Source organism: Streptomyces sp. NPDC102451, assembly GCF_044765485.1.
In the GTDB taxonomy this organism is placed as follows: domain Bacteria; phylum Actinomycetota; class Actinomycetes; order Streptomycetales; family Streptomycetaceae; genus Streptomyces.
This window is the reverse complement of record NZ_JBIWKD010000005.1, coordinates 382,506-439,544: the sequence shown is the minus strand read 5'-3', so window position 1 is coordinate 439,544 and position 57,039 is coordinate 382,506. Positions and strand designations below refer to the sequence as shown.

At 71.2% G+C, this 57,039-nt stretch carries 48 protein-coding genes (2 of these 48 running past the window's edge); 28 read left to right on the top strand and 20 right to left on the bottom strand.

Translation table 11 applies throughout. From position 1 onward, the window contains the following. The 3 genes in view from iolB to iolC are tightly spaced (at most 57 nt apart) and all read right to left on the bottom strand, a layout consistent with a single transcriptional unit that may run on beyond the window. Window positions 1–720, bottom strand: partial view of a 5-deoxy-glucuronate isomerase gene (gene iolB / locus ACIRD8_RS14935; protein ID WP_403990390.1) — the 5' portion only. The gene continues 165 nt to the left of window position 1, outside the view; only the first 720 of its 885 coding nucleotides appear in the window; its start codon is at window positions 718–720; the stop codon falls past the left edge of the window. Between the two features lie 57 nt (window positions 721–777). Further along, window positions 778–1,668 (bottom strand): deoxyribose-phosphate aldolase, encoded by an 891-nt coding sequence (locus tag ACIRD8_RS14930; protein WP_403990387.1) that lies wholly within the window; start codon window positions 1,666–1,668, stop codon window positions 778–780. Further along, entirely contained in the window at window positions 1,665–2,801 is a 1,137-nt protein-coding gene (gene iolC, locus ACIRD8_RS14925; protein ID WP_403990384.1) for a 5-dehydro-2-deoxygluconokinase, read from the bottom strand. The genes ACIRD8_RS14930 and iolC overlap by 4 nt, the downstream gene beginning before the upstream one ends. 168 nt (window positions 2,802–2,969) lie before the next feature. Between iolC and ACIRD8_RS14920 the strand changes: the two genes are divergently transcribed. Together ACIRD8_RS14920 and ACIRD8_RS14915 are read left to right on the top strand one after the other, a co-directional pair. After that, the gene (locus ACIRD8_RS14920; RefSeq protein ID WP_403990382.1) at window positions 2,970–3,896 is read left to right on the top strand and encodes a sugar phosphate isomerase/epimerase family protein; all 927 of its coding nucleotides are present in this window, start codon (window positions 2,970–2,972) and stop codon (window positions 3,894–3,896) included. 192 nt (window positions 3,897–4,088) lie between these two features. After that, the gene (locus ACIRD8_RS14915) at window positions 4,089–4,280 is read left to right on the top strand and encodes a helix-turn-helix transcriptional regulator (protein WP_403990379.1); all 192 of its coding nucleotides are present in this window, start codon (window positions 4,089–4,091) and stop codon (window positions 4,278–4,280) included. A gap of 29 nt (window positions 4,281–4,309) precedes the next feature. Here the strand turns inward: ACIRD8_RS14915 and ACIRD8_RS14910 are convergent, their stop codons facing one another. Further along, complete coding sequence (locus ACIRD8_RS14910; protein WP_403990376.1) at window positions 4,310–5,362, bottom strand: zinc-dependent alcohol dehydrogenase family protein; 1,053 nt, start codon at window positions 5,360–5,362, stop codon at window positions 4,310–4,312. Window positions 5,363–5,480: 118 nt separating this feature from the next. Then, window positions 5,481–7,727 (bottom strand): MMPL family transporter, encoded by a 2,247-nt coding sequence (locus ACIRD8_RS14905; RefSeq protein WP_403990373.1) that lies wholly within the window; start codon window positions 7,725–7,727, stop codon window positions 5,481–5,483. Between the two features lie 164 nt (window positions 7,728–7,891). Between ACIRD8_RS14905 and ACIRD8_RS14900 the strand changes: the two genes are divergently transcribed. From ACIRD8_RS14900 to ACIRD8_RS14890, 3 genes are all read left to right on the top strand, one after another. Further along, a complete protein-coding gene (locus tag ACIRD8_RS14900; protein ID WP_403990370.1) occupies window positions 7,892–8,632 on the top strand; it encodes a TetR family transcriptional regulator in 741 nt (246 codons plus the stop codon). Between the two features lie 97 nt (window positions 8,633–8,729). Continuing rightward, on the top strand, window positions 8,730–9,035 hold the full coding sequence (locus ACIRD8_RS14895; RefSeq protein ID WP_403990367.1) for a heavy-metal-associated domain-containing protein: 306 nt from the start codon (window positions 8,730–8,732) through the stop codon (window positions 9,033–9,035). A gap of 158 nt (window positions 9,036–9,193) precedes the next feature. Next, window positions 9,194–11,557 carry a heavy metal translocating P-type ATPase gene (locus ACIRD8_RS14890; protein WP_403990365.1) on the top strand — a complete coding sequence of 788 codons (2,364 nt, stop codon included), beginning with the start codon at window positions 9,194–9,196 and terminating at the stop codon, window positions 11,555–11,557. A gap of 519 nt (window positions 11,558–12,076) precedes the next feature. On the opposite strand, the gene ACIRD8_RS14885 is transcribed toward ACIRD8_RS14890, so the two are convergent. Together ACIRD8_RS14885 and ACIRD8_RS14880 are read right to left on the bottom strand one after the other, a co-directional pair. Continuing rightward, a complete protein-coding gene (locus ACIRD8_RS14885) occupies window positions 12,077–13,375 on the bottom strand; it encodes a citrate synthase (RefSeq protein WP_403990362.1) in 1,299 nt (432 codons plus the stop codon). Between the two features lie 197 nt (window positions 13,376–13,572). Further along, complete coding sequence (locus ACIRD8_RS14880; RefSeq protein WP_403990359.1) at window positions 13,573–15,846, bottom strand: ATP-dependent RecD-like DNA helicase; 2,274 nt, start codon at window positions 15,844–15,846, stop codon at window positions 13,573–13,575. Window positions 15,847–15,951: 105 nt separating this feature from the next. Here ACIRD8_RS14880 and ACIRD8_RS14875 point away from each other — a divergent pair, with 105 nt between their 5' ends. Together ACIRD8_RS14875 and ACIRD8_RS14870 are read left to right on the top strand one after the other, a co-directional pair. Next, on the top strand, window positions 15,952–16,251 hold the full coding sequence (locus ACIRD8_RS14875; protein ID WP_403990356.1) for a hypothetical protein: 300 nt from the start codon (window positions 15,952–15,954) through the stop codon (window positions 16,249–16,251). Further along, window positions 16,248–16,718 (top strand): hypothetical protein, encoded by a 471-nt coding sequence (locus tag ACIRD8_RS14870; RefSeq protein ID WP_403990352.1) that lies wholly within the window; start codon window positions 16,248–16,250, stop codon window positions 16,716–16,718. The genes ACIRD8_RS14875 and ACIRD8_RS14870 overlap by 4 nt, the downstream gene beginning before the upstream one ends. A gap of 186 nt (window positions 16,719–16,904) precedes the next feature. Here the strand turns inward: ACIRD8_RS14870 and ACIRD8_RS14865 are convergent, their stop codons facing one another. Continuing rightward, complete coding sequence (locus ACIRD8_RS14865) at window positions 16,905–17,294, bottom strand: GntR family transcriptional regulator (RefSeq protein WP_403990349.1); 390 nt, start codon at window positions 17,292–17,294, stop codon at window positions 16,905–16,907. Beyond that, the gene (locus tag ACIRD8_RS14860) at window positions 17,291–18,049 is read right to left on the bottom strand and encodes a hypothetical protein (protein ID WP_403990346.1); all 759 of its coding nucleotides are present in this window, start codon (window positions 18,047–18,049) and stop codon (window positions 17,291–17,293) included. The genes ACIRD8_RS14865 and ACIRD8_RS14860 overlap by 4 nt, the downstream gene beginning before the upstream one ends. Before the next feature lie 263 nt (window positions 18,050–18,312). Here ACIRD8_RS14860 and ACIRD8_RS14855 point away from each other — a divergent pair, with 263 nt between their 5' ends. From ACIRD8_RS14855 to ACIRD8_RS14840, 4 genes are all read left to right on the top strand, one after another. Further along, window positions 18,313–18,645: a hypothetical protein gene (locus ACIRD8_RS14855; protein ID WP_403990343.1), complete on the top strand. Its 333-nt coding sequence runs from the start codon at window positions 18,313–18,315 to the stop codon at window positions 18,643–18,645. A gap of 222 nt (window positions 18,646–18,867) precedes the next feature. Continuing rightward, window positions 18,868–19,614: a class I SAM-dependent methyltransferase gene (locus tag ACIRD8_RS14850; protein ID WP_403990341.1), complete on the top strand. Its 747-nt coding sequence runs from the start codon at window positions 18,868–18,870 to the stop codon at window positions 19,612–19,614. A gap of 65 nt (window positions 19,615–19,679) precedes the next feature. Further along, on the top strand, window positions 19,680–20,291 hold the full coding sequence (locus ACIRD8_RS14845) for an ATP-binding protein (RefSeq protein ID WP_403990338.1): 612 nt from the start codon (window positions 19,680–19,682) through the stop codon (window positions 20,289–20,291). Between the two features lie 79 nt (window positions 20,292–20,370). Beyond that, window positions 20,371–20,754, top strand: a complete 384-nt coding sequence (locus tag ACIRD8_RS14840) for a VOC family protein (RefSeq protein ID WP_403990335.1) — start codon at window positions 20,371–20,373, stop codon at window positions 20,752–20,754. A gap of 64 nt (window positions 20,755–20,818) precedes the next feature. Here ACIRD8_RS14840 and ACIRD8_RS14835 read toward each other — a convergent pair whose 3' ends face one another. The 4 genes from ACIRD8_RS14835 to ACIRD8_RS14820 form a co-directional block, all read right to left on the bottom strand. Beyond that, a complete protein-coding gene (locus tag ACIRD8_RS14835; protein WP_403990332.1) occupies window positions 20,819–22,759 on the bottom strand; it encodes a glycosyltransferase family 2 protein in 1,941 nt (646 codons plus the stop codon). 349 nt (window positions 22,760–23,108) lie between these two features. Further along, complete coding sequence (locus ACIRD8_RS14830; RefSeq protein ID WP_403990330.1) at window positions 23,109–23,942, bottom strand: sugar phosphate isomerase/epimerase family protein; 834 nt, start codon at window positions 23,940–23,942, stop codon at window positions 23,109–23,111. After that, entirely contained in the window at window positions 23,939–25,081 is a 1,143-nt protein-coding gene (locus tag ACIRD8_RS14825) for a dihydrodipicolinate synthase family protein (RefSeq protein ID WP_403990327.1), read from the bottom strand. The genes ACIRD8_RS14830 and ACIRD8_RS14825 overlap by 4 nt, the downstream gene beginning before the upstream one ends. Next, the gene (locus ACIRD8_RS14820; protein WP_403990325.1) at window positions 25,078–26,229 is read right to left on the bottom strand and encodes a Gfo/Idh/MocA family protein; all 1,152 of its coding nucleotides are present in this window, start codon (window positions 26,227–26,229) and stop codon (window positions 25,078–25,080) included. Before ACIRD8_RS14820 ends, ACIRD8_RS14825 begins: the two co-directional genes overlap by 4 nt. A 110-nt stretch (window positions 26,230–26,339) precedes the next feature. On the opposite strand from ACIRD8_RS14820, the gene ACIRD8_RS14815 reads away from it, so the two are divergent. Both ACIRD8_RS14815 and ACIRD8_RS14810 read left to right on the top strand, forming a co-directional pair. After that, on the top strand, window positions 26,340–27,407 hold the full coding sequence (locus ACIRD8_RS14815) for a LacI family DNA-binding transcriptional regulator (RefSeq protein WP_403990322.1): 1,068 nt from the start codon (window positions 26,340–26,342) through the stop codon (window positions 27,405–27,407). A 66-nt stretch (window positions 27,408–27,473) separates the two neighbouring features. Next, window positions 27,474–28,262, top strand: coding sequence for a sugar phosphate isomerase/epimerase family protein (locus tag ACIRD8_RS14810; RefSeq protein ID WP_403990319.1), 789 nt, complete (start codon window positions 27,474–27,476; stop codon window positions 28,260–28,262). Window positions 28,263–28,272: 10 nt separating this feature from the next. Here the strand turns inward: ACIRD8_RS14810 and ACIRD8_RS14805 are convergent, their stop codons facing one another. Next, window positions 28,273–29,175, bottom strand: a complete 903-nt coding sequence (locus ACIRD8_RS14805; RefSeq protein ID WP_403990316.1) for an EamA family transporter — start codon at window positions 29,173–29,175, stop codon at window positions 28,273–28,275. A gap of 99 nt (window positions 29,176–29,274) precedes the next feature. Between ACIRD8_RS14805 and ACIRD8_RS14800 the strand changes: the two genes are divergently transcribed. The 3 genes from ACIRD8_RS14800 (at window position 29,275) to ACIRD8_RS14790 (ending at window position 32,926) form a co-directional block, all read left to right on the top strand. Then, on the top strand, window positions 29,275–30,189 hold the full coding sequence (locus ACIRD8_RS14800; protein WP_403990314.1) for a LysR family transcriptional regulator: 915 nt from the start codon (window positions 29,275–29,277) through the stop codon (window positions 30,187–30,189). A 150-nt stretch (window positions 30,190–30,339) separates the two neighbouring features. Further along, a complete protein-coding gene (locus tag ACIRD8_RS14795) occupies window positions 30,340–32,190 on the top strand; it encodes a glycoside hydrolase family 3 protein (protein WP_403990312.1) in 1,851 nt (616 codons plus the stop codon). Between the two features lie 100 nt (window positions 32,191–32,290). Next, on the top strand, window positions 32,291–32,926 hold the full coding sequence (locus ACIRD8_RS14790; protein ID WP_403990310.1) for a hypothetical protein: 636 nt from the start codon (window positions 32,291–32,293) through the stop codon (window positions 32,924–32,926). Window positions 32,927–32,971: 45 nt separating this feature from the next. Here the strand turns inward: ACIRD8_RS14790 and ACIRD8_RS14785 are convergent, their stop codons facing one another. The 3 genes from ACIRD8_RS14785 to ACIRD8_RS14775 form a co-directional block, all read right to left on the bottom strand. Beyond that, window positions 32,972–34,456: a S28 family serine protease gene (locus tag ACIRD8_RS14785; protein WP_403990308.1), complete on the bottom strand. Its 1,485-nt coding sequence runs from the start codon at window positions 34,454–34,456 to the stop codon at window positions 32,972–32,974. A 77-nt stretch (window positions 34,457–34,533) separates the two neighbouring features. Then, on the bottom strand, window positions 34,534–35,025 hold the full coding sequence (locus tag ACIRD8_RS14780; protein ID WP_403990306.1) for a hypothetical protein: 492 nt from the start codon (window positions 35,023–35,025) through the stop codon (window positions 34,534–34,536). Window positions 35,026–35,097: 72 nt separating this feature from the next. Further along, entirely contained in the window at window positions 35,098–38,790 is a 3,693-nt protein-coding gene (locus tag ACIRD8_RS14775; protein WP_403990745.1) for an ABC transporter ATP-binding protein, read from the bottom strand. Between the two features lie 338 nt (window positions 38,791–39,128). On the opposite strand from ACIRD8_RS14775, the gene ACIRD8_RS14770 reads away from it, so the two are divergent. Next, the gene (locus tag ACIRD8_RS14770; RefSeq protein WP_403990304.1) at window positions 39,129–39,497 is read left to right on the top strand and encodes a type II toxin-antitoxin system RelE/ParE family toxin; all 369 of its coding nucleotides are present in this window, start codon (window positions 39,129–39,131) and stop codon (window positions 39,495–39,497) included. 14 nt (window positions 39,498–39,511) lie between these two features. Continuing rightward, on the top strand, window positions 39,512–39,934 hold the full coding sequence (locus tag ACIRD8_RS14765) for a helix-turn-helix domain-containing protein (protein WP_403990302.1): 423 nt from the start codon (window positions 39,512–39,514) through the stop codon (window positions 39,932–39,934). A gap of 20 nt (window positions 39,935–39,954) precedes the next feature. On the opposite strand, the gene ACIRD8_RS14760 is transcribed toward ACIRD8_RS14765, so the two are convergent. The 3 genes from ACIRD8_RS14760 to ACIRD8_RS14750 all read right to left on the bottom strand — a co-directional run bounded on the left by ACIRD8_RS14760 (window position 39,955) and on the right by ACIRD8_RS14750 (window position 44,162). Beyond that, the gene (locus ACIRD8_RS14760) at window positions 39,955–41,637 is read right to left on the bottom strand and encodes a thiamine pyrophosphate-binding protein (protein WP_403990300.1); all 1,683 of its coding nucleotides are present in this window, start codon (window positions 41,635–41,637) and stop codon (window positions 39,955–39,957) included. Next, entirely contained in the window at window positions 41,634–42,602 is a 969-nt protein-coding gene (gene speB, locus ACIRD8_RS14755; protein ID WP_403990298.1) for an agmatinase, read from the bottom strand. The genes ACIRD8_RS14760 and speB overlap by 4 nt, the downstream gene beginning before the upstream one ends. 96 nt (window positions 42,603–42,698) lie before the next feature. Further along, window positions 42,699–44,162 carry a sodium:solute symporter gene (locus ACIRD8_RS14750; protein ID WP_403990296.1) on the bottom strand — a complete coding sequence of 488 codons (1,464 nt, stop codon included), beginning with the start codon at window positions 44,160–44,162 and terminating at the stop codon, window positions 42,699–42,701. Window positions 44,163–44,276: 114 nt separating this feature from the next. Between ACIRD8_RS14750 and ACIRD8_RS14745 the strand changes: the two genes are divergently transcribed. From ACIRD8_RS14745 to ACIRD8_RS14700, 10 genes are all read left to right on the top strand, one after another. Beyond that, complete coding sequence (locus ACIRD8_RS14745) at window positions 44,277–45,749, top strand: PucR family transcriptional regulator ligand-binding domain-containing protein (RefSeq protein ID WP_403990294.1); 1,473 nt, start codon at window positions 44,277–44,279, stop codon at window positions 45,747–45,749. 92 nt (window positions 45,750–45,841) lie between these two features. Then, on the top strand, window positions 45,842–46,108 hold the full coding sequence (locus ACIRD8_RS14740) for a hypothetical protein (RefSeq protein WP_403990292.1): 267 nt from the start codon (window positions 45,842–45,844) through the stop codon (window positions 46,106–46,108). 153 nt (window positions 46,109–46,261) lie between these two features. Then, a complete protein-coding gene (eccD, locus tag ACIRD8_RS14735) occupies window positions 46,262–47,602 on the top strand; it encodes a type VII secretion integral membrane protein EccD (protein ID WP_403990742.1) in 1,341 nt (446 codons plus the stop codon). Window positions 47,603–47,982: 380 nt separating this feature from the next. Continuing rightward, a complete protein-coding gene (locus ACIRD8_RS14730; RefSeq protein ID WP_403990290.1) occupies window positions 47,983–48,807 on the top strand; it encodes a MinD/ParA family protein in 825 nt (274 codons plus the stop codon). Between the two features lie 41 nt (window positions 48,808–48,848). Further along, window positions 48,849–52,823, top strand: a complete 3,975-nt coding sequence (gene eccCa, locus ACIRD8_RS14725; RefSeq protein WP_403990288.1) for a type VII secretion protein EccCa — start codon at window positions 48,849–48,851, stop codon at window positions 52,821–52,823. A 38-nt stretch (window positions 52,824–52,861) separates the two neighbouring features. Beyond that, window positions 52,862–54,280, top strand: coding sequence for a DUF6177 family protein (locus tag ACIRD8_RS14720; protein ID WP_403990286.1), 1,419 nt, complete (start codon window positions 52,862–52,864; stop codon window positions 54,278–54,280). Window positions 54,281–54,402: 122 nt separating this feature from the next. After that, window positions 54,403–54,735 (top strand): hypothetical protein, encoded by a 333-nt coding sequence (locus ACIRD8_RS14715; RefSeq protein WP_403990285.1) that lies wholly within the window; start codon window positions 54,403–54,405, stop codon window positions 54,733–54,735. An 82-nt stretch (window positions 54,736–54,817) separates the two neighbouring features. Beyond that, window positions 54,818–55,129 carry a pore-forming ESAT-6 family protein gene (locus ACIRD8_RS14710; RefSeq protein ID WP_403990283.1) on the top strand — a complete coding sequence of 104 codons (312 nt, stop codon included), beginning with the start codon at window positions 54,818–54,820 and terminating at the stop codon, window positions 55,127–55,129. Between the two features lie 98 nt (window positions 55,130–55,227). After that, the gene (locus tag ACIRD8_RS14705) at window positions 55,228–55,656 is read left to right on the top strand and encodes a DUF6507 family protein (RefSeq protein ID WP_403990281.1); all 429 of its coding nucleotides are present in this window, start codon (window positions 55,228–55,230) and stop codon (window positions 55,654–55,656) included. Then, window positions 55,653–57,039 carry the 5' portion of a hypothetical protein gene (locus ACIRD8_RS14700; protein WP_403990279.1) on the top strand. Its footprint extends 923 nt past the window's final position, so the window shows 1,387 of its 2,310 coding nt (coding positions 1–1,387); it begins with the start codon at window positions 55,653–55,655; its stop codon lies off the right edge, out of view. Before ACIRD8_RS14705 ends, ACIRD8_RS14700 begins: the two co-directional genes overlap by 4 nt.

Sequence of the window (57,039 nt, the reverse complement as noted above, 5' to 3'; positions counted from 1 at the left end):
GGCGATGGACGGGCCGTGCCAGCCGTCGGGGATGAGCACGGCGTCACCGGTGGCGACCTCGGCGAGGACGTCGGTGCCTCCGGGGCGGGACGGCGACACCCGGTGGTAGCCGAGGCCGTCGCCCTCGACCTCGAAGTAGTAGATCTCCTCCAGCACCGACTCGGTGCCGGGGCGGTGCTCGTCGTGCTTGTGCGGGGGGTACGACGACCAGTTGCCGCCGGGGGTGAGGACCTCGACGGCGATGAGCCGGTCGCAGTCGAACGTGTCGGCGGCGGCGAAGTTGTTCACCTGGCGCGAGCACGCGCCGGCGCCGCGGAACTCGACCGGTACCTCCGGCGCGGGGCCGTAGCGAGCGGGGAGTCGTCGCTCGCACTTCGCTCCTGCCAGGGCGAAGCGGCCTCCTGCGCCGGAGGCGATCTGGGCGCGGGCGTCGCGTGGGACATAGGCGAAATCGGTCGCTGCGCTGAACACGTCTTTCCTGCCCAGCAGTTCAAAGATCTCACCTGCTGCCTGCACCGTACAGCCACCGGACAACGGCAGGATGATCCATTCGCTCTCCCCGGTGACCAGGGTGTGAACACCACCTGGTCCGAGCTCCAGGACGCGCAGGCTCGACCGCTCCCACCCGGCGCGCTCCGGGTCGATGTCGAGGGCGTAGGGGCCGCGTGCTCCACGGCCGGCCCTGAGGTGGTGCCTCTGCTGCTCGTCGGTCGTCTCCATGGCTCCATCCCTACCCGTCGTCCCGCTCGTTCACGGTCGCCCTCCGGCCGTGGGCGTTCACAGCAGCCCCACGGCCGTGTCGACCGCCCCCGCCACGTCCCCGTCGGCGGGGTAGAGCAGCGAACGCCCGACCACCAGCCCTTGCACGGTCGGCAGCCGCAGTGCGCCACGCCATTTCTCGTACGCCGTGTCGGGGTCGCCCGTGACCTCGCCGCCGAGCAGGACGGCGGGGAGGGTCGAGGCCCGCATCACCCGGTCCATGGCGGCGGGATCGTCGGTGACGGGGACCTTGAGCCAGGTGTACGCGGACGTCCCGCCGAGCCCCGAGGCGATGGCGATGGAGGTGGTGACGGCGGTGGCCCCCAGGTCGGTGCGGAGCCCGTCGGGGGTGCGGTGGCAGAGGAACGGCTCGATGAAGACGGGCAGCCGGAGGGCCGCCATCTCGTCCACGGTGCGCGCGGCGGTGTGCAGGGTGTCCAGGGAGCCGGGGTCGTCGTGGTCGATCCTCAGCAGGAGCTTGCCCGCGTCGTAGCCGTGGCGGGCGAGGTCGGCGGGGCGGTGGCCGGTGAAGCGGTCGTCGAGCTCGAAGGCGGCCCCCGCGAGCCCGCCTCGGTTCATGGAACCGAGGACGACCTTGCCCTCCAGGGCGCCGAGGAGCAGCAGGTCCTCCAGGACGTCCGCGCCCGCGAGGACGCCGTCGACACCGGGACGGGCGAGGGCGAGGCAGAGGCGTTCCAGCAGGTCGAAGCGGTCGGCCATGGCCAGGTCGTCGTCGCCGACGGCGAGGGCGCCGCGGGCGGGGTGGTCCGCCGCGATGATCATCAGGCGTCCGGTGGGGCCGATGAGGGGGCGTCTGCGGCGGGCGGCGGCGGCCTCGGCGACGGCTTCGGGGTGGTGGGCGCGGAGCCGGACGAGATCGGCGAAGCCGGCCGCGGCGGGCGGGGTCACGGGGTGGCTCCCGGGGTTCCTGAGGCTCCCGCGGCTTCCGTTGCTCCTGCGGCTCCTATGACTCCCGTTGCTCCTGCGGCTTCCGTTGCTCCCGCGGCTTCCGTTGCTCCCGCGGCTCCTGTGACTGCGCCGATCCGGCCGTCGGTGAGGGCCTGCTCGACCTCGTGGGGGAACGGCATGGCGGACGAACAGGCGAGGCGGGAGGCGACGATGGCCCCGGCCGCGTTGGCGTAGCGCATGATGTGCGCCGTGTCCCAGCCGGCGAGGAGACCGTGGCAGAGGGCGCCGCCGAAGGCGTCCCCGGCGCCGAGGCCGTTGACGACGTCGACGGGGAGCGGCGGGATCTCCGCGGTGGTGCCGTCGCGGTGTACGGCGAGGACGCCCGCCGGTCCCTGCTTGACGACGGCGAGTTCGGGCCCGGCGGCGAGCAGCGCGCGGGCGGCGGCGTGCGGTTCGCGTTCCCCGGTGGCGATCTCGCACTCGTCGAGGTTGCCGACGGCGACCGTGGCGTGGGCGAGGGCCTCGCGGTAACAGGCGCGGGCGGCTTCATCGTTCCCGTCCTTCCGCTCGCCGCCCTCGCCCCAGAACATGGGGCGCCAGTCGAGGTCGAAGACGGTGGCCCGCGGGTGGCCGGGCGCGCCCGGCGGAGCTGTCGCGCCACGGGCCCGGAGCGCGGTGAGGGTCGCGGTGCGGCTGGGTTCGGCGCACAGTCCGGTGCCGGTCATCCAGAAGATCCGGGCGGTCCGCACCGCGTCCAGGTCGAGCTCCGCGCTGTGGATCTCCAGGTCGGGCGCCTTGGGCTGCCGGTAGAAGTAGAGCGGGAAGTCGTCCGGCGGGAAGATCTCGCAGAAGGTGACCGGGGTCGGGTACTCCGCGACGGCGCCCACCCAACGGTCGTCCACCCCGAACTCCGCCAGCGCCTGGTGGAGATAGTCGCCGAAGGGGTCCTGGCCGGTCCGGGTGATCACCGCCGTGCGCCGTCCCAGCCGGGCGGCCGCCACCGCGACGTTGGACGGTGAGCCGCCGAGGAACTTGCCGAAGGTCTCGACCCGGGCCAGCGGTACACCGGTTTGCAGCGGGTAGATGTCCACCCCGATGCGCCCCATGGTGATCACGTCGTACGGCTCAGGCATACGCATCCCTTCGACCCGGTGCTCCGGCCCGGCACAGCGTCCCGGGAGTCGGCCACGGCCGGACGGCCGCTCCCAGGTCTAGCCCTCGCCCGGAACCCTGTCAACACTTTGTCCGGACATTCGGACGAACTCTTGACACTCCATCCCGAGCGCTGGAGGGTGGGCGATATGACCTCCTCCGTACCCTCTCCGGCCCGCATCCGCATCGGTTCGGCACCCGATTCGTGGGGAGTGTGGTTCCCCGACGATCCGCAGCAGGTGCCCTGGGAGCGGTTCCTGGACGAGGTCACCGAGGCGGGCTACGAGTGGATCGAGCTCGGCCCGTACGGCTACCTCCCGACCGATCCCGCCCGTCTCGCCGACGAGACCGCCCGCCGGAATCTCGCCGTCTCCGCGGGCACCGTCTTCACCGGATTGCACCACGGTCCGGCCGTCTGGGACCGGACCTGGGAGCATGTCGCGGGCATCGCGGCACTCACCCGGGCGATGGGCGCCGGGTATCTGGTGGTCATCCCGTCGTTCTGGCGGGACGACAAGACGGGTGAGGTGCTGGAGGACCGCACGCTCTCCGCCGCACAGTGGCGTGACCTCACCACCCAGACGGAGCGGCTGGCCCGCGAGGTGCGGGACCGCTACGGGCTGCGGATCGTGGTGCACCCGCACGCCGACACGCACATCGACAGCGAGGAGAACGTCAACCGCTTCCTCGACGCCACCGACCCGGACCTGGTCTCCCTCTGTCTCGACACCGGGCATTACGCGTACTGCGGCGGGGACAGCGTGAAGCTCATCAGGACCTACGGCGAACGGATCGGCTATCTGCACCTCAAGCAGGTCGACCCGGCGGTGCTCGCCGACGTCGTGGCGAACGAGGTGCCCTTCGGTCCGGCCGTGGCGCGCGGCGTGATGTGTGAACCGCCGGGTGGAGTGCCGGCACTGGAGCCCGTGCTGGACGCCGCGCGGGCCCTCGGCAAGGACCTCTTCGCCATCGTCGAGCAGGACATGTATCCCTGCCCGCCCGACAAGCCGCTGCCCATCGCCCGCCGCACCCGTGAGTTCCTCCGCATCTGCGGGCCCGCGCGGCCGTCCGCCTGAGCACCCACCCTGAGCCGCCCCTCCCGTCACCGTCGTCACGGCAGGCCACAACCGCCGCAGCAGTCACTCCCCTGTCACGTATGTCCGCGTTCAGCTGAGCCTGTGTCACGGACTCGCGACGCCCCCTGCCCGGCCCGGGCCCCTCTCGTTCACCGGGACAGAGGCGCACGGACGTACAGAGAGGTGTCATTCATGACGGACAGAACGCTCTGGTCGTACAAGGACATTGCGGCGCACATCCGGGTCCAGCCGGACACGATCCGCTCGTACCGCAAGCACGGGCTCCTCCCGGCTCCCGACGATGTCCGGAACGGGAAGCCCTACTGGTACGTGGACACCGTCCTCGCGTGGATCGCGTCCCGGCCCAGCAACCGGGGCCGCTGAGGCCGGAGGGATCCGAACACCCAGGACGCTCAGGCTCCCTTCGCCGGTTCGATGATCGTGACGCCCGCTCCGGGGGCGGTGCCCATCGCGGCGAGGGCCGCCGGGGCGGCGTCCAGTGTGAGGGTGGAGATCACCAGCAGATCCGGCCGCAGGGTGCCGGCCCGGACCATGTCCATCATCGGCGGGTAGTCATGGGCGGCCATGCCGTGGCTGCCGAGGATCTCCAGCTCCTGCCCTATCACCCGGGCCATGGGTACGACGGGATCACCGGCCGCCGACGGCAGCAGCCCGACCTGGACGTGCCGGCCCTGCCTGCGCAGGCTCCGTACCGAGGCGGCACAGGTGATGGGGGACCCCAGCGCGTCGAGCGACAGATGCGCACCGCCGCCGGTCAGTTCCCGTACGGCCGCGTCGGCACCGCCGGGGTACCCCGAGGCGTCCACGCACACCGCCGCGCCGAACGCCCGCGCCAGCTCCAGCGCCTGCGGCGAGACGTCGACCGCGACGACCCTGGCTCCGCAGGCCACCGCGATCATCACGGCCGACAGGCCGACCCCGCCGCAGCCGTGCACGGCGACCCACTCCCCCGGCGCCACCCGGCCCTGCCCCACGACGGCCCGGAACGCCGTGGCGAACCGGCATCCGAGTCCGGCAGCCGTGGCGGACGACAGCCCTTCGTCCACCGCGACCAGGTTGACGTCGGCCTGCTCCAGCGCCACGTACTCCGCGAAGGAGCCCCAGTGGGTGAAGCCCGGCTGGGTCTGCCGCTCACAGACCTGCTGGGCGCCGGCCGCACAGGCGGAGCACCGGCCGCAGGCGCAGACGAAGGGCACGGTGACCCGGTCGCCGGCGCGCCAGTTGTGCACACCGGGGCCGACCTCCTCGACCACCCCGGCCAGTTCATGACCGGGCACGTGCGGGAGGGCGATGCCCGGGTCGTGTCCCATCCAGCCGTGCCAGTCGCTCCGGCACAGCCCCGTGGCCTCGACCCGCACCACGACTCCCCCGGCCGAGGGAGTGGGGTCCGGAAGGTCCCGGACCCGGGCCTCCTGCCCGAACTCCTCGAACACCACTGCCCGCATCGGTCCCGCCTCCCCTGGTCCGGACCTCCGATGGCCCGCACCCTCACAGCCCGGCTCGCACCGCCAGGCTCGTCCGGCCCGGCCCGGCCGCGCCGCCCGGCTCCTCGATCCGGCGAATCTACGCCCCGGCCGTGATCTTGTCCCGCTCCCGGCCGGCTGGTCCGGACGCCTCCTCGGCGCCCCGGTCCCCGGCCGGAGCCGGCTCCCCCTCGCTCAGCCCGAACCTCCGGTGGAAGGCGCGCAGCGGCGCGGGGGCCCACCAGGTGACCCGGCCCATCAGCTTCATCACGGCCGGCACCAGCAGGCTGCGCACCACCATGGCGTCCATCAGCACGGCCAGCGCGATCCCCAGCCCGAGCATCTTGGTGTTGGTCACCCGCGAGGTCCCTATGGCGACCATCACCACCGCCAGGATGACGGCGGCCGCGGTGATCAGCCCGCCGGTGCGGCGGAGCCCGAACGTCACCGCCTGCTCATGGTCACCGGTCCGGTCGTACTCCTCCTTGATCCGGGAGAGCAGGAAGACGCCGTAGTCCATGGAGAGTCCGAAGGCCACGCAGAACATCAGCACGGGCAGGGTCGTCTCGATGTCACCTGTGCTGGTGAAGGAGAGGATCCCGGAGAGATTTCCGTCCTGGAAGACCCAGACCACGGCTCCGAACATGGCGGTCAGGCTGAGCGCGTTGAGCACGACCGCCTGGAGCGGTATCAGGACGCTGCCGGTCAGCAGGAAGACCAGCAGCAGCGTCACCACGACGATGATCCCCACGGCCCAGGGCAGTCGGTCCGCTATGGCCGCCTTGGAGTCGACCAGGACGGCCGCAGCCCCGGTCACCGACGTGTCGAACGGTGCGGGCTCGGCCCGCAGCTCCCGGACCAGGTCCTGCGCTCCCTGCCCGACGGCCTCCCCCTCGGGCAGGACGTCGTAGTACGCGGATCCGTCCGCCGTGACGGGTCCGTCGACCCGCTGCACTCCGGGGAGCGCGGCGATCCGTTCCCGGAAGGCGGCGTACTGGCCCGGGCTCGCCGTGCCTTCGGCGAGCACTTCGAGTCCACCGCCGGGACTTCCGGGGAAACCGTCCCGTATGTGTTCCTGGACGACTCGGGACTCTGCGGTGGCCGGCAGCTGGCGGTCGTCCGCCGTACCGAACTTCACCCCGAGGAACGGGAGTCCCAGGAGCACGAGCCCGACCGTGGTGACGACGGCGAAGACAGGAGCCCTGCGCATCACGAGCACCGAGAAGCGGGCCCACCCCCTGCCCTGGCCCTCGGCCGCTGCCGCACCGGGGGCCGCCTTCTTCCGGCGCCGCAGCAGCCGCCGCAGGTCCAGGGAGTTGACCCGGGGCCCGAGCAGCATCAGCGCGGCCGGCAGCAGGATCAGGGCAGCGGCGGCGGCCAGCAGCACGACGGCGATGCCCGCATAGGCGAAGGAGCGCAGGAAGTACTGGGGGAAGACCATCATCGCGGCGAGCGACACCGCCACCGTCAGCGCGGAGAAGAGCACCGTGCGTCCCGCCGTGCGCAGGGTGGTGCCGATCGCCACCCTGGTGTCCGCCCCAGCGGACAGCTCCTCGCGGAACCGGCGCACAATGAACAGGGCGTAGTCGATGGCGAGTCCGAGGCCCAGCGCCGTGGTGAGGTTCTGGGCGAAGACCGAGACATCGGTGAACTCGGTGATGCCGCGCAGCACCGCGTTGGTGCCGAGGATGGCGACGATGCCGACGCCGAGCGGCAGCAGTGCCGCGACCGCGCTGCCGAAGACCATGACCAGCAGCACCAGTGTCACCGGCAGGGCGATGAGCTCCGCCCGCAGGAGGTCCTCCTGGATGATGCTCTGCATCTCGTGCCGTACGGCGACGGGTCCGCCGACGGAGACCTCCACCGGGCCGTGCGCGCCCCGGTAGGCGGGGGCTATCCGGTCGAGGATCTCACCGGCGCCCTTCTCGTCGCCCTCGATCCGGGCGGCGACGAGCGCCTCGTGTCCGTCCGTGGAGCGCAGGGCGGGAGACTTCGTCCGCCAGTACGAGCCGACGCCCGTGACCCCGGGCTCCGCCGACAGCCGCTCGGTGAGCCGGGCGGCCTCCGCGGCCACCGCGGGATCGTCGACCGAGGCGCCGCCGCCGTCGACGAGCAGCAGCAGATTGGGCTGCGAGTCGGGGAACTCACGCTCCAGCACCTGGGTCGTGTACGTCGACTCGGCGTCGGGCGCCTCCCAGCCGCCGCTGCCCATCCGGTCGGCCACTCCGCCGCCCGCGAACACGGCGAGCGCCGTGATCACCAGGGCGGCCAGCAGGGCGAGCCGCGGCCGCGCGGTGACGATGCGGGTCCACCGCCCGACGGACTCCGGGCTGTTGACTTCGGACATGGTGCGGTGTCCCCTTCACCGGGACCCGGGCAGCACAGGACAGCAGCAGCACGGGTCGATCATCGCCACGTACACTGGCAAACACGAGTACTCGCTCGTGTTTCTTCAGAATGCGAGTACCCACTCGTGTTTGTCAACCGCGTCTTGAGAGCTGGGGATGGACCGTGCCGGAGGCCAGAGCGGGAGAAGCCGCCACACCCGCACAGAGCAGCAGCGGCGGCAAGGGCGCAGCGGGCGGCCCGGACGCCGGAGACACCGCGGCCGGCCGTCCGCGGCGCCGCCAGGCCCGCGGCGAAGCCCGCATCGCCCAGCTGCTCGAAGCCGCCGCCGAGGTCTTCTGCTCCAGCGGGTACAACGGCGCCAGCACCAACGCCATCGCCCGCGAGGCGGGCGTCTCGCCCGGCACGCTCTACCAGTTCTTCCCCAACAAGGAAGCCATCGCCGTCGAGCTCGGCGAGCAGCTCATGCACCGCTGGCAGGAGACGTACGGCGCCGCGTTCGTCGTCAGCCACATCGAGCTGCCGCTGGACCGGATGCTGGACACGGTGCTCGACCCGCTCATTGCGTTCAACTGCGAGAACCCGGCCTTCGCCGTCCTCACCCACGGCTCCGAGATCCCGGGCGTGATCACCCGGGAGCACGACGCCCTGCACGCCTCCATGCTCACCAGGACCGAGCAGCTCCTGGGCGCCTACCTGCCGGACCTCCCGGCGGACCAGGTCACCCGTACCGCCACGATGTCGTTCGTACTCTTCAAGGCCGGCCTCGACCTGATCATGTCGCACGAGGGTTCCGAACGAGAGGCGTACATCAGGGAGTTGAAGAGCGTGATGCGCCGCTACCTGGAGCCCCTGGTGTGCGACACGCCCGATGGCGTGACACCGGGACGCATCAATACCCCCTAGGGGTATAGTTGGGCGTGCGGGTAGGCGCACCGGGCTCCCCGGCACCCTCTCGCGCCCCACATGCCACACCATCCGTGCCTGCGAAGAGGAGAACGTCATGACCGCCGAGACCGACACGCCCCGGACCGCCGGTTCCTGCTGCTCGTCCACCGGTTCCTGCCACGACGGGGCCGCCGACGTCCAGGTGGGCGGCGTCACCACGGTGTACGAGGTGAAGGGCATGACCTGCGGCCACTGCGAAGGAGCGGTCTCCGAGGAGATCTCCGGGATCGAGGGGGTCACCTCGGTGAAGGCCGAGGCCGCCACCGGCCGCGTCACCGTCGCCTCCGCGGCGCCGCTGACCGACGACGCCGTACGCGAGGCCGTCGACGAGGCGGGCTACGAGCTCGTGGGCCGCGCCTGAGACCCGCCCGCGCCACGGCCGCGCGAGACCCGCGCCACCGGCACCGCCCGGCACGCGGGGCCCGCGCCACCCGCATCTCCCGTCGGGCCGGTTCCGTCACCAGGAAGCAGATACTGGTGAGGAAACGGCCCGACTGCTCGACCCAGGAGTCCGCACACATGGCCAGCACCACGGCAGCCGAGGTCCCGGCGACGGAGACCTCCGGTGCCGAGCTCACCATCGGCGGGATGACCTGCGCCTCGTGCGCGGCCCGCGTCGAGAAGAAGCTCAACCGGATGGACGGGGTCACCGCCACCGTCAACTACGCGACCGAGAAGGCCCGCGTCTCGTACGGCGCCGGGGTCACGCTCGACGATCTCGTCGCCACCGTCGAGAAGACCGGGTACACGGCACGGCCCGTACCCCGCCCCGGACCCGCGCCCGCGCTCACTCCGCCCACCCCGCACGTCCCTCGTGTCCCCGAGGACGAAACCCACCGCGACGCACCCTCCGAGCCCGCCCCCCGCGACCCGGCCGAGCGTACGGCCGACGGAGCCCTCGCCGCGCTCAGGCAGCGCCTCCAGGTATCGGCGGTGCTCGCCGTGCCGGTCGTCCTGATGGCCATGGTCCCCGCCCTCCAGTTCGACAACTGGCAGTGGCTCTCCCTCACCCTCGCCGCCCCCGTCGTCATCTGGGGCGGCCTGCCCTTCCACCGTGCCGCCTGGGCGAACCTCCGGCACGGCGCGGCGACGATGGACACCCTGGTGTCCATCGGCACCCTCGCGGCCTTCTGCTGGTCGGTGTGGGCCCTGTTCCTCGGCTCCGCGGGCATGACGGAGATGCGGCACGGGTTCGAGGTCACCGGCTCCACATCGGATCCCGCCTCCACGATCTATCTGGAGGTGGCTGCCGGAGTCATCGGTTTCATCCTGCTCGGCCGCTACCTGGAGGCCCGGGCCAAGCGGAAGGCCGGCTCCGCCCTGCGTGCCCTGCTCCACCTCGGCGCGAAGGACGTCACGGTGCTCCGCCCGGGCGACGGACCGGGGCACGGGGTGACGGAGGTACGCATCCCCGTCAGGCGGCTGCTCGTCGGCGACCGGTTCGTCGTACGGCCCGGCGAGAAGATCGCCACCGACGGCACCGTCGTCGAGGGCTTCTCGGCCGTCGACGCCTCCATGCTCACCGGGGAGTCCCTGCCGGTCGACACCGCTCCGGGTGACTCCGTCACCGGCGCCACCCTCAATGTGTCCGGACGGCTGGTCGTCGAGGCCACCCGCGTCGGCGCCGGCACCCAGCTGGCCCGGATGGCCGCGCTCGTGGAGGACGCGCAGAGCGGCAAGGCCGCCGCCCAGCGCCTCGCGGACCGGATCTCGGCGGTCTTCGTCCCCGTGGTGCTGCTGATCGCCCTGGGGACACTGGTCGCCCAGCTGCTCGCCACCGACGACATCACGGCCTCGTTCACCGCCGCCGTCGCCGTGCTGATCATCGCCTGCCCCTGCGCCCTGGGCCTCGCCACGCCCACGGCGCTCCTGGCCGGCACCGGGCGCGGCGCGCAGCTCGGCATCCTCATCAAGGGCCCCGAGATCCTGGAGACGGCCCGGAGGATCGACACGGTCGTCCTCGACAAGACCGGCACGGTCACCACCGGCCGCATGACCCTCGGGCCGGTCCACACCGCGCCCGGGACGGCCGAGGCCGACGTGCTCCGGCTGGCCGGGTCCGTCGAACACGCCTCCGGGCACCCCGTGGCCCTCGCCGTCGCCACCGGGGCGGCCGCCCGCGCGGGCACGGCGCTCCCCGTGCCGGTGGACTTCACCGACGTCCCGGGCCTCGGGGTACGCGGCACCGTCGAGGGCCACCACGTACTGGCCGGCCGGCCACAGCTGCTCGCCGATGCCGGAATCACCCTCCCGCCGCCCCTGGCCGACGCCCTGGCCCGTGCGGCCGCTCAGGGCCGTACGACCGTCGCCGTGGCCTGGGACGGCATGGCCAGGGGTGTGCTGGAGGTGTCGGACACGGTGAAGGAGAGCAGCGCGGAGGCCGTCGCGGAGCTCCGTGCGCTGGGCCTCGAACCGGTCCTGCTGACCGGCGACAACCGGGCCGCGGCGCACGCCGTGGCCCGCGAGGTCGGGATCGACACGGTGTTCGCGGAGGTCCTGCCGGAGGAGAAGGCCCAGGTCGTACGGCGTCTCCAGGCCGAGGGCAGGTCCGTCGCGATGGTCGGCGACGGCGTCAACGACGCGGCGGCGCTCGCCGTGGCCGATCTGGGCCTGTCGATGGGCACCGGGACGGACGCCGCGATCGAGGCGGGCGACCTCACGCTGGTTCGTGGAGATCTTAAGGTGGCCCCTGCCGCCATCCGCCTGTCGAGGCGTACTCTGTCCACCATCAGAAGCAACCTCTTCTGGGCGTTCGGCTACAACGTGGCCGCACTGCCTCTCGCCGCGTTCGGGCTGCTCAGCCCCATGATCGCGGGTGCGGCAATGGCGTTCTCGTCGGTCTTCGTCGTGACGAACAGCCTGAGGTTGCGCTCCTTCACATAATTTCTACAAAGAGACTTAGATCACACCGATTTGAGGGTAACCATCTGATGGGTTGGTGAGTCTAAGAGTGCGATGCCAAGGATGTCTTGGGGGACGTCCGATGGAGTGTCTTGGGGGACGCTCCTGGCAAGCGTTGGCCGGGGCACGTGCACCGGGGAGCTTTGAGCGGCCCTCCCGTGCGTACGTACCCCGGCAGTCGCACAGCAGTACCGAACTGAATACGCACCATCCGTAGGACCAAGGGAGTTCAGGCTCCCGCGCAGACGCCCGGCCGGATCCCGTGGGGGGAATCCGCTCCGGGATATGGGAAGCGCCCTGTCCGTCGACCCGTGGGGGGATCGACAGGCGGGGCGCTTCTCGCGTTCCGTGGCCCAGGCCGCCTCCCGGCCGCCCCTGGAACGCCGAATCGCCCCGTACACCGCGCTCGATGTCCGAGCACGGTACGGGGCGAAGGCAGAGGGCCTCAGGGGCCCGGCGCGCAAGCGGCTCCGCGAGGCGGAACCGGCGGGTGGTCGGGCGTCAGCGGCCCTCGACCGGGACGAAGTCGCGCAGGACCTCGCCGGTGTAGATCTGGCGCGGGCGGCCGATGCGGGATCCCGGCTCCTTGATCATCTCGTGCCACTGGGCGATCCAGCCGGGGAGCCGGCCGAGCGCGAACAGCACGGTGAACATCTCCGTCGGGAAGCCCATGGCGCGGTAGATCAGGCCCGTGTAGAAGTCCACGTTGGGGTAGAGGTTGCGCGAGACGAAGTACTCGTCGGAGAGCGCGTGCTCCTCCAGCTTGAGCGCGATGTCGAGCAGCTCGTCGGACTTGCCGAGCGAGGACAGCACATCGTGGGCGGCGGCCTTGATGATCTTGGCGCGCGGGTCGAAGGACTTGTACACCCGGTGGCCGAAGCCCATCAGGCGGACGCCGTCCTCCTTGTTCTTCACCTTCTGGATGAAGGAGTCGACGTCGCCGCCGTTGGCCTGGATGCCTTCGAGCATCTCCAGCACCGACTGGTTGGCGCCACCGTGCAGCGGGCCCCACAGGGCCGAGATGCCGGCGGAGATCGAGGCGAACATGTTCGCCTGCGAGGAGCCGACCAGACGCACGGTGGAGGTCGAACAGTTCTGCTCGTGGTCCGCGTGCAGGATGAGCAGCTTCTCCAGCGCGGAGACGACGACCGGGTCCGGCACGTACTCCTGGGCCGGGACGGAGAAGGTCATCCGCAGGAAATTCTCGACGTAGCCGAGGTCGTTACGCGGGTAGACGAACGGGTGACCGATCGACTTCTTGTACGCGTACGCCGCGATGGTCGGGAGCTTGGCCAGCAGCCGGATCGTCGAGAGGTGACGCTGCTCCTCGTCGAACGGGTTGTGGCTGTCCTGGTAGAAGGTGGACAGCGCGCTGACGACCGAGGACAGCATGGCCATCGGGTGGGCGTCGCGCGGGAAGCCGTCGAAGAAGCGCTTGACGTCCTCGTGCAGCAGCGTGTGCTGGGTGATCTCGTTCTTGAAGTCCGACAGCTCGTCGACCTTGGGAAGGTCACCGTTGATCAGCGTGTAGGCGACCTCGAGGAACGTCGAGCTCTCGGCGAGCTGCTCGATCGGGTAGCCGCGGTAGCGCAGGATGCCCTGTTCACCGTCGAGGTAGGTGATGGCGGATTTATAGGCGGCTGTGTTGCCGTATCCGCTGTCCAGCGTGACCAGGCCCGTATTGGCCCGGAGCTTCCCGATATCGAAGCCCTTGTCGCCGACGGTGCTGTCGATCACCGGGTAGGTGTACTCGTCATCGCCGTACCGCAGTACTACAGCGTTGTTGGTGTGCTCGCTCACGTCATCCCTCACCGACGTAGTGCCTCTTCTTCGAGGTGCCCTGACTGTCTCCACCCTCCCCCATTTGGCTCAGGAGAGTGCACTCGGGGTCGTCCATTGGACCTACTGACGGCACTGAGTGCCGTCAACTTTCTCATCCTGCCCCCTCCCCTCCGGTTCCGGAAGGGCTCAGTGATGTTTCCCACCGTTTTGATCGATCATTTTTCCGGGAAGTCTTCCGACGCCCCGCCACGGAGCCGGAAATCCAGCGCCGTGCAGCGCCTGCCTGCGGAAACCGTGCGGACGGCCTGACCGATGGCCTTGCGCGAACCGACCAGCACGACCAGCTTCTTGGCGCGGGTCACCGCCGTGTACAGCAGGTTCCGTTGCAGCATCATCCAGGCGCTGGTGGTGACCGGGATGACGACCGCCGGGTACTCGCTGCCCTGCGAGCGGTGGATGGTCATCGCGTAGGCATGGGCGAGCTCGTCCAGTTCGTCGAAGTCGTACGCGATCTCCTCGTCCTCGTCCGTGAGAACCGTCAGCGTCTGCTCGTCCGCGTCGAGAGCGGTGACGACACCGACCGTACCGTTGAAGACGCCATTCTCCCCTTTGTCATAGTTGTTCCGAATCTGCGTCACCTTGTCGCCGACCCGGAAGACCCGGCCTCCGAACCGCTTCTCGGGCAGGCCGGGGCGGCCCGGGGTGATGGCCTGCTGGAGCAGTCCGTTGAGATGGCCTGCGCCTGCCGGGCCACGGTGCATCGGGGCGAGGACCTGCACGTCACGGCGCGGGTTCAGGCCGAACTTGGCGGGGATGCGGCGGGCCGCGACATCGACGGCGAGCACCCCGGCGTCCTCCGTCTCGTCCTCCACGAAGAGGAAGAAGTCGTCCAGGCCCTGGGTCAGCGGCGGCACCCCGGAGTTGATGCGGTGGGCGTTGGTGACGACGCCGGACTTCTGGGCCTGCCGGAAGATGGTGGTCAGCCGGACCGCCGGGACCGGGCCGCCCTCGGCGAGCAGGTCCCGCAGCACCTCCCCGGCGCCGACCGACGGCAGCTGGTCCACATCGCCGACCAGCAGGAGATGGGCACCGGGTGCCACCGCCTTGATCAGCTTGTTGGCGAGCAGCAGATCGAGCATCGAGGCCTCGTCCACGACGACCAGATCGGCGTCGAGCGGACGGTCACGGTCGTACGCCGCGTCCCCGCCGGGCTTCAGCTCCAGCAGCCGGTGCACGGTGGACGCCTCGGCGCCGGTCAGCTCCGAGAGCCGCTTCGCGGCCCGCCCGGTGGGGGCGGCCAGCACCACTTTCGCGTTCTTGGCGCGGGCCAGCTCGACGACGGAGCGGACGGTGAAGGACTTCCCGCAGCCGGGACCGCCCGTCAGCACGGCGACCTTCTCGGTGAGGGCCAGCCGGACGGCCGCCTCCTGCTCGGGCGCCAGCTTCGCCCCCGTACGCCCGGAGAGCCAGGACAGCGCCTTGTCCCAGTCGACGTCCCCGAAGGCCGGCATCCGGTCCTCCGGCGCCCGCAGCAGACGCCGCACCTGGGCGGCGAGGGAGAGCTCGGCGCGGTGGAAGGGGACCAGGTACACGGCGGTGACCGGCTGCCCGTCCTCGGGGCCCGGCACCTTCTCCCGTACGACGCCCTCCGGATCCTCCGCGAGCTCGGCCAGGCAGTCGATGACCAGCCCGGTGTCGACCTGGAGCAGCTTCACCCCGTCGGCGATCAGCCGCTCCTCGGGGAGGAAGCAGTTCCCCTGGTCGGTGGACTGCGACAGGGCGTACTGGAGTCCGGCCTTGACCCGCTCGGGGCTGTCGTGCGGGATGCCGACGGCCTGGGCGATGCGGTCGGCGGTGAGGAAGCCGATGCCCCAGACGTCGGCGGCCAGCCGGTAGGGCTGGTTCTTCACGACGGAGATCGAGGCGTCCTCGTACTTCTTGTAGATGCGGACGGCGATGGAGGTGGAGACCCCGACGCTCTGGAGGAAGACCATGACCTCCTTGATCGCCTTCTGCTCCTCCCAGGCCGCGGCGATCATCTTCGTCCGCTTCGGCCCGAGCCCGGGCACCTCGACGAGCCGCTTCGGCTGCTGCTCGATGATGTCCAGGGTGTCGACGCCGAAGTGAGTGGTGATGCGGTCGGCCATGACGGGGCCGATGCCCTTGATCAGGCCGGAGCCCAGGTAACGCCGGATGCCCTGGATGGTGGCGGGCAGGATCGTCGTGTAGTTCTCGACGGTGAACTGCTTGCCGTACTGCGAGTGGGAGCTCCAACGCCCCTCCATCCGCAGCGACTCACCGGGCTGCGCACCGAGCAGCGAACCGACGACGGTGAGCAGGTCGCCCGCCCCGCGCCCGGTGTCGACGCGCGCGACCGTGTAGCCGTTCTCCTCGTTGGCGTACGTGATCCGCTCCAGGACCCCTTCGAGGACGGCCATGTTCGGCGTGGACGATGTCGTGGAGGACGTCGTGGAAGACCTGGTGGACATGTTCGTGACGGTACCGGGCGAGGCTGACATCGGGTGGGCCGCGCCGGAAGCTGACGTACCACCGAACGCGAGACGTTGCGTAACACTCGGTGTTACCGTGGCGTCATGGCAACCGAGCGCTTTTCCATCAGCATGTCGGCCGAGGTCCGCGACCGGATCAGAGAACATGCGGCGGACGCCGGACTCGACGTCTCCACATTCCTCACGATCGCCGCCCAGACGCAGATGGACCAGCAGGACCGCGTCAGGAGGATCTTCAAGCCGTTCGAGGATGCCCGCGCGGAGGCCGAGGAGCAAGCAGGCACCGGCACGTGGGCGGGCGACGACATCGAACCGAGCAGGGAGGAACGGGCTGAGGTCGAAGCCATTCTCGGCCGGTCCTCCCACGATGAGGCCGCCGCGTGACCGTTGTCGTCTACGACACCGGCATGCTGATGGCGCTGGTGAGCCAGGACCGCCGGGCGCACATCCTGCACAAGGGCTTCGTCTCAGCCGGCGGACACCAGCCGATCGTCCCTGGTCCCGCCCTCTCACAGGCCTGGCGAACGAGCCCGAAGACGGCCTACGCGTGGAACCGGATCCTCGCCGACGTCGTCGTCCACCCCGGAGCCAGGACCCGCTTCCCCGTGGACCAGGCGCCCCGTTGCCTTCCCTGTGCGGGGGGAATGACCATCGAGGACTGGAAAACGCTCGGCGACATGATCGGTGCCGCCGCGCTGCCTCCCAAGAAGCGCCCGGACCCGGTGGATGCGCTGGCCGTCCACATCGCCGCCGCACACGGCGGAGGTGCCGTGCTGACCTCCGACACCGACGACATCGAGGCATACGCCGCCACGCTGCCAGGGGCCGCTATCTCAGCCGTGGCCATCTGATCCGGGAGTTCGCCCCGCTGCGCCTTCAGGGTCTTGCCGTGGCGGCCAGTTCGGCGACACGACGGAAGGGTTCTTCGTGGAACCAGTGGTCGATGGCCGCTACGGCTGCACCCAGGCGGCTCGACAGAAGTCGTCGGCATCGAGCACGGCCGTGTTGGACAAGCGACACGAATCCTGATGCCTGGGTCACAGGTCGCCGAAACTGGCGAGAGCATGACGGACGGCGGCAAGGGCATCCTCGTCGGTGGCATCGAGGTGCCTCACGGCGGCGGCATAGCTGCGTGCGTACTCCCCCAGTTTCACCTTGGTGTCGGTGGCGGCCGGCGGGGCGATGACCTGCGTACCGGAGCCTCGGCGGCTCTTGACGAGGCCTGCGGCCTCCAGTTCGCGGTAGGCCCGCACCACCGTGTTGTTGGCCAGCCCGAGGTCGGAGGCCAGCTGGCGTACGGACGGCAGCCTGGCCCCCTGTCCCAGTCGGCCGACCGAGATCAGATCGGCCAACTGGGCTCGGATCTGTTCGTACGGCGGGACGGGAGACGCGTGACTGACTCTGATACTGAGCCCGTCGACCGTCATGCCTGGACCTTGACGTAGGCCTGCGGCAGCAGGAGGACCCCCAGGCAGTGGCCTGCGGTCAGGACGGAGGCGAGGGCGGCGAAGGCCAGCCCCCAGAGCGCCAGAACTGTCATCGTCCCCCCACAGGGCATGCTCAGCATCACAAAGCCCGCCGTCACGGAAACGGCGAAGAGAGGGGCGCTCACCAGCACTCCCCACGCACCGACAGCCGCTCTGGCGTTGACGCGGCGTTGATCATCGCTGCCGGAACGTACGGTGACACGACGCAGCAGCAGAACGCAGGCGACGGTGCCCAAAGTGAGGCCGCCGAGCGCCGGCCAGGCGTAGTAGGGGCCGGGCCAGGGTGAGAGCAAGTGGGTTCCGGCGGCGCAGGTGACGGACAGGGCGCGCCCCGGGCGACCGCCGGAGTCTGCCGAGGCCGTCGCGGCGGCGACGACCAGGATGACCGGCAGGGCGACAGCCTGCGCGGCCAGCACAGCCGTAAGAGATCGGGGCACGTAGTCCCGGATCCTGCGTGGCGTCACTTCGGCTGCTCGGTGCCAGCCACCACTCGGTCGCGCGACGATGTCCGCCGCGAACACGCCGGCCATGACGCACAGTCCGAACACGGGGATTCCGTAGAGCAGATCCACATCAGGCTCAGGGCTGAAGGTGACGATCGCGTTGACAGCCAGACCGGTCACCACACCGGCCCATCGCACGGGCACGAGCAGCCCCGCCCTCCAGGCGCCTACCGTTCTTGCGGCAGCAGCCATAACGATCCCTTCCCCCACCAGGCGTATCAACTGCTTGACACAATTCCGGAAAACCCAAACCGTGTCAAGGAGTTGACACACTTGCGCACGCCTAAGCCACCCCGCGCCACGGAACAAGCGGGTGGGGCCGCCGCGACCGCGCCGGGCCTACCACCCCGCCCCTCGCGCGATCCCGGCCACCTCCCTGAGCTGCACCCCGTCCGACGCCGTCGCCCAACCCCCGTCCGGCCCGGCATTCGCACTGTGCCGTAAAGAAATCGCCCATGTTCGTCCGCCGGACAGCCGCCCTGACCGCGATACCCGTCGCCGCCCTCCTCCTGGCCGCCTGCGGCAGCGACGAGGTGCACGGCACGATCACGGAGGAGCACAAGGCGGCCCACACCACGTGGAGCCACAAGCCGGTCACCAAGAGGCAGTGCTCCACGAGCCGGAAGGACGGCAAGTCCAAGAAGTCCTGCCGCACGGTGAAGACGGGCAGCAAGCGTGTCTCGCACCGTGAGCTGGAGTGCTGGCAGATCGAACTGAACGACGACGAGCACGAGTTGTGCATATCGAAGAGCAAGTGGGACAAGGTCCGAGTCGGCGACAAGTGGTGATGCCTCCGACCCGTGGAGAAACACGCCCCGGCGGAGCCGGAACTCCCCCCGTAGGGGCCTTCCGTGGGGGCCTGGAAGGGTGCGCGTACGGGGGTCGGGGCTGGGGGCCATTCCCTTTCGCGCCACCCTTCCTGATGCCTGTGGAGCACCCCGCACATACGGTCCGACCTGGCCTCATGGATCGCCCGCGCCTAAAATTCAGGCAGCGGGAAGGGAGTCCGGATGCGCCGGAACATACGCTCGATGGATGACGTACTGACGCTCATGGACGGCCTGTTCGCGCCGGAGGCCGACCGGTGGACCGAGCGGGCGGGCGACTGGTGGGACGGCTTCTACGAGGACCGGTCGAAGCCTGTGCCGTTCTTCGTCGCGAAGCCCGACGAGAGTCTCGTCTCGTACGTCGAGCGGGGGCTGGTCCCACCGGGGCGTGCCCTCGACCTCGGATGCGGCCCGGGGCGCAACGCGCTGTGGCTCGCCTCGCGCGGCTTCCAGGTGGACGCCGTCGATCTGTCGTCCGGCGCCATCGCCTGGGCGAAGGAGCGTGCCCTGGAGGCGGGCGCGGACATCCGCTTCCACTGCGGCGACGCCTTCGCCGAAGGCGCACCCGCCGGCCCGTACGAACTGATCAACGACTCCGGCTGCTTCCACCACCTGCCGCCGCACCGGCGCGTCAGCTACCTGCAGCTGGTGGAACGGTCCTTGGCCCCCGGCGGGTACCTCGCCCTCAGTTGCTTCGCCTCGGGGGCGATGGGTTCCGAGCTGCCGGACGCCGAACTCTACGGCTCAGGCGGGCTGCAGGGCGGTCTTGCCTTCACACCGGAGTCGCTGCGCTGGACCTTCGAGGGAATGGAGGAGGTCGAACTACGCCGGATGCGGAACGAGCCGTCGAGTTCCACCTGCTTCGGTGAGGGCTTCCTCTGGGCCGCGCTTTTCAGAATGCCGGACGAGTACCGGCGACTCGGTCCATGACGCCGCGTACCTGTTCCCGAAGTGGTGGCCCCTGCGGCGATCACGCGACTGGGTGGAGATGACCGGTGGATACCTCAAGAGCTTTCTGGCGCAACACGACGCACGACTGGGCCAACGCCGTGGATCTCGCTCACCTGTCGGGCATCCGGCGGGACCCGGTCGCGTTCGCCCCTGGCGGCACCTGGCATCTGGTGCTCGAGGTCGTCGCCTATGCGGCCGACGAGGCGGAGTGCGGCGACGGAGGACGCTGCCGTGTCACGCTCCACCCCGACGGTTCCGTGTCCGTCGCGGATGAAGGGCGGGGCACCGACACCCGGTTCGACGAGGACGGCCAGGTCGTCAAGAAGCCGGTGATGGCCACCAAGGACCTGCGGTTCTTCGACTCCCCCGAGGCCCAGATCCTCCCTGACGGCCATCCACGCCGAGGCATGTCGGTGGTCGCCGCGCTCAGTGAACGGCTCGTCCACACCAACCGCCGGCACAACGGATCCTGGACCCAGCGTTACGAGCACGGCGTCCCCGTGACCGGTCTGGAGGCCGTGCCCGACGACGGGACGACCGGGACGACCGTCCACTTCCGCCCCGGTGAACGCCTGCGTGCGGAGGGCTGGTCGCGGGGCGATGCCGTCGCACTGGCCACGGCGTGGCCCCATCTGGCCGTGGAGGTACGGCCCTGACCGCTGAATCCCGTACGGCCACGAGGGCAGCGAGGCGAAGGCGTGACAGGCGGCGCACCGCTCAGGCAGGCTCGTCCTCATGGTCTCGGTATTGCAGAACGTGGCGATCGACTGTGCGGATGCCTATGAACTGGCCCGGTTCTGGAGCGGGGTGACCGGCCACCCGTTGCACCCGGACGACGGGCCGGGAGTGGCGGAGACTCAGGTGATGCTGCCGGATGGGCCGTTCCTGTACTTCAACCAGGTGCCCGAACCGAAGTCGTCCAAGAACAGGCTCCACCTGTGTCTGCGCCCGGAGACCTCGCGGGAGGAGGAGGTCGAACGGCTGCTGGATCTGGGCGCCACCCTGGTCGCCGACCGCCGGAAGGCCGACGGCTCGGGGTGGGCCGTACTCGCGGACCCCGAAGGCAACGAGTTCTGCGTCCTGCGCAGCGAATCCGACCGGGCCGCGGCGCCGTCCTGACCCAGTGGGGCCGGGCCTCACCCCCGGGTGAAGGTGGGGCCGGCTTCGCCCGGCCTCCGCCGCCTCAGCCCGGCCGGCCGGGCAGCCGTCGCCGTACGCGCCGGACCTGGCGGTGGTCGGCGACCGTGTCGAGGATGCGGCGCCCGGCGCCGGCCTCGTACGCCGGGCCCTCCAGCCGGAGCAGTGCGCCGTCGCCGACCACGGCGTACGCGACCGGCGCGTCCGCCTTCGGCAGGGTGACCGGGTGGCGTCCGGACGGGAGTTTCAGCCGGGCGGGGAGGCGCAGCAGCGCCGTCGGCCCGTCAGCGGCGGGGACCACTTCGGCGGTGACCTTCAGGGCGGACACGGTGACCTTGACGGGGGCCGGGGCTCCCGGCCCCGCCGCGACGTACGGCAGCGGGAGCGACCGCTCGCCGCGCAGCGCGTTCGCAGCCGCGGCACCGGCCGTGTCGGGGCCGAATCCGCGCAGGCGCTGGTCCATGTCGAGGGCGAGCTGGCCGACGCCGGCGGTCAAGTACGGGAGCGCGAGCCGTCCGCCGGTGAGCGCCGGGCCCGCGGCCGGGCCGCTCGGGACGCCCTGCCCGGTCACCCGGACCATCCGGTCGACGCCCAGCAGGTTGACGAACGCCCACACGTCGTACACCCCGCGTTCGAGCCGCCGCCCGCCGGCCAGCCGCTCCGGGTCGAGGCGCAGTCGCCCGGAGGCAACGAGCCGGGACCGGCCGTCCCCCAGGGGCTGGAGCCGGAGCTCCAGGTCGCCCTCCGGGTACCACCAGTCCTCCCGGTCGCGGTCCTTGACGACCAGTTCGGCGTACGCCGTCCGGAACGGGTCGTGGACCTCCCATCCGTCCTCCGCCCCCGGTACGCCGGTCAGCAGTTCCGGGTCCAGCCACCACGTCCCGTCGCGTCCGGTCAGGACCACCGGCTCACCGTCGCCGCGCAGCAGTTCCAGCGTGATGTCGGCGACGAGGCAGCCGTCCTGCCAGTGCGGTGCGCCGAGCGTGCTGCGGACGGTCACGGCGCGGATGTGCTCCGCGAACGCGAACGCCCCGTCGAAGTCGCCGCGTTCCAGCAGTTCGGCCCTCAGCCCGCTCACCGCGGGCAGCCCACGCCGCACGGCGGCCGGGAACTCCTCCAGCGCCACCTCACGGGCCGTCCCGAACCGCCGTCGCTGCTCGGCCGGGTCCTCACGCAGGATCTCGGGCTCGCGGGCCCTGGACAGGACCTCGACGTGGTACAGACGGTGCAGGAGCCGGTTCTGCAACGCGTCGATGTCGTCGGAGGGCTCGGTACCGTCCTTGATCTGGCCGATGACGGTACGGAGGTTGGGCCAGAACCCGTGCTTCGGATTGAACCGGTGGCGGGTGTTGTTGCCCCCGTCGTCCCGCTTCATCCAGTAGTAGCAGGGGTAGTCGGCGAGGACCGAGATCCGCTCGGCCTTCAGATAGGCGGCGGTGACGAAGGCCAGATCCTCCATGATCCACGGGCCTTCGGGGAAGCGCAGTCCGTGCTGCTCGACGAAGGCCCGCCGGAACATCTTGTGCGGGGACATGCTCTGCATGAGTTCGTCGTTCTCGATGGTGCAGCTGTCCAGTGTGTGCCGGAACAGCCGCCGGGGCCGCACCATCGTGCTGGACATCTTGCCGATCACCACATCGGCCCGGTTGCGCGTCGCGTGCGCGTACAGCCGTTCCAGGGCTTCGGTTCCGAGCATGTCGTCGTGGTCGACGAACTGCACGTACTCGCCCTTGGCGTGCTTCATGCCGAGGTTGCGCGGTGCACCCGGCCAGCCGGAGTTGGGCTGGGTGTGCACCTGGACGTGCGGGTGTCCGGCCGCCAGCTTCTCCAGCCGTTCCAGGGTGTCGTCCGTGGACCCGTCGTCGACGTAGATGACCTCGTACTCGTCGGCAGGGAGGCTCTGCGCGAGCAGCGACGGCGCGCACTCGTCGACGTACTTCCCGGTGTTGTGGACGGGGACGATCACGCTGACTTTGACTCTCGGCATTCCACTGACCTTCGGTGTGTGCGGGCGCAGGCATCCGGGCCGCCCGTCACAGGACCGGGCGGCAGGGGGCCGGGACCCGGATCCATTCCTCCGAGCCGCCCGGACGACACACGGAACGGCTCACGATGCGCCTTCCGGGACGTCCTCGCGGAACGTCTCGGACGAACGCCTCGTGGAAGCGGAATGGGGCCCGGCCCATAGGCCGGACCCCCCTCGCTTTCCCCCTCCGTCGGGCTTCCCGTCCCCCCGGACCCCTCCCCGGAAGTCCCGACGCAGAGTACGACCGGGGAGGGTACGCAAAGGTTGCACGCCTTGACGATCTCTTTACCTTCGCGTCGTCGAACCGCTCTCAGCAGGCATGTTCCAGGTAGCGGGCGGCGACCTCGGCGATCACTTCGGCCCCGTCGCGGGCCCAGAGCTCCCCGTTGAAGATCTCCACCTCGATCGGACCGTCGAAGCCGGTCGCCTCGACCAGTCGGCGCATCGCCCGGAAATCGACGCAGCCATCACCCAGTTGGCCCCGGCCCACCAGGACGCCCGCCGGAAGCGGAGTGATCCAGTCGGCCAGCTGGAACGAGTGGATCCGGCCGCCCGCGCCCGCCCTCGCGATCTGCGCGGGCAGCTGGTCGTCCCACCAGATGTGGTAGGCGTCGACGACCACCCCGACCTGCTCGGCCGGGAAGCGCTCGGCGAGGTCCAGGGCCTGCGAGAGGGTCGAGACGACGCAGCGGTCCGAGGCGAACATCGGGTGCAGCGGCTCGATCGCGAGCCGGATGCCCCGCTCGTGGGCGTACGGGGCCAACTCGGCCAGGGCGTCGGCGATCCGCTCGCGGGCGGCGTGCAGGTCCTTCTCCCCGGCGGGCAGTCCGCCGGAGACCAGGACCAGGGTGTCGGTGTTCACGCCCGCGGCCTCGTCGACCGCCGCACGGTTGTCGTCCAGGGCGCGGGCGCGTCCGTCGGGGTCGGACGCGGTGAGGAAGCCGCCGCGGCACAGGCTGGTGACGGTGAGGCCCGCGTCCTTCATCAGCTGCCCGGCACGCTCGACGCCGTACTCCTGCACCGGGGCGCGCCACAGGCCCACCTGGCCGATGCCGGCCTTGGCGCAGCCCTCGACGAGCTCCGGCAGGGAGAGCTGCCGGACCGTCTCCTGGTTGATGGACAGGCGGGAGAGATCGGCGGTCATCGGCTTCCTCCGTAAACGGTGAGCAGGGCGCGCATACGGGCCTCGGCCAGCTCGGGGTCCGGGAACAGGCCCAGGCGGTCGGCCAGTTCGTACGCCTTCGCCAGGTGCGGCAGCGAGCGGGCGGACTGGAGGCCGCCGACCATCGTGAAGTGGTCCTGGTGGCCCGCGAGCCAGGCGAGGAACACCACGCCCGTCTTGTAGAAGCGGGTCGGGGCCCGGAAGAGGTGGCGGGACAGCTCGACCGTGGGATCCAGGAGGGCGCGGAAGCCGTCCACGTCACCGGTGTCCAGGACCCGTACGGCGTGGGCGGCGAGCGGGCCCAGCGGGTCGAAGATGCCGAGCAGGGCGTGGCTGAAGCCCCGGTCGTCGCCCGCGATCAGCTCGGGGTAGTTGAAGTCGTCCCCGGTGTAGCAGCGCACCCCGCTCGGAAGCCGGCGTCGTACGTCGATCTCGCGCTCGGCGTCCAGGAGGGAGATCTTGATGCCGTCGACCTTGTCGGGGTGTTCCGCGATGACCTTCAGGAAGGTGTCCGTGGCGGCGTCGAGGTCCGCGCTGCCCCAGTAGCCCTCCAGCGCCGGGTCGAACATCGGGCCGAGCCAGTGCAGGACGACGGGCTCGGTGGCCTGGCGCAGGAGATGGGCGTACGTCTCCAGGTAGTCCTCGGGGCCCTTCGCCGCGGCGGCCAGCGCGCGGGAGGCCATCAGGATGGCCTGGGCGCCGCTCTCCTCGACGAGGGCGAGCTGTTCCTCGTACGCGGCGCGCACCTCGGGCAGGCCGGCGGGGCCGGTGAGCTGGTCGGTGCCGACGCCGCAGGCGATCCGGCCGCCCACCGACTTCGCCTCGGCGGCGGAGCGGCGGATCAGCTCGGCCGCTCCGGCCCAGTCCAGGCCCATGCCGCGCTGGGCGGTGTCCATGGCCTCGGCGACGCCCAGGCCGTGCGACCAGAGGTGCCGCCGGAAGGCGAGGGTGGCGTCCCAGTCGATGGCGGCGGGGTCGTCGGGGCTGATGTCGGCGCCCGGGTCGGCGACGACGTGGGCGGCGGAGAAGACCGTACGGGAGGCGAGCGGTACCCCGGAGTGGGCCAGGTCGAGCGGGGTGGCCCGGGGTTCGTACGGCCCCTGCGGGAGGTGGATGGTCACAGGCTCAGCTCCGGTACGTCGAAGCGGCGGCCCTCGGCCGAGGACTTGAGGCCGAGCTCGGCGAGCTGGACGCCCCGGGCGCCGGCCATCAGGTCCCAGGTGTAGGGCTCGTCCAGGACGATGTGGCGGAGGAACAGCTCCCACTGGGCCTTGAAGCCGTTGTCGAACTCGGCGTTGTCGGGGACTTCCTGCCACTGGTCGCGGAACGGCTCGGTGACCGGGAGGTCGGGGTTCCAGACCGGCTTGGGGGTGGCCGAGCGGTGCTGGACACGGCAGTTGCGCAGGCCCGCGACGGCGGAGCCGTGGGTGCCGTCGACCTGGAACTCGACGAGTTCGTCGCGGTTGACGCGGACCGCCCAGGAGGAGTTGATCTGGGCGACGGCGCCGCCGGCCAGCTGGAAGGTGCCGTACGCGGCGTCGTCGGCGGTGGCGGAGTAGGGCTTGCCCTGCTCGTCCCAGCGCTGCGGGATGTGGGTCTGCACGTGCGCCGAGACGCTGGTGACCTGGCCGAACAGCTCGTGCAGGACGTACTCCCAGTGTGGGAACATGTCGACGACGATGCCGCCGCCGTCCTCCGCACGGTAGTTCCAGGAGGGGCGCTGGGCTTCCTGCCAGTCGCCTTCGAAGACCCAGTAGCCGAACTCGCCGCGCACGGAGAGGATCTCGCCGAAGAAGCCGCCGTCGATGAGGCGCTTCAGCTTGAGCAGGCCCGGGAGGAAGATCTTGTCCTGGACGACGCCGTGCTTGATGCCGGCGTCGCGGGCGAGGCGGGCCAGTTCGAGCGCGCCCTCGACGTCGGTGGCGGTGGGCTTCTCGGTGTAGATGTGCTTGCCGGCGGCGATGGCCTTCTTGATCGCGTCGACGCGGGCCGAGGTGACCTGGGCGTCGAAGTAGATGTCGATCGTCTCGTCGGCGAGCACCGCGTCCAGGTCCGTCGACCACTCGGTCAGGCCGTGCTGCTCGGCGAGTGCCTCCAGGGCGTGGGCGCGGCGGCCGACGAGGACGGGTTCGGGCCACAGCACGTCGCCGTCACCGAGGTCGAGGCCGCCCTGCTCGCGGATCGCGAGGATCGAGCGCACCAGGTGCTGCCGGTATCCCATGCGTCCCGTGACGCCGTTCATGGCGATGCGCACTGTCCTGCGTGTCACGAAAGTTCCTCCATACAGCCGTAGCAAGCGCTTTCTATGCGGTATGACGCTAGCCTGCCGACAGTGGCCCGGACAAGGGGGGCCGCTCCAGAACTCCTCGGAGGAGAGCGATGACAGTCACCCTGGCGGACGTGGCGGCCCGCGCCCGGGTGTCCCCGGCCACCGTGTCCCGCGTGCTGAACGGCAACTACCCGGTGGCCTCGTCCACCCGGGAGCGGGTCCTGCGCGCGGTGGACGATCTGGACTACGTACTGAACGGCCCGGCCAGCTCGCTCGCCGCCGCCACCTCCGACCTGGTGGGCATCCTGGTCAACGACATCGCCGACCCGTTCTTCGGCATCATGGCCGGGGCGGCGCAGAGCGAGATCGGGGGCCCGGGGGACGGATCCGGCCGTGCGGGCGGCGAGAAGCTCGCCGTCGTCTGCAACACCGGCGGCTCCCCCGAGCGCGAACTCACCTACCTCACCCTGCTGCAGCGCCAGCGCGCCGCGGCCGTCGTCCTGACCGGCGGCGCGCTGGAGGACCCGGCCCACCAGGCCGCGATGGCGGTGAAGCTGGCCAAGCTCGCGGACGCCGGCACCAGGATCGTCTTCTGCGGCCGCCCGCCGCTGCCGGGCGCCGACGCGGTGGTCGCGGCCCTGGCCTTCGACAACCGGGGCGGCGCCCGGCGCATCACGGAGCATCTGATCGCCCTGGGCCACCGCCGGATCGGTTACGTCGCCGGGCCCCTGGAACGCACCACGACCCGGCACCGGCTGGAGGGCCACCGCGAGGCCATGAAGGCGGCGGGGCTGTACGGCGACGAGGAGAGCGTCACCGTGCACGGCCCGTACGACCGGAGCTCCGGTTACGACGCCACGCTCGAACTCCTGCGCCGCGAACCCGCCGTGACGGCCGTCGTCGCCGCGAACGACACCGTGGCACTCGGTGCCTGCGCGGCGGTCCGGGACCTGGGGCTCCGCATCCCCGAGGACATCTCGGTGGCCGGCTTCGACGACCTGCCGTTCTCGGTGGACGCCGTCCCCGCCCTGACGACCGTACGGCTGCCGCTGTTCGAGGCGGGGGCACGGGCCGGCCGGCTGGCGATGGGCAAGGAGACACCTCCGCCGGGCGGCATCGCGACCATCGAGGCGGAGCTCATGGAGCGGGGATCGACCGCGCCCCCGCGGCAGGGATGAGGAATCTCCCCCGCGAACAGCGGGTACGCGTCAGGACCGCGCCGTACCGATGAGAGGACAGACACCTTGAAGCTCGCTTTCTCGACCCTCGGAGTTCCGGGGATGCCCGTGGCGGACGTGGTACGCCTCGCCGCAGGGAACGGCTACCAGGGGGTGGAGCTGCGCACCCACGCCGAGGAGCCAGTCAACGTCGGCCTCACCCAGCTCGAACGGGCCGCCGTGGCCGAGGAGTTCAAGCGCGGCGGGGTGGAGATCCTCACCGTCGCCGGTTATGCGCGGGTCGCCGCCGAGGGGGACGACAAGCCGGTGCTCGCCGAGCTCGCCGGGCTGGTGGACCTCGCCCACGACCTGGGCGCTCCGTACGTCCGGGTGTTCCCCGGCGGCGGGGACCAGGACCCGGCGGAGGCCGACGCGGCCGCCGCACGGCGGCTGGGGGCAGCCGCGCCGCACGCCGCCGACCGGGGCGTACGGATCCTCCTGGAGACCCATGACTCGCACCGCGCCGGAGCCGACGTGGCCCGGGTGGTGGGGCCGGTCGGGCACGGGCAGATCGGCGCGATCTGGGACGTCATGCACACCTGGCTGGCCGGCGAGGAGCCTGCGGCCAGTCACGCGGTCCTGGCCCCGCACCTCGGATACGTACAGGTGAAGGACATCGCCTCCGCCGAGGACACCACGCCGCTGCCCCTCGGCGCCGGGACGCTGCCGCTGAAGGAGTGCCTGGACACCGTGGATGCGGACGGCTGGGTCTGCTGGGAGTACGAGAAGCGCTGGTACCCCGGGGCCGCAGGGCTGCCGGAGCTGCTGGCGGCGGGCCGGGAGCACCTGCTGCGCCTCGGCGCGCCGAAGCAGTAGCGGGCCCCGGTCAGGCCCGCGCCTCCTGGACCTCCGGAAGCGGTGGGGCGGCGGCCGGGCGGGGCCTGACCAGCGAGGTCAGGGCCACCCCGCCGACCAGCAGCGCCGCCGCGCACCACCGCAGGGGGCTGACCGGCTCGCCGAGGAACAGCGCGGCCGACGACATCCCGAAGACGGGCACCAGCAGGGTGAACGGGGCGACGGACGAGGCCGGGTGATGGCGGAGGAGGAAGCCCCAGGCGCCGAAGCCGAAGACGGTGACGACCCAGGCGACGTAGACGATGATGGCGGCTCCGCTCCAGTCGAGCGCCGCGAGGGCCTCGGTGTCGCGGTCCCAGCCCTCGAAGAGCAGGGACAGGCCGAGGAGCGGCAGCACCGGGACGGTCGAGACCCACACCATGAAGTTGAGGGAGTCCCGAGGGGCCGCCTTACGGGTGATCACGTTGGACACGCCCCAGCACGCCGCCGCCACGATCACCAGGACGAAGGCGAGCACGGGCCCGCCCGCCCCCTCGTCCACGGCGGCCACGCCGATGCCCGCGAGCGCGATCCCCATGCCCAGGACGCGCGTCCTGCCGGGCCGTTCGGACAGGACCAGGGCCGCGAACAGGGCGGTGAAGACGGCCTGGACCTGGAGCACCAGGGAGGAGAGCCCGGCAGGCATCCCCCGGTCCATCCCGATGAAGAGCAGCCCGAACTTGGCCACCCCCAGGGCGAGCCCCACACCGACGATGTACTTCCACGCCACGGTGGGCCTGCCGACGAAGAACACGGCGGGCAGCGCGGCGACGAGGAAGCGCAGGGCGGAGAAGAGCAGGGGCGGGAAGTGGGCGAGACCCAGCTCGATGACGACGAAGTTCACGCCCCAGACGGCGGCGACCAGCGCGGCCAGGGCGATGTGGAGAGGACGCATGGACCGAGCATCCGACGCCTGGACCGTGTAGCACCAGCGCGGATTCCTTCATGGTTGGATTGAGCACCGCTCACGCTTCCCGCTCGCCCGGAGGTCCCGGTGCTCGACCTGTCCCGGCTGCGCGCCCTGCACGCCGTCTCCGTCCACGGCTCCGTCGCGGGCGCCGCAGCAGCTCTCGGCTACACCGCGTCGGCGGTCTCCCAGCAGATCACCAAGCTGGAGCGGGAGACCCGTACGACGCTGCTCGAACGGCGCGGACGCGGGGTGGCGCTCACCGAGGAGGCGATCCATCTCGCCGCGACCGCACAGGAGTTGCTGGCGATCGTGGAGCAGGCGGAGACGACGCTCGAACAGCGCAGGGGGCAGCCGACGGGCCGGCTCTCCATCGCCGCGTTCGCCTCCGCCGCGCGCGGGCTGCTGCCGGGGGTGCTGGCGGAGCTGGACCGGGAGCACCCGACGCTGGACGCGCGGCTCACCGAGGTCGATCCGCACCTCTCGGTCGACCTGGTGGCGAAGGGCGTGGTCGATCTCGCGGTCGCCCATGACTGGGACATCAGCCCGCTGCCCGCACCGGAGGGCCTCGCGCAGGCGGTGCTCGGGGACGACCGGTGCGACCTGCTGGTGCCGGAAGGCCATGCGCTCGCCGGGCGGGAGGCGGTGCGGCGGGAGGAGCTGGCGAAGGAGCGGTGGGTGTGCCAGCCGCCCGGCACGGTGTGCCACGACTGGCTCGTACGGACGCTCCGTGCGGCGGGGTACGAGCCGGACATCCGGCACCGGGCGGAGGAGAACCACACCCAGCTGGCCCTGGTCGCGGCCGGGCTCGGCGTGGCGATGATCCCCCGGCTGGGGCGCGGCCCGCTGCCGCCGGGGGTGGTCGCGGTGCGACTGGACCCCGTACCCGTGCGGCGACTGTACGCACTGTGGCGTACGGAGGCGGCGCGGCGGCCCGCGATCACCGCTGCGGTGGCGGCCTTGCGGGCGGCGGCCGAGGCGCTCCGGACGGCCGGGGACTGACGGGTCTACGGCGCCGCGCCCCATGTCCGGGCATGTCCGCCCACCCCCGCGTGTGGCACGCCCGTTCTCGGGCCGCCCTCTTGACTGGTAGTTACTTTCCATATATCCGTACCTTCTTGGAAGTTTCTTTCAGCACCGGAAGGGGCTCACGTGCACCACCGCACCTCCAGACGCACCCTCCTCACCGCCACCGCGGCCGTGGCCGCAGCGACCGGCGTCGCAGCTCTTCCCGGCGCCGCGCAGGCAGCCACGGCCGGAACCTCCACGGACAGCCGCCTCAAGCGGCTCATCGCCCGGATGAGCCTGGAGGAGAAGGTCGGCCAGCTCTTCGTGATGCGGGTGTACGGGCACTCCGCCACCGACCCCGACCAGGCGGACATCGACGCCAACCTCGCCGAGATCGGGGTCCGTGACGCCACGGAGCTGATCTCCACGTACCACGTCGGCGGCATCATCTACTTCGCGTGGGCGCACAACACCCGCGACCCGCACCAGATCGCCGACCTCTCCAACGGCATCCAGCGCGCCGGGCTCGCGGGCCGCACCCCGCTGCCGCTCCTGGTCTCCACCGACCAGGAGCACGGCATCGTCTGCCGCGTCGGGGAGCCCGCGACGCTGCTGCCGGGCGCGATGGCGCTGGGCGCGGGCGGTTCGCGCTCCGACACCCGGGAGGCGGCCCGGATCGCCGGGACCGAGCTGGCCGCCCTGGGCATCAACCAGAACTACGCGCCGGACGCCGACGTCAACGTCAACCCGGCCAACCCCGTCATCGGCGTACGCTCCTTCGGCTCCGACCCGCAGTCCGTGGCCGCTCTGGTCACCGCGCAGGTGAAGGGCTACCAGGGCGCCGGGATCGCCTCCACCGCCAAGCACTTCCCCGGTCACGGTGACACCAGCACGGACAGCCACACCGGTCTGCCCGTCATCTCGCACACCCGCGAGCAGTGGGCCGAGCTGGACGCCCCGCCGTTCCGGGCGGCCGTCGCCGCGGGCATCGACTCGATCATGACGGCGCACATCGTGGTGCCCGCCCTGGACCCGTCGGAGGACCCGGCGACCCTGTCCCGCCCGATCCTCACCGGCATCCTGCGCGAGGAGCTCGGCTACGACGGCGTCGTGGTCACCGACGCCCTGGGGATGGAGGGCGTCCGCACGAAGTACGGCGACGAGCGCGTCCCCGTCCTCGCGCTGCTCGCGGGCGTCGACCAGCTGCTCAACCCGCCGGACCTCGCCGTCGCCTGGAACGCCGTCCTGAACGCGGTGCGGAGCGGCGAGATCAGCGAGGCCCGCATCGAGGAATCGATCCTGCGCATCCTGCGGCTGAAGACGAAGCTCGGGCTGTTCCGCGACCCGTACGTCACCCACCGGGGCGTCGACCGCACGGTCGGCATCCGGTCGCACCTCGCGGCGGCCGACCGGATCGCGGAGCGGACGACGACGCTGCTGGCCAACACCGGGTCGCTGCTGCCCCTCTCCCGCCGGTCCCACAAGAACCTGCTGGTGGTCGGCGCCGATCCGGCGTCCCCCTCCGGCACGACCGGTCCCCCGACGACTACGCTCGCCGGGGCCTTCGAGGAGCTGGGGTTCACGGCGACCGCGCTGTCCACCGGGACGGCGCCCACCCAGGCGAAGATCGCCGAGGCGGTGGCCGCGGCGAAGGGCAAGGACGCGGTGGTCGTGGGCACGTACAACGTCACGGCGACCAGCACCCAGCGCACCCTGGTCAGCGCCCTGGCGGCGACCGGGGTCCCGGTGATCACGCTCGCGATCCGGAACCCGTACGACGTCGCCCACCTGGCGGGCACGGGCCATGCGGCGAGCCTCGCCGCGTACTCGTGGACGGACGTCGAGCTGCGGGCCGCCGCCCGCGTGATCGCGGGGCGGGCCCGGCCCGAGGGCCGGCTCCCGGTCCCGGTGCAGCGGGCGGACGCCCCCGCGCAGGCGCTGTACCCCGTCGGCTACGGACTGTCGTACCGGAGGTACGCCACCCCTTCGGCGTAACCACCCCAAAGAGCTAAAAACACCCCGTGCACCTGGCGTGTCCCCGCCCCGGCGGGTCACGCTGGGTGCACGTCCTCGTGGGCGTGCCGGGGGGTGTTCCATGGAAGAGCCGCGTGTCGCGGGGGTGCTGTGCGCCCTCCTTTCCGCTCTCCTGCCCGTCGTCGCGGTGCTGTGCCTGAGCGCCTGCCGGCAGCCGGCCGGCGGTGCGTCGGCCACACCGGCCGGCGGGCCGCAGGACAGCGCCGCGCCCTCGGGCTACGGGGTGGAGTTCCTGGGACCGGCCGACTGCAGCTCGCGCGGTGCGGTGTTCCGCGAGGTCTCGTGCGGCAGCGAGAAGGCGGCGGCGAAGGTGCTGGCCCGCTACACCGGCGCGCCGTCGGACGGGCCGGCGTGCCCGCCGCCGACCGACTTCGTCCTGCACATCTCCCCGGGCGGCCCCACCGCGTCGGACGGCGGCCCGGCCACACCCCGCGGTTACGCGTGCATGCGCAATCTGGAGTCCCCGCACCCGGGCGATCCCGGGCAGGGCGGCGGTCCGCTGACGGTCGTCGGGGACTGTGTCCACAGCTTCCGTGAGGGCGAGGTCAGGGAGACCGCCTGCGACGGATCGGGCGACCGGCCGCCGGAGTTCGAGGTCGGGTCGGCGGTGGCGCGACGCGCCCTCTGCCCCGGCACCACGGATCTGTATGTGCAGCTGGGCGGGGACATACCGGTGGGCTGTGCCCACCGGGTGTGAACAACACCCGGCGGACACAGCCCACTTCGGCGCGGCGCGAGCCTGTTACGGCCGCAGCGTCCCCCGGTTCCGCTCCAGTTCGGCGTCGCGCACATCCAGGCGCGAGTCGAACTTCGCGAGGGGCTTCGCCTTCGCCGGGTCGGCCTCGACGGCCGCGGGCGCGACCCCGGCCCAGCGCAGGATGGCGGCGGTTGCCGCGGCCTTCTGGTCGTCGACGAGTCCGGCGACCTTGGAGCCGTGGTTGCCGCCCGGCACCGTGTAGACGTAGCTGTCACGGGCGCCGCGGCCCAGGTGGAAGGGCTCGGCCCCCCACGGGTCGTTCTCGCCGTAGACGTACAGCATGTTCCTGGCGTTGTTCCGGACCCAGCTGTCCACGTCACGCATGGCCGAGGGCTGGAACTTCATCGGGATGGAGCGCGGCACGAAGGTGCGCGGCGGCTGGTAGCCGTAGCGGCTCAGGTTCCCGAGCCAGGGCTGCTTGATGTCGGGCGATCCCAGCTGGGTGCCGGCCTGGTAGTAGTACGGCGTGTAGGTCTCCAGGCCCTGGTCGGCGTAGGCGGAGAAGCCCGAGATGCCGTCGATGGAGTCCCAGATCTCCTGGTCGGTGGCGTTCGGCGCGTCGGCCGGGATGGTGTCGCAGTCGGCGAGCAGGCTGTACTGCCAGTACGCCCACACGTAGTCCATCACGGTGGCCTCGTACGCCTTGTCGAGCGTGCCGACGGTGGTGAACGTCAGGTTGTTCGCGGTGGCGTACGCCGCGTACTTCTTCTCCAGCGGCTCGCGGCGGACGAGGGCCTCGCGCTGGACGCCGTTCAGACGGTCGCGGCACTCCTTGGTGCCGACCTTCGCGAAGAACCGGTCGTACGCCGAGTCCTCCTTGTTGTTCACGTCGTTGGGTGCGACGTAGGCGACGACGCCGTCCATGTCCTTCGGGTAGAAGCGCTCGAAGTAGGTGGCGGTCATGCCGCCCTTGGAGCCGCCGGTGGTGAGCCAGTTCTTCGAGTAGATCTTCTTCAGCGCCTTGAAGACCCGGTGCTGGTCGCTGGCGGCCTGCCAGATGTCGAGCTTCGACCAGTCGGCGGGCGCCGGGCGGGACGGGGTGAAGAACCGGTACTCCAGGGAGACCTGGTTGCCGTCGACGATCTGTGTGGGCTCGCTGCGGCTGGGGTTGGTCGAGACGTTGTAGCCGCTGGTGAAGAAGACCGTGGGCCGGGTGGTGTCCTTGTGCAGCAGGGTGATGCGCTGCTGGAAGGTGCCCTTGGACGGGTGCTTGTGGTCGACCGGCTGGGTGTAGTTCAGGACGAAGAAGCGGTAGCCGGGGTACGGCTTCTCCTCGATCAGGCTCATTCCCGGGATGGCCAGGATGCGGTCCTTGATGTCCGCGCTGCTGCTCTCGCTGCTGCTGGTGTGACCGCTGCTCTGCTTCGCGGCCGGTTCTGCGGCGGTGGCCGCACCGGCCGAGGCTCCGGTCGCACTCACTGTGCCTATGAGCACGGCGAGCGACAGAACACCTCTGAGCGCCTTGCGCATGCACCCTCCCCTTGATTCACGACAGTCGCCGTGAACCTAGCGGGGGCAACACCTGCCACGCCAGACCCACTCGCACCTCAGCACAAGATCCACCCCGTGGAGCCGGAAGAACCCCCGACGGAACCAGTGGCGCGGACACAGCGGTTCAGCGCGTGCACGGTGACCGGGCCGGCCAGCTTGGTGAAGCTGCCGCTGTCGACGACCGCCCGGCCGCCGCGCGGCTGCAGCGACACCCGCATCGCCCGGCGGGCGCCCGGCTTCTTGGCGACGGCGACGGCGCACGCGTAGGCGCGGCTCTTGTAGACGCGCAGCGAACCCGTGGAGAACGTCACCGTCTTGACCAGCCGTCCGGAGCAGGCCGACGCGGCCTGGGCGGACGCGTGGCCCGTGGGGCCCAGCACCAGCGTCAGGGCCCCGAGCAGCGGCAGGACGAGGAACGACGCCACCGTGCGCCGGCCCGCCGCTCGCCGGATCCGTCCCGCCAGGCCCGTCGGTCCCGATGTCCTCAGCGGTCTCGTCACACCGTCCACCCCATCCACGTCGTCCACCCCGTCCGCATCGTCGAACATACTGACCCTCATCGGACGCATGTCCGCATGGGTGTACGACGCGGGAGAACGGCCTTCAGTTGCGGAGCGGCGTCATACGCCCGCCGGCGTGTCCTCCCCTATGCCCTCCCCTATGAAGGTGCGCCACAGCCGGGCGTACGTACCCTCCCTGGCCAGCAGCTCGTCGTGCGTGCCGTCCTCGGCGACCCTGCCCCGGTCCATCACCACGACCCGGTCGGCCCGGGCGGCCGTCGTCAGCCGGTGGGCGACCACCAGGGTGGTGCGCCGTCCTGCCAGCCGGTCGGTGGCCTGGTTGACCTGGGCCTCACTGGCGAGGTCGAGGGAGGCGGTGGCCTCGTCGAGCAGCAGGATGTCGGGGTCGACCAGCTCGGCGCGGGCGAGCGCGATCAGCTGGCGCTGGCCGGCCGAGAGGTTGCGGCCCCGCTCGGCGACCTCGTGCAGATAGCCGTCCTCCAGGGTGGCGATCATGTCGTGCGCGCCGGCCGCCCGGGCCGCCGCCTCCACCTGGGCGTCGGTGGCCTCCGGAAGCCCGTACGCGATGGCGTCGCGGACCGTGCCCTCGAAGAGGTACGCCTCCTGCGGTACGACTCCGAGCCGGTGCCGGTACGCCGTCCGGTCGAGCAGCCGCAGGTCCGTGCCGTCCGCCGTGATCCGCCCGCTCGTCGGGTCGTAGAAACGGGCGACGAGCTTGACCAGGGTGGACTTGCCCGCGCCCGTCTCACCGACGAAGGCGACGGTCTGGCCCGCGGGGATCCGCAGATCGATCCCGGTGAGCGCCTCCTCCTCGTCGGCGTACGCGAACGAGACGCCCTCGAAGGCGATGTCGCCGCGCAGCGACGTCACGTCCAGCGGCTCGTCGTGGTCGGCCGTGGAGGTCGGCTCCCGCAGGAGTTCCTGGATCCGGCCGAGGGAGACAGTGGCCTGCTGGTAGCCGTCGAAGACCTGGGACAGCTGCTGCACGGGCGCGAAGAACAGGTCGATGTAGAGCAGGTAGGCGACCAGCGCGCCCGTGGTCAGCGTGCCGTTGTCGACCCGCCCCGCACCGACGATCAGCACGGCGGCCGCCGCGACCGAGGCCAGCAACTGCACGAAGGGGAAGTAGACGGAGATCAGCCACTGGCCGCGCACCCTGGCCTGGCGGTAGTGGTCGCTGCGCGCCGCGAACCGCTCGGCGCCGTCGCGCTCGCGCCGGAACGCCTGGACGATCCGCAGCCCGGCGACGGACTCCTGGAGGTCGGCGTTGACGACGCTGATGCGCTCACGGGCCAGCTCGTACGCCTTGACGCTCTTGCGGCGGAAGAAGAACGTGCCGACGATCAGCAGCGGCAGCGTCGCGAAGACGACCAGCGCCAGCTGGATGTCGAGGACGAGCAGCACGACCGTGATGCCGAAGAAGGTGACGACGGAGACGAAGGCGGTGACGAGACCGGTCTGCAGGAACGTGGACAGCGCGTCCACGTCCGTGGTCATCCGCGTCATGATCCGGCCGGTCAGCTCGCGCTCGTAGTAGTCGAGGCCGAGCCGCTGGAGCTGCGCGAAGATCTTGAGGCGCAGGGAGTACAGCACCCGTTCGCCGGTGCGGCCCGTCATCCGGGTCTCACCGATCTGGGCCGCCCACTGCGCGAGGACGGCGAGCAGTCCGAATCCGGCCGCCGCCCAGACCGCGCCGAGCGCCATCTTGGTGACGCCGTCGTCGATGCCGTGGCGGATCAGGACGGGCAGGAGCAGTCCCATGCCCGCGTCGACGGCGACCAGCCCCAGGCTCACCAGCAGCGCGGTTCCGAAGCCGTGCAGCAGCCTGCGCAGGCCGTACGACTTCTCCGGGCGCACGGCGCTCGCCTCGTCGATGACGGGGGTGTCGGTGGCGGGAGGCAGCGCCTCGACCTGCGCGAGCAGCTCGGGGGTGGCGGGCATTCCGGCGGCCGCCGAGTCGCGCCGCTCCTCCTTGCGGATCCACAGTCCGGGGGTGACACCGCGCTCGGCGTCGAACTCGGCGTCGAGCTCGGCGTCGAGCGCGCGGTCGTCCTCGGGCGCCGTGGAGACCGCCGGGCGGTGTCCGGGTGAGGTGCCGCCCAGCTCGTCCGGGTCGGTGAGCAGCCTGCGGTAGAGCGCGGAGCGGCGCTCCAGCTCCTCGTGCGTGCCGATGTCGGCGAGCCGCCCCTGGTCGAGGACGGCGATGCGGTCGGCGAGGCCGAGGGTGGAGCGGCGGTGGGCGATCAGGAGGGTGGTGCGGCCCTCCATGACCTGCGCCAGGACCTCGTGGATCTCGTGCTCGACCCGGGCGTCGACGGCGGAGGTGGCGTCGTCGAGGAGCAGCAGCCGGGGGTCGGTGAGGAGGGCGCGGGCGAGCGCGACGCGCTGGCGCTGGCCACCGGAGAGCGTGAGCCCGTGCTCGCCGACCTTGGTGTCGTAGCCCTGGGGCAGCTCGGAGATGAAGCCGTGCGCCTGGGCGGCGCGCGCGGCCCGTTCGATCTGCTCCTGGGTGGCGCCGGGGTATCCGTACGCGATGTTGGCGCCGACGGACTCGGAGAAGAGGAAGCTGTCCTCCGGTACGAGCCCGATGGCGGCCCGCAGCGAGTCCTGGGTCAGCTCACGGACGTCGTGGCCGCCGACCAGGACGGCGCCGTGCGACACGTCGTAGAAGCGGGGCAGCAGGAGCGAGACGGTGGACTTGCCGCTGCCGGAGGAGCCGACGACGGCGACGGTCTCGCCCGGCTCGATGGTGAGGGAGAAGCCGTCCAGGACGGGGCGGTCGTCGTCGTAGCCGAAGCGGACGTCGTCGAACTCGACGCTCGCGGGGGCGTCGGCCGGGAGCCGCTTGGTGCCGTCCGCCATGGACGGCTCGGTGTCGATCAGCTCCAGGACACGCTCCACACCGGCGCGTGCCTGCTGGCCGACGGTGAGGACCATGGCGAGCATCCGGACCGGGCCGACGAGCTGGGCGAGGTAGGTGGAGAAGGCGACGAACGTGCCGAGCGTGATCTCGCCCCGGGTGGCGAGCCAGCCGCCGAGGGCCAGCATGGCGACCTGGCCGAGCGCGGGGACGGCCTGGAGCGCCGGGGTGTAGCGGGAGTTCAGCCGGATGGTGCGCAGCCGGCCCGCGAAGAGCCTGCGGCTGACCTCGCGGAGCTTGCCGGTCTCCTGCTCCTCCTGGCCGAACCCCTTGACGACCCGGACCCCGGAGACGGCCCCGTCGACCACTCCGGCGACGGCGGCGGCCTGGCTCTGGGCGTACCAGGTGGCGGGGAAGAGGCGGGCCCGGGAGCGGCGGGCGATGAACCACAGGGCGGGGGCGACGGCGAGTGCGATGAGGGTCAGGGGCAGCGAGAGCCACGCCATGATCCCCAGGGAGATGAGGAAGAGCAGGATGTTCCCGATGGTCATCGGGAGCATGAAGAGGAGGCTCTGGATCAGCTGGAGGTCGCTGGTGGCCCGCCCGACGACCTGCCCGGTGGAGAGCTCGTCCTGCCGTCTCCCGTCGAGCCGGGTGATCGTGTCGTACATCTCGGTCCGCAGGTCGTACTGGACGTCCAGGGCGAGACGTCCGCCGAAGTAGCGGCGGACGAAGGTGGAGACGTAGACGAGGACGGCCGCCAGGACGAGGAGGCCGGTCCACACGCCGAGGGAGCGGGTGTGGCTGCCGACGACGTCGTCGATGATGACCTTGGTGATGAGGGGGACGAGCGCCATCACGGCCATGCCCGCCACCGAGGAACCCAGCGCCAGCACCACGTTGCGCCGGTAGCGCCAGGCGTACGCGGTCAGCCGCCGGCCCCACCCGGGCGCGCTCTGCTGCTCCGCGCCGGGTTCACCCGCACTCTGTTTCCCCGCGTCCTGCTTCTGCGCGTCCTGTTTCTCCGCGTTCTCCGCGCCCACCCGTGCCTCCTGCTTCGCCCCGTTGCCGCGCCTGGTCCTGCCGCCTGTCTCCAACGCGGCCAGCTGCGGATTTCATCCTCCCGCAACAATTCTCGGCCGATGGGCCGAACTCGGGGGCGAGTGGTCCTAGGACCGGGCGTCAACCCGCCGCGCTCCCGCCACTCGTTGGGCCGACTTTCCTCTCGGGACCGCGAGCCATACACTGTGAGGCATATAGCGTCCTGTGTATGGATAACGAGTTCATTGTCGAGATCGAGCCGGAGGTCCGACTGTGGCTGACAAATTTGTCGGCAAGCGACTACGAGCGAGCTGCGCATGCCGCTGAGCGCTTGTCCAGGCGTGCCACGACCCTGGGCGAGCCGCACTCCAGATACTTGGGGAACGGCGTTCGGGAGCTGCGTTTCGAGGTGGGGCGCCATCGTGAGGCAGTTCGAATCTCGTACTGGCTCGCCCCTGCGCGCCGAGTCGTCCTTCTCACTGTCTTCCGCAAGACGCGCCAACGCGAGAATGCCGAAGTCGCTCGCGCCAAGCGCGCGAAGGCCACTTGCGAGGCTGAGCACAAGCCGGCGCATGACACGTTCACTCGCGACGTCTAGAGAGGGAGAGTCACATGGTGAGTCACGCACAGTGGAAGCTTGCCCGGGACCGGAAGGTCGCAGAGAGCATTGCGGACGACGACGAGGAGAGCGCCGAGAGGGTACGGCGACGCCAGGAGCTCGACCTGGCATGGGATCTCGGGCAAGCGGTGTACGACCGCCGAACGGCATTGGGGATCGCACAGACCGAGCTCGCGCGACGCGCCAGAATGACCCAGCCCCAGGTGTCCAAACTGGAACTCGGCGGCTCCATGCCGACGGTCCCCCTGTTGGCCAGGCTTGCCAAGGCGATGAATGCTTCTTTCAGCCTGGAGTTCGACGGGGACGATGTCCAGGTGGCGTTCATCGCGCGGGAGGCCACGGAGGAGACAGCTCCTTCCTCCTCGGAACCCGGGCGGGAGACTGCAAGCGAGCCGCGGGCGGCAGCCGGGGGCTGACGGCCGCCGCCCGGACTGCCCTACAGATGCGTCGGCTCGAACATCCTCAGCAGTGCGGGGAGCACCATCACCGACGGGCCCGGCGCCGCCAGGGCCTTGCCGAGGTCTGCGGCGAGGGTCTCCGGGGTCGTACGGACCGCGGGGACGCCGAAGGACTCGGCGAGGGCGACGAAGTCCGGACGGGCCAGCTCGGTCGCCGTGGCTTCGCCGAAGGCACCGGTCATGTACTCCCGCAGGATGCCGTAGCCCCCGTCGTCGACGATCAGCCAGGTCACGGGCAGGTTGTACTGGCGCGCGGTGGCGAGCTCGGCGATCGAGTACATCGCGCCGCCGTCGCCGGAGACCGCCAGCACGGGCTTCGTCGGGTCGGCCGCGGCCGCGCCGATCGCGGCGGGGAAGCCGTAGCCGAGACCGCCCGCGCCCTGTGCCGAGTGCATCGTGTTCGGGTGGCGGGCGTCGAAGGCGGACCAGGCCCAGTAGGCGAGGATCGTCATGTCCCAGAAGCTGGGCGAGGTGTCGGGCAGCGCCTCACGGACCGAGGCCAGCACCTGCTGCTCCAGGGTGAGGTCCTGCGCCGCGATCCGCTCGTGGACCCGCTCCAGCAGTTCCCGGACGCGCTCCGCCGCCGTGGCGTCCTCGCGGGGCTCCACCGCGTCCAGAAGGTCGGCGAGGGCCTCGCGGGCGTCGGAGTGGATGCCGAGCGCGGGGTGGTTGGACTCCAGCTTCCCGGCGTCGGCCTCGATCTGGATGACCCGGCCGCGCGGGGCGAACGTGTGGTAGTTCGAGGAGAGCTCCCCCAGCCCCGAGCCGACGACCAGCAGCACGTCGGCGGACTCCAGGAAGTCCGTGGTGTGCCGGTCCTCCAGCCAGGACCGGAGCGAGAGCGGGTGCTCCCAGGGGAAGGCGCCCTTGCCGCCGAAGGTGGTGACGACCGGGGCGTCGAGCTTCTCGGCGAGGGCGCGCAGCTTGCCGGACGCGTCGGAGCGTACGACTCCGCCGCCCGCGATGATCACCGGGCGTTCGGCGTTCGACAGCAGGTGCGCCGCCGCGAGGGTCAGCTCGGGGCGCGGGTACAGCTCGCGCGGGCTGGCGTCGAGCGCGCTGACCACGGGCAGGACGGTCTCGGCGAGGAGCACGTCCTGCGGGATCTCCACCCAGACCGGGCCGTGCGGGGCGGTCAGCGCGGACTCCCAGGCGGCGGCGATCGCGGACGGGATCTGCGACGCCGTACGCACGGTGTGCACGGACTTCACGATGTCGCGGAAGGACGCCTTCTGGTCGCGGAGCTCGTGCAGATAGCCGTGGCGCCCCCCGCCGAGTCCGGCGGTGGGGATCTGGCTGGAGATCGCCAGCACGGGCGCGGACGCGGCGGCCGCCTCCTGGAGCGCGGCCAGCGAGGTCAGGGCGCCGGGCCCGGTGGAGAGGAGCAGCGGCGCCACCTCACCGGTGATCCGGCCGTAGGCGTCGGCGGCGAAGCCCGCGTTGTTCTCGACGCGCAGTCCGACGTACGAGAGGGAGGAGCGGCGCAGCGCGTCGAACATGCCGAGCGCGTGCTGGCCGGGCAGCCCGAAGACGGTGGTGGCGCCGAGGCCCTGGAGGGTCTCGACGACCAGGTCGCCGCCGTTGCGGCCGGGCGGCGGGTTGAGGGCCGCCTCGGCCTGCGCGGCGGTGAGCTGCGGCCGGTCGTCGTGGTCGTGACTCACTGGGTGCGGCCCTTTGCGATCTGGCGGGACATGATCGTCGTCAGCTCGTACGCCGTGTGCGAGGCGGCGACGGAGGTGATCTCCGCGTGATCGTACGCCGGGGCGACCTCGACCAGGTCGGCCGAGACGAGGTGACAGGAGGAGAGCCCGCGCAGGATCTCCAGGAGCTCGCGCGAGGTCAGGCCGCCGGCCTCGGGGGTCCCGGTGCCGGGGGCGTGCGCCGGGTCGAGGACGTCGATGTCGATGGAGATGTACAGCGGCCGGTCGCCGATGCGCTGTCGCAGCTGGTCGGCGATCTCGTCGACGCCGCGCCGCATGACGTCGGCCGAGGTGACGATGCCGAAGCCCATCTTGGCGTCGTCGGTGAGGTCCTGCTTGCCGTAGAGCGGGCCGCGGGTGCCGACGTGGGAGAGCGCCTCGGTGTCGAGGATGCCCTCCTCGACGGCGCGGCGGAACGGCGTGCCGTGGGTGTATTCGGCGCCGAAGTAGGTGTCCCAGGTGTCCAGGTGGGCGTCGAAGTGGAGCAGGGCGACGGGGCCGTGCTTCTTGGCGACGGAGCGCAGCAGCGGCAGCGCGATGGTGTGGTCGCCGCCGAGCGTCATCAGCCGGGCGCCGGTGGAGAGCAGGTCGTCGGCGGCGGCCTCGACGGTCTCGACGGCCTCGTTGATGTTGAACGGGTTGGCGGCGATGTCACCCGCGTCGGCGACCTGGGCGAGGGCGAACGGGGAGGCGTCCTGCGCCGGGTTGTAGGGACGCAGGAGGCGCGAGGCCTCCCGGATGGCGTTGCCGCCGAAGCGGGCGCCCGGGCGGTAGGAGACCCCGCTGTCGAAGGGCACGCCGACGACGGCGACATCGGCGGAGCCGACCTCGTCGAGCCGTGGCAGCCGGGCGAACGTCGCGGGTCCGGCGTACCGCGGGACGCGGGAGGAGTCGACGGGGCCGCGCGGCGTTTCGTTGCTGCTCATGGGTGCGGGTGCCTTTCGTTCAGCCATGCACGCCTTGTGGGCGTTCATACGGTATTCAGTCTGCCAGGGGGCAGGGTGTCTTCTCCGGGCGGACGGTCAGACGGTGACCGGGTCAGGGGCGGCCGGGTCCTCGGCCGTTCCCCGCCCGGCCAGGCGCTCGCGCCAGGCGGCCAGGACGGCCGGATCGGTCGGCTTCGTCGCCAGCGAGACGACGACGTACACGGCGAGCGAGGCGAGCAGCCCGTAGTAGACCGGCTCATTGGCGAGGATTCCGTAGCCCGCCATCAGCCCGATGACCGCGATCCCGCCGACGGCCACGGCCGCCAGTGCGCCGGCCGCGGTGCCCCGGCGCCAGAGGAGGCCGCCGAGGATCGGCACCAGCAGCCCGCCGACGAGCAGGTTGTAGGCGACGGTCAGCGCCTCGACGACGTTGTTGAGCGCGATGGCGATCACGATGACGGCGACGCCCATGATGAGGATGAAGGCCCGGTTCCCCTTCACCTCGTCCCGCTCCTCGCCGCCCTCGGCGACGACGCCACGCAGCCGCGACCAGATGTCGTTGTTGGCCACGGTCGCGCAGGCGATCAGGGCGCCGGAGGAGGTGGACATCACCGCGGCGAGCGCGGCGGCCAGCACCAGCCCTCTCACACCGATCGGCAGTTCGTCCTTCACGATCGTCGCGAAGGCGGCGTCGGCGCTGGGCAGCTTCGGGTACATCACCTTGGCGGCCGTGCCGATGACGGCACCGGCGAGCGCGTAGACCAGACAGTACGTACCGGCGACGGTGCCGCCCCAGCGTGCCGTCCGGTCGCTGCGGGCGGTGAACACGCGCTGCCAGATGTCCTGGCCGATCAGCATGCCGAAGGTGTAGATCAGGACGTACGTGAAGATCGTCTCGCCGCCGATGCCCAGCGGGTCGAAGTACTCCGTGGGCAGCTTCGCCTTCATCTCGCTGAAGCCACCGGCCTTGACGACGGCGATCGGCAGGAGGAGGAGCAGGACGCCGATCGTCTTGACGACGAACTGCACCATGTCGGTGATCGTGATCGACCACATGCCGCCGAGCGTCGAGTACGCGACGACGATGGTGCCGCCCAGGATGATCGCCACGGTCCGGTTCACGTCGAACAGGACGTCGAAGATGGTGGCGTAGGCGATGGTCGAGGTGACCGCGAGCATCAGCGTGTACGCCCACATGACGACGCCGGAGATGACTCCGGCCCGGCCGCCGTAGCGCAGGTCGAGCATCTCGGAGACGGTGTAGACCTTCAGCCGGGCGATGCGCGCGGAGAAGAAGACGGACAGGGCGAGCAGCCCGAGGCCGATCGTGAAGACCATCCAGGCGCCGGAGAGCCCGTACTGGTAGCCGAGGCCCACGCCGCCGATCGTCGAGGCACCGCCGAGGACGATCGCGGCCATGGTGCCGGAGTACATCCAGGGGCCGAGCCGCCGTCCGGCGACCAGGAACTCGCTCTTGGACTTGGCGCGGCGCATGCCCCACCAGCCCATGGCGAGCATGCCGGCCAGATAGACCACGATCACGGCGTAGTCGACAGCCATGGGCTTCCTCCGTTCCACGCGTTCAACAGGTTCGTGAAGACGGTAGGTGGCCGGAAGCCGACGCTGAAGTGTACGTTTCCTCCATCCTCGCCCCGTCGAATGGATGGATCATCCATGCCGGACTCCCCCGCCGGGCCCCCCACCCCGCCCATCCCGCTCGCCGAACTGCTGGGCAGGGAGGAGCTCGGGCTGCGCCGGATCGCGGGTCCCGGCCACGCGGATCTGCTCTGGGTGCACACCTCGGAGATGGCCGACCCGTATCCGTATCTGCTCGGCGGGGAGCTGCTGCTGACCGCCGGGGTGCAGCTCACGGACCCGGACACCTATGTGGCCCGGCTCGTCCAGGCCGGGGCGGCGGCGCTCGGCTTCGGGGTGGCGCCGGTGTACGACACGGTGCCGGCCGCCCTGGTGGAGGCGTGCGACCGGCACGGGCTGCCGCTGCTGGAGGTGCCGCCGGAGACCCGCTTCACCGCGGTCGCCCGGGCTGTGTGGCGGCTCATGGCGGAGGCGCGCCACCGCGAGCTGCGCCGGGTGACCCGGGCCCAGCAGGCCCTGGCGACGGCGGCGGCCCGCCCGGACCCGGTGCCCGCGGTGCTGCGGCAGCTCGCCGTGCAGCTGGAGGGCCGGGTCGCGCTCCTCACGGCGGACGGCGGTGTGCTGCACGCGGCGGGCGGGCGCCCGGCACCGGACGTGCAGACGGCGCTGGCCCGGCTGGCCCGGGTGGTGGCTCCCGGGACGACGGCCTCCCCGGGGCGGAAGCCGAGCCCCGCGTCGGCGACCGACACCAGGGGCGGCACCCACCTGTTCGCGTACGCGCTGGGCGGCGGTCAGGGCCTGGCCCTCGCCCTGGCGACACCCCGGCGCGATTTCGGCGACCACACCGTCGCGGGGATCGCCGTCGTGCTGCTCTCCCTGCTCACCGCCCCGCACCAGGGCGCCGACGCCGCGGGCCGTTCGGCGGCGCTCGTACGCCTGCTGCTGGGCGCGGCCCCTCAGGACGTGGCCCCGCTGCTGGGCGACGGCGACCCCTGGACGGTGGTCCACGCCCGCCGCGCCGACGGCACCCCGGCCGGCCCGCTGAACGCCGGGGCGCTCGGTGCCGCCCTGGGCTCCGCGCTGTCGGACGTGGACCGCGAGACGGTACGGATCCTGCTCCCCGGCCGCCACGACGCGGTGACCCCGCAGCCCGGCTGGACCCTCGGCGTCTCCGGGCCCGCCCTGGTCTCCGCCCTGCCCGACGCCGACACCCAGGCGTCCCGCGCCCTGGGCCACGCGGAGGCGACCCGTACCCCGCTGACCACGCACCGCCCCGGCACCGGAGGCCTCGCCGCCCTGATCCCGCCCGACCGCGCCGAGGCCCACGCCCGCGCCCTGCTGGCCCCCCTCACCGACCCGCTGGCCGAGACCCTGCGCTGCTGGCTGGGCCTCCACGGCAGCTGGGACCGCACGGCGGTCGCCCTCAAGGTCCACCGCAACACGGTCCGCCAGCGCATCGCCCGGTGCGGGGCACTGCTGGACGCGGACCTGGACGACATGGACGTACGGACGGAGCTGTGGTTCGCACTGCGGGAGCGCGAACCTGGGTGAATCCTGCCCCCTGGAACGTACTCGGCTGCCCGTGCCTTATGTTCGGAGCGACCACGACTGACGCTACGGACGACTGAGGCGACGGACGACGCATGGCACGGGATTACGACAGCCAGCTACTGGAGTCGGTGGGGGTACGCCGGCGCAGAATGCGCGACGCGCTGCTCTTCGGCGCACAACGAGCGCGGCGTACGGCGGACGAGCGGCTCGGGAAGGTATTCGCGGGAATCGCCCTCGCGGCCGTGATGTGCGCGGGGTGCGTCGGATGGTCCTTCCTCCAGCACACGCTGGACAAGCAGAAGGCCGAGCAGGAAAAGCAGCAGCGCCAAGCCCAGCAGTACGACCACGCCGGTCAGTAGGAGACGGCGGGAAGGTCTCACTGAAATTCAGGGAAGTACTGGGTGATTTCCCTGGATTGAGAACAGAAATGACAGCGAATACCGGTACGCACCTTTAGCTCCGAAAGCTCTCGAAGCCGTGATGATAGGTTCCCGTAAGTGGTGACCACAGCGATAACTTCCCGGACGGAACTGAGCCGGGTGACCCTGGTCGGCGAGCGGCGCCGGGCCGACATCGTCCTTCCGTCGGACACCCCGATCGGTCAACTGCTCCCGGATATCCTCCAGGTGCTCGACGACCGGGTCGCATCGCGCCCGCTGACACGGCAGTTGATGACGGCCGACGGCTCCGCACTGCCGCACGACAGCACGCTGGCGTCGGCCGGGATAGCCGACGGCGCGGTGCTCCGGCTCGTCAGGACGCACTCCGCGCCTCCCGCCCCCGTGGTGCACGACGTCACCGACCAGGTGGCTGACGACCTCGATCTGCGGACATGGCGCTGGCGGCCCGCCGCGCGCCGGGCCACCGGGGGCGTGGCCACCGTCGCCTTCGCCGTGATCGCCGCGCTGCTCGCCCGTCGGGAATTCCCGCTCGGCGCATTGGCCGGCGCCCTCGCGGCTGCCACGTTCGTCCTGCTGGCGGCCGGGGCCCTCGTCGCGAAGCTGGGGCAGGGGAACCGTGGCCTGGCTACCGCGCTCCTGCTCCTGTCCGGCGCGATCGGCACCCTCACCGCGTGGACTGCCGCCGATGCCTACGACTGGCCCGGCTCTCTGCGTCTCGCCGCTGTCGCGGGAGCGGTGATCCTTACGTCGGTGATGCTGGGCTACTTCTCGCCGCTCGGCCGCGGCGGGCTCATCGGCGCTGCGGCGACCGCCGCGCTCACCGTGGTGTGGGAGGCCATCGTCGCCGTCCAGGGGGACCCGGCCCGGCTCGGTGCCGTCATGGCGGTCCTGTCCGTCGTCCTGCTCGGCCTGTTGCCTCGGCTGGCCCTGATGGCATCGGGGCTGACCGCACTCGACGACCGCCGCTCGGGCGGCGTCTCCGTCAGCCGTCACGAGGTGGGCAACGCGCTCGCGGCCACGCATCGCGGCCTCGCCCTCGCGACTCTGGCCACCGCGGTCTCCGCCGCCGGGGCCGGCTGGCTGATCACCCGGGCCGAGACGCAGACGGTGTGGACCGTGGTGCTGACCTCGGTGGTCACCGTGGTCCTCCTGTCGCGAGCACGCGCCTTTCCCCTGGTCGCGGAAGTGGTGGCGCTCTTCGCCGCCGCAGCGGTCCTCATCGTGCGCCTGGTGATGCTGTGGATGCAGCACGGCGGGGGCGTGGGACCGATCGCAGTGCTGGTGGCCGCAGCCGTACTGCCGCTGCTCGTACTGGCGGTACAGCCGCCGGACCATGTGCGGGTCAGGCTCCGGCGCACGGCCGACCTGGTCGAATCCATCGGCATGGTGGGGCTCTTCCCGCTCGCCGTCGGCGTGTTCGGCGTGTTCGGACAGCTGCTCAACAAGTTCTGAGTCAACGCGCGGACGCTCCTGCAGGGGCATCACGGCGGAGAAGAAGGGCAGAGATGCCGAACGCGGACAACTGGCAGGGCGATGTGCTGCGGGATCTGGGAGGAGACCCCCGACGGGGTGGGCGGCAACCCGGTGCTGCACCGCACGACGTCGTTACCCCTACGCAGGGCTCGGACGTCGCAGCGTCCGGCAGCCCGGCGCAGGACGCAGGCCCCGGACCCGGCGCACCTCGACGGCCGGAGCAGCCCGCGTCGTACGCCCCCGGTTCCGGACCGCACCGCAACACCCCCGACTCCCTGCCCGTGGTAGACGGTGCCCTGAGCGGGGCGATACGCAAGCCGCGCCACGGAGAGCCCCTCGCGTCGCGTGTCACGCACGCCTTGCGCCGTATCGTTTCCTCGTCCGCTGCGCGGGAGGTCGCCGAGATCACCCGCACCGCCGAGCGTCTCCAGCAGCCCGTCACGACCGGTCGGCAGATCGCCGTGACCTCCATCCGGGGCGGCGCGGGCAAGTCGACGGTCGCCGCACTGCTCGGCACCACGTACGCCCACTACAGGCAGGACCCGGTCCTCCTCGTCGAGGCCGATCCGGCGCTCGGCTCCCTGCCGCTACGGCTCGGCTGCCAGTCACTGCGCTGGACCACCGGAGATGTCGCCGGCATCGTCGAACCACAGATGTCCCTGCTGGACATCACCGGGTACCTCGTCCAACTCCCCGACAACGCCTGGCTCCTGCCCGGCAGCCAGGGCCGGATCGGGTCGATGCTGGACACCCGGGCGTACGAACGCGTCATGGTCTCCCTGCGGCGGTACTTCGGCGTCACGGTCGTGGACTGCGAGACGCTGCCCGCCGAGGTCGCCCGGGTCGCGCTCTCGGCCGCCCAGGCCCGGGTGCTGACCGCACCCGCGACCCTGGAGGGCCTCACGAGTACCTACAACGTGCTCGAGTGGATGAAGGGTCTGCCCCGCCATGTGATCGAGGGCACGGTCGTTGTGCTCACCGAACAAGCGCCCCGCGCGGGAATCGACCTCGACAAGGCCGCGCAGCAGTTGGAATCCACAGGCGCGGGCGTCCAAGTCCTCCCGTACGACCGGCATCTGGCGGCAGGCGGTGCCATCCGCACGGAGCTGCTCGCCCGGTCGACGCGGCAAGCCGCCACCCGCCTCGCCGCAGACGTCTTCCAGCTCTCGCAGAAACGTCGCTGACCCCTGTCCAGCCCGAGCCCGACCGCGAGTGACGGACGATCATGAGTACCCGACTGATACACCGGCCCGCCAGGACGACCCGGCCTCCGGCCGCTTCCGAGCCGCGCACCATCGAGGCTCCGCCCAACCTCCCCGAGGGGAAGGCGGGCAACATCGCGATGTCGCTGTTGCCCGTCGCCGGGGTCATGTCGTCGGTCGTGATGATGACCGTCGTCCGTAACAGCCAGTTCGCCGGCCTCGGCGCGATCATCCTCGTCGTCACGATCATCGGCTCCGTCGCGCTGCTCTTCTCCCAGCGCGGCAAGGCCCAGCGCACCCGCCGGACCCAGCGCGAGGCCTACCTCGCCTATGTGGAGGACCTGCGGGAGGAGCTCTCGGGCGAGGAACGCGCGCGCCGCGAGCGCGCCGATGTACTCAACCCGCCGCCGCACGCCCTGTACGACATCGTGCGGGATCCGGCCCGCCTGTGGGAGCGGCGCCGGGTCGACGCCGACTTCCTCCGGGTGCGGCTCGGCACCGGCGAGATGCCCGTACGCGATCTGAGGATCGCCGATCAGGGCTCGTCGGTCCTCACCCCTCCCGACCTCTTCATGCTCAACGAGGCGTCGGCGCTGATGACCCGCTTCCGCACCGGCACCGAACTCCCCCTGACCGTCCCGCTCGACCGGGTCGGCAACATCAGCGTCATCGGCCCCCGCGAGGACTGCCTCCGGGTCGCCCGCGCCCTTCTCGTACAGGCTGCGGCGACGCACGCCCCCGACGACGTGGCGATGGCGCTCGCGGTGCCCGGCGACCGGGTGGCGGACTGGGAGTGGGCCAAGTGGCTGCCTCATCTGCTGGACACCGAACAGCTCGACGGCCCCGTGGCCGCCCGCCGTATCGCCCCCTCGGCGTCCCAGCTCGCCCGGCGGCTCGGCCCGGAGCTGCGCCGCCGCGCCTCCTACGCCGCCGAGGTACGCCGGGGCCTGGCGGGCAAGGACGCTCTGTCCATGACGGACCGCCTGCTCGTCGTGACCGACGGACACGGTGAGGACGCCGTCGACCTGCCCCGTCCCGATGATGCCGTCGGCCTGCGAGAGATGGGTGTGACCGTCCTGCACCTGCTCGAACGGCGCGTCCAGGAGCCGGGACACGTCGGCATCCGGATCACCGTCGACGGTGCCGACGTGGTCATCGACGACCTGCGGGAGCAGGAGCCGCTGAGCGCCCACGGCACCGTGGACGAGGTCGGCATCCCGTTCGCGGAGGGCCTGGCCCGCATGCTGGCACCGCTGCGGCTGTCCGCGGAATCGCTCGTCGACGCCCCCCTGTCCGGCCCCGTCGACTTCGCGGGCCTGCTCGGCATCGACGACGTGGCGCGGCTCGATCTGTCGCGCCTCTGGGCCCCGCGCGGTGAACGCGCCTTCCTGCGCGTACCCATCGGGATCAGCGACTCCCACGAACCGGTGCTCCTGGACCTGAAGGAGTCCTCCGAGCTGGGGATGGGCCCGCACGGCCTGTGCGTCGGCGCCACCGGGTCCGGGAAGTCGGAGCTGCTGCGCACGCTGGTCCTCGCCCTGGTGGCCACGCACCCGCCGGAGGACCTCGCCCTGGTACTCGTCGACTACAAGGGCGGTGCGACCTTCGCGCCGTTCGCGAACCTGCCGCACGTCGCCGGCGTCATCACCAACCTGGAGAACCAGGCCGGCCTCGTCGAGCGTGTCCACGCCTCCCTCGCCGGTGAGGTGAAGCGCCGCCAGCAGGCGCTCAAGGACGCGGGCAACGTCGCCGACATCGGTGACTACGCCGCCCTGCGCGCCGCGAAGCGGCCCGACCTCGACCCGCTGCCCCATCTGTTCGTCGTCATCGACGAGTTCGGTGAACTCCTCACAGCCAAGCCGGACTTCATCGATCTGTTCCTGTCCATCGGCCGCATCGGGCGCTCCATCGGTGTGCACCTGCTGCTCTCGAGCCAGCGCATCGAGGGGGGCAAGCTCAAGGGCCTGGACACCTATCTCTCGTACCGGCTCGGTCTGCGCACCTTCTCCGCCGACGAGTCCCGTACGGTCCTGGACACCACGGACGCGTTCCACCTGCCGCCGCTGCCGGGCTTCGGCTACCTCAAGGTCGACACCAGCCATTACGCGCGCTTCAAGGCCAGCTATGTGTCGGGGGGCTACCGGGGACCCGTCCAGCGTGCCGACGAGGAGGAGGCGGGGCCGCTCGCCCTCGAGTACGAGGCGTTCAACACCCTCTCCGCACCGGACGACTCCGGCCCGCAGGAGCCGGCGTCGCGGCGCCGTGAGACCGGTCCCACCGAGCTGGGCGTCGTCGTGGAACAGCTGGAGGGTGCCGCCGGGCCTGTGCGCAGCATCTGGCTGCCGCCGCTGCCTGGTGCGATCACCCTGGACAAGGTCGCGGGACCCCTGGAGGCCGGCCCGCGAGGCATGCAGCTCGCCAAGCGCCGGGGTCCGCTCCAGGTGCCGCTGGGCCTGCTCGACGACCCGACGAAACAGTGGCAGGGCGGGTGGTTCCTGGACCTCACCGTGGCAGGCGGCCACGCCGCCTTCATCGGGGGCCCGCAGTCCGGCAAGACGACACTTCTGCGCACGCTCGTCCTCTCGCTGGCGCTGACCCACACCCCGCAGGAGGTCGGCGTCTACGGCCTCGACCTGGTCGGCGGCGGCCTCCAGGCGCTGTCGGGTCTGCCGCACGTCGGCGGCATCGCGGGCCGCGCGGACCGCGAGCGCGCGGGACGCACGGTCGAGGAGGTCCGGAACATGCTCGCCACCCGCGAGGACCTCTTCCGCGAGTACGGCATCGACTCCGTCGAGCAATTGCGCACCCTGCACGCGGCGGGCCGGCTGCCTCAGCTCGCCTCTGCCGAGATCGTGCTCGTCATCGACGGGTTCGGCGCGCTGCGCGACGACTTCGACGACCTGGACGACGCCGTCGTCGACATCCTCAAGCGCGGCGGCGGCTACGGGATCCACGTCGTGGCGGGCATGCTCCGCTGGAACGACGTGCGCATCGCCACCCAGTCGACCTTCGGCACCCGCATCGAGCTGCGGCTGAACGACCCGAGCGAGTCCAGCATCGACCGCAAGCTCTCCCAGACCCTGTCCCCGGACGAGCCCGGCCGCGTCCTCACCGACGGCAAGCTCTTCGCCCAGGCGGCGCTGCCCCGGACGGACGGGCTCGCCGACACCACCGACCTCGGAGCGGTCCTGGAGCGCGCGGCCCGTACGGTCCGCGCCACCTGGAGCGGAGAGGTCGCCCAGCCGGTCCGGGTCCTGCCTCAGGTCCTGGAGCCGCACCTGCTGCCCGGACCGGCCGCCGAACCCGCCCGGGTGCCGATCGGCGTCGACCAGACGGCGCTGGAGCCCGTCCTGCTGGACCTGTTCGAGCACGACCAGCACCTGCTGGTCATGGGGGACAGCGAGTGCGGGAAGACCAATCTCCTCAGGACCGTCGCCGCCGGCCTCATCGACCGTTACAGCGAGGACGAGCTGGTCTTCGCCGTGATGGACCCGCGGCGCAGTCTGCGCGGTGCGATCCCCGAGGAGTACAGGGGCGGATACGCGTACAACGCCAAGCTGTGCGCCGGTCTCTCGGCAGGGATCGCCACCGAGCTGGAGAAGCGGCTGCCCGACGACAGCACACGTATCGAGGATCTGGAACCCGGCAACTGGGGCAGCGGTCCGCGGATCGTGGTCCTCGTCGACGACTACGACGTACTGACGACCGCCGGCCAGTCGCCGCTCTCGCCGTTCCTTCCGTACATCCCGTCCGCGGTGGACATCGGCCTCCACTTCGTCCTGACCCGCCGGGTCGCGGGCGCGTCCCGCGGGATGTACGAGCCGCTGGTACAGGGCCTGCGTGAGTCGGGGGCCTCGGCCGTCCTCATGGCCGGTGACCGCAGCGAGGGCCAGCTGTTCCCGGGCGTGTACGCCACGCAGCAGCCGGCGGGGCGCGGTGTGCTGATCCGCAGGGGCTACGCGAACCGCCTGATCCAGACCGTGTACACACCCGCCTGAAAGCCGGCATCCACGCTACGAAGGACCGAACGGACCACATGACCAAGGACGTCATCGCTCTCACCTCACGCATGCCCGACCCGTGGAGCGTGCTCGTGGGGCTGCTCTCCGGTGGTCCCGACAAGCTGGTGGACACGCACGGCGACGGGGCCGTCGTGCAGCTCTGCGACTCCGAGGGCCGCCCCCTGGTCTCCGTAGAGGCGCCGCTGCTCGTCCAGGTAGCCGGCGAGGCGGAACGTCTCCTCGGGGCCACGGCGCCGCCTCTCCCGTTCTGGTGGACGGAGGCCCGCGCCACCACCGGTGTCGCGGAGGCCGAGCAGATCGCGGGCACGTTCGCCGCCCGGCTGGCCCACCTCGCCGGTGGCTCCGCCTGGCCACCGGAGGCCGCCCGTTCGCTGGCCGTGGTGCCCACCGACGGTGTGAGCGTCGCCCCTACGCCGGCCGCGGCGGTCCCCGCCGTCGACGTACTCACCGAGAAGGTCGCCGTCGTCATCCAGGACCGCCCGGTGGTCGCCCTGACGGCCTGGCTCGCGGAGGCCTACCGAGCTGCCACGGAGGCCGGCCTCGGGCTCCAGGTCGTCGCTCCGCCCGGGACGACGCTCTCCCCCGCCGTACGCCATCTCCTGGGAACGTGGCCGTCCCGCTGGATCGTCCAGGACGAACGGGACGGCTACTACGACGGGCTGTCAGGAGCCGTACTGCGCTGGCAGGACGGCATCTTCGCGCCGGTCGAGGGGCCGGGTGCGACCGCCGACGAGCCGGACAACCTGGTCGCGGCGTCCTACGGGGAGGTGTCGGACACCGGCGAGCGGCAGCTGGCGGTGACGTTCCGCTCGGTGCACCCCGCCGACGACCGCCTGGTGCTCGGCGGCGGCCTGGAGTCGGTGTGGCGCGAGCTCACCGGTACGCCGCCTGCCGGCTGGGGTACGGCGGAGCCCGCGAACCTCCCCTGGTCACCGCAGCGCCTCACGGACGTCGCCTTCGAGCGCTCCCCCCGGCCGACCTGGGCCGTGGTCGTCGGCAGCCCGGAGCGGCCCGGGCTCGCCACCGTGCGCGTCACCCGCACGACGGCGGGGGTGGAGGAGGAGGTGACGCTGGCGTTCGGCTACGGAGCCGATGAAGAGATGCCGCTGGACTCGCTCCCCCGGGCAGCTGAGGTGCTCGCCACCCGCCACCGGCTCCAGTCGATGCTCGTACAACTCCGCAAAGCCCGCCGTGACCTCGCGGTGCCGCCCCGCTTCGAAGGGCCCGGCGTCCCGCTGGCCTTCGTACTGGGCGCCGACGAGGTCCGCGCGATACCGGGTGACCGCGCCCGGCGTACTCCTCTGCCCGCAAAGCCTGTTCAGCTGGGGCCGAGGGCACGGCCCGCTCTGTACTACCCCCTGCGGGGCGACCCTTCGGACCTGTCGGGATGGCAGGACTTCGAGCGGCTGACGCGGCATCTGAAGGGTGCGTGAGGGGGGGCCGCCGGAGTGTATTGGGATGGTCACAGTGACCTGATTGCTGATTGCATCAGCGATGTCCTGGTTGATAGAGATGGGACATACGTGCGATCGCTCAATCTGGCGGGGGAAAACTGATGAAGTTCGACATGGGGTCGTCGGTTCTGTCGAACCTGAATTCGCTGTCGCAGGGTTCGAGTACGGATCTCGGCACCCTCATCCGGCAGCTGATCCAGGCGGCGCAGCCGCTGGAGGGCAAGTTCAACGGTGCCGGCAAGGTGGCGTTCGACTCCTTCAAGTCGCACTCGGACGAGATCACCGCGGCGCTGAACGGATCACTGGCCGCACTGCTCGGTGGTCAGGCGGGGATGGACGCGGCGTTCGGTGAGGGCGACCAGGAGCAGGGCGAGAACGCGAAGTCGCAGATGGCGGCCGCGAACTTCGACGCGGCCCGCTTCTCGGGCCGCTGACCGGCTCGTCTCCGCGACGCGGAGACGCCGTACGTGACTTGCGTAGTTTTTCATGGGGATCTTCCACGGGGAGTGATGAGTTGTGGCCACAGACAGTGACCGTCGTTCGTACGACACCGGCGCCTCGACGGAGGCGCAGGGCAACATCCAGATCGTGATCGCGCAGCTGGAGCAGGTGATGACGGCGCGGGACGCGCAGGTGAAGGCCGCGATGAACGACTTCGCGGCCGACGGGGTCGCGGACGAGTACCACGGCAAGGAACTGCGCTGGGCGAGTACTTCGCAGGAGGTCAGGAACATCATCAACCTGCTGAAGACCACGCTGGAGAAGAACGACGGCACCGCGCAGCAGACGCTCGCGCGAGCGAAGGCCGCGGTCGACAACATCGGCTGATCAACGGCGCACCGGCGCCGGGAGGAACGTTCCTCCGGTGGTCCGGGCAGTGACGCAGGTGCAGTAGCAGTACATCGGTACGCGGGGTGGGGGCGTTCATGACGGCGTGGGACATCAAGCCGCAGGGGGTGCAGGGCCAGTTGAAGGTCACCGGCACGCATGCGGGTGACCTGGAGAAGGCTCTGACGGCTCTGGTCACGACGATGTCGGAGGCGGCGACGGCTGCGGGGACAGCTGTGCCCGGCACGGATGCCGCTCAACCGGTGCAGGGTCCGGTGCCGGTGGGGGCGGCCCCGTTGTCGACGCCGACGCTGGGGCCGGTGGCCTCGGGCCTGAGCCAGTACCTGGAGCTGCGCCAGGGCTACCTCAAGTCGATGTCAGAACGTATCCAGTCCGCTGTGCTGGGAGCGGCGAAGGCCACCAACGAGTACATGGCGGGCGACCTGGACGCGGCGAAGCACGCGCAGGACGCGGCCAAGGCCGTGCGGCTGGACCTGCTGAAGGACGCACCCGGGGGGAACAAGTGAGCGACGACAAGCCGATCCCGCTGGAAGGCATCCCGGTCTTCACCGGAAACCTGGCGACCCTGGACGTGAAGGTCACCGAGCTCACCTCGGCCGGCTCGACGATCGCGACGGCCACCGGGGACATCCACAGCAGCTTCGGCGGCCTGCAGGCCTTCTACCAGGCGCCCGAGGCAGAACAGCTGTTCGCGACGACGAAGCCGGTCGAGACCAGTGGTCAGACGCTGAAGTCCGACCTCAAGACCATCGCCGGTGCGCTGAGCACGTATTCGGACGAGGTCTACCCGCTGGTCGAGAAGCTCAAGGAGATCAAGCGAGACGCCGGAGCGTTCCTCGTGAAGATCAACGCCGACGACAAGTGGCGCGAGGACGGCGACCTGATCGAGGAGAACAACCGCCGCCGCGACGAGATCGCCGAGACCCTGGCCGCGTTCCAGGACGCCGAGATCACCTGTCACAACAAGATCACCGCCCTGGTCTGCGCCGTTCCCCTGAAGAAGAGCGACGGCTCCGACAGCAAGCATCAGTACGGCTTCGACGCCGAAACCCTCAAGCACGCCGAAGGCCTCCCCTGGGGCGACCCGCTCGTCGAGTCCACCCCGGGCTGGCAGGTGTGGGAACACGCCTGGGACTTCACCAAGGGCTTCTTCGTCGACGGGGTCGTGGGCACGGTCAAGGGCCTGGGCACCCTGGTGGGCTTCAGCGGCTGGGAGGCTGCCGGCCAGGCGTGGAAGGGTCTGGCACAGCTCGGTACCGGCCTGATCGTGACCGCCGTGGCGGGACCGGCCTACTGGATGGCGAAGGACGAGGACCTGCCCTCCTGGCTGCGTGACTCCCGTACGGCGATGAAGGAGACCGGCAAGGCGCTGGTGGCCTGGGACCAGTGGGGCGAGAACCCCTCCCGGGCAGCGGGCGCGGTCACCTTCAACGTCGTCACCACCGTCGTCACCGGCGGCACCGGTGGCGCGGTCGCCGGCGGCGGCAAGGCCGCTCTGGCCGCCAAGGCCCTGTCCGCGGCGGGCAAGGTGGGCCGGTTCGTGGACCCGATGACGTACGTCTTCAAGGGCGCGGGCTTCGGACTGACGAAGGTCGGCGACGCGATGGCCGGCCTCAAGGGCCTGGGCACCATCGAGATACCGCCCCTGCCGGACAACGTCTTCACCCTCCCCGAGGGCGCCGTACGCCTGCCCGACGGCACGATCGACCTCCCCGCGGGCGCGACCCTCCCGGAGGGCGCGGTCCGCCTCGCAGACGGCACGGTCAGACTCCCGGAGGGAGTGATCGCCCTCCCGGAGGGCACGGTCAGGCTCCCCGAGGAGCTGGCCTCCCTGACCGACGACACGGTCAAGCTCCCCGCCGAGCTGGCCCCCCTGCCCGAAGGCACGG

Excerpts from the sequence above, each read along its gene's own strand:
- ACIRD8_RS14915 (WP_403990379.1), top strand. The coding sequence starts at position 4,089 with ATGACGGACAGAACGCTCTGGTCGTACAAGGACATTGCGGCGCACATC.
- ACIRD8_RS14890 (WP_403990365.1), top strand. The coding sequence starts at position 9,194 with ATGGCCAGCACCACGGCAGCCGAGGTCCCGGCGACGGAGACCTCCGGT.
- ACIRD8_RS14840 (WP_403990335.1), top strand. The coding sequence starts at position 20,371 with ATGGTCTCGGTATTGCAGAACGTGGCGATCGACTGTGCGGATGCCTAT.
- ACIRD8_RS14765 (WP_403990302.1), top strand. The coding sequence starts at position 39,512 with ATGGTGAGTCACGCACAGTGGAAGCTTGCCCGGGACCGGAAGGTCGCA.
- ACIRD8_RS14830 (WP_403990330.1), bottom strand. The coding sequence starts at position 23,942 with ATGACCGCCGATCTCTCCCGCCTGTCCATCAACCAGGAGACGGTCCGG.
- iolC (WP_403990384.1), bottom strand. The coding sequence starts at position 2,801 with ATGCCTGAGCCGTACGACGTGATCACCATGGGGCGCATCGGGGTGGAC.
- ACIRD8_RS14790 (WP_403990310.1), top strand. The coding sequence starts at position 32,291 with ATGGAAGAGCCGCGTGTCGCGGGGGTGCTGTGCGCCCTCCTTTCCGCT.
- ACIRD8_RS14720 (WP_403990286.1), top strand. The coding sequence starts at position 52,862 with ATGACCAAGGACGTCATCGCTCTCACCTCACGCATGCCCGACCCGTGG.
- ACIRD8_RS14910 (WP_403990376.1), bottom strand. The coding sequence starts at position 5,362 with ATGCGGGCAGTGGTGTTCGAGGAGTTCGGGCAGGAGGCCCGGGTCCGG.
- ACIRD8_RS14860 (WP_403990346.1), bottom strand. The coding sequence starts at position 18,049 with ATGGCTGCTGCCGCAAGAACGGTAGGCGCCTGGAGGGCGGGGCTGCTC.
- ACIRD8_RS14740 (WP_403990292.1), top strand. The coding sequence starts at position 45,842 with ATGGCACGGGATTACGACAGCCAGCTACTGGAGTCGGTGGGGGTACGC.
- ACIRD8_RS14880 (WP_403990359.1), bottom strand. The coding sequence starts at position 15,846 with ATGTCCACCAGGTCTTCCACGACGTCCTCCACGACATCGTCCACGCCG.
- ACIRD8_RS14835 (WP_403990332.1), bottom strand. The coding sequence starts at position 22,759 with ATGCCGAGAGTCAAAGTCAGCGTGATCGTCCCCGTCCACAACACCGGG.
- ACIRD8_RS14780 (WP_403990306.1), bottom strand. The coding sequence starts at position 35,025 with ATGTTCGACGATGCGGACGGGGTGGACGACGTGGATGGGGTGGACGGT.
- speB (WP_403990298.1), bottom strand. The coding sequence starts at position 42,602 with ATGAGCAGCAACGAAACGCCGCGCGGCCCCGTCGACTCCTCCCGCGTC.
- ACIRD8_RS14815 (WP_403990322.1), top strand. The coding sequence starts at position 26,340 with ATGACAGTCACCCTGGCGGACGTGGCGGCCCGCGCCCGGGTGTCCCCG.
- ACIRD8_RS14855 (WP_403990343.1), top strand. The coding sequence starts at position 18,313 with ATGTTCGTCCGCCGGACAGCCGCCCTGACCGCGATACCCGTCGCCGCC.
- ACIRD8_RS14750 (WP_403990296.1), bottom strand. The coding sequence starts at position 44,162 with ATGGCTGTCGACTACGCCGTGATCGTGGTCTATCTGGCCGGCATGCTC.
- ACIRD8_RS14920 (WP_403990382.1), top strand. The coding sequence starts at position 2,970 with ATGACCTCCTCCGTACCCTCTCCGGCCCGCATCCGCATCGGTTCGGCA.
- ACIRD8_RS14770 (WP_403990304.1), top strand. The coding sequence starts at position 39,129 with ATGGATAACGAGTTCATTGTCGAGATCGAGCCGGAGGTCCGACTGTGG.
- ACIRD8_RS14875 (WP_403990356.1), top strand. The coding sequence starts at position 15,952 with ATGGCAACCGAGCGCTTTTCCATCAGCATGTCGGCCGAGGTCCGCGAC.
- ACIRD8_RS14805 (WP_403990316.1), bottom strand. The coding sequence starts at position 29,175 with ATGCGTCCTCTCCACATCGCCCTGGCCGCGCTGGTCGCCGCCGTCTGG.
- ACIRD8_RS14905 (WP_403990373.1), bottom strand. The coding sequence starts at position 7,727 with ATGTCCGAAGTCAACAGCCCGGAGTCCGTCGGGCGGTGGACCCGCATC.
- ACIRD8_RS14705 (WP_403990281.1), top strand. The coding sequence starts at position 55,228 with ATGACGGCGTGGGACATCAAGCCGCAGGGGGTGCAGGGCCAGTTGAAG.
- ACIRD8_RS14715 (WP_403990285.1), top strand. The coding sequence starts at position 54,403 with ATGAAGTTCGACATGGGGTCGTCGGTTCTGTCGAACCTGAATTCGCTG.
- ACIRD8_RS14785 (WP_403990308.1), bottom strand. The coding sequence starts at position 34,456 with ATGCGCAAGGCGCTCAGAGGTGTTCTGTCGCTCGCCGTGCTCATAGGC.
- ACIRD8_RS14895 (WP_403990367.1), top strand. The coding sequence starts at position 8,730 with ATGACCGCCGAGACCGACACGCCCCGGACCGCCGGTTCCTGCTGCTCG.
- ACIRD8_RS14745 (WP_403990294.1), top strand. The coding sequence starts at position 44,277 with ATGCCGGACTCCCCCGCCGGGCCCCCCACCCCGCCCATCCCGCTCGCC.
- ACIRD8_RS14865 (WP_403990349.1), bottom strand. The coding sequence starts at position 17,294 with ATGACGGTCGACGGGCTCAGTATCAGAGTCAGTCACGCGTCTCCCGTC.
- ACIRD8_RS14850 (WP_403990341.1), top strand. The coding sequence starts at position 18,868 with ATGCGCCGGAACATACGCTCGATGGATGACGTACTGACGCTCATGGAC.
- eccCa (WP_403990288.1), top strand. The coding sequence starts at position 48,849 with ATGAGTACCCGACTGATACACCGGCCCGCCAGGACGACCCGGCCTCCG.